The organism is uncultured Albimonas sp. (genome assembly GCF_963977235.1).
In the GTDB taxonomy this organism is placed as follows: domain Bacteria; phylum Pseudomonadota; class Alphaproteobacteria; order Rhodobacterales; family Rhodobacteraceae; genus Albimonas.
This window is the reverse complement of the sequence record NZ_CAXBOD010000007.1, coordinates 1-57,039: the sequence shown is the minus strand read 5'-3', so window position 1 is coordinate 57,039 and position 57,039 is coordinate 1. Positions and strand designations below refer to the sequence as shown.

The 57,039-nt window shown below is 71.5% G+C and carries 45 protein-coding genes (1 of these 45 only partly in view); 19 read left to right on the top strand and 26 right to left on the bottom strand.

Annotated elements, in window-relative coordinates; genetic code table 11:
* Both AAC134_RS06545 and AAC134_RS06540 read right to left on the bottom strand, forming a co-directional pair.
* On the bottom strand, window positions 1–2,016 hold the 5' portion of the coding sequence (locus AAC134_RS06545; protein WP_339948266.1) for a TRAP transporter fused permease subunit. Its footprint begins 264 nt before the window's first position; 2,016 of the gene's 2,280 nt are visible here — the first part of the coding sequence; it begins with the start codon at window positions 2,014–2,016; its stop codon lies beyond the left edge, outside the window.
* 241 nt (window positions 2,017–2,257) lie between these two features.
* Complete coding sequence (locus AAC134_RS06540; protein WP_339948265.1) at window positions 2,258–3,220, bottom strand: TAXI family TRAP transporter solute-binding subunit; 963 nt, start codon at window positions 3,218–3,220, stop codon at window positions 2,258–2,260.
* Window positions 3,221–3,454: 234 nt separating this feature from the next.
* Here AAC134_RS06540 and AAC134_RS06535 point away from each other — a divergent pair, with 234 nt between their 5' ends.
* A complete protein-coding gene (locus AAC134_RS06535; RefSeq protein ID WP_339948264.1) occupies window positions 3,455–4,966 on the top strand; it encodes a class I adenylate-forming enzyme family protein in 1,512 nt (503 codons plus the stop codon).
* A gap of 28 nt (window positions 4,967–4,994) precedes the next feature.
* Here the strand turns inward: AAC134_RS06535 and AAC134_RS06530 are convergent, their stop codons facing one another.
* Window positions 4,995–6,377, bottom strand: a complete 1,383-nt coding sequence (locus tag AAC134_RS06530) for a sigma-54 dependent transcriptional regulator (protein WP_339948263.1) — start codon at window positions 6,375–6,377, stop codon at window positions 4,995–4,997.
* 301 nt (window positions 6,378–6,678) lie between these two features.
* Between AAC134_RS06530 and AAC134_RS06525 the strand changes: the two genes are divergently transcribed.
* Window positions 6,679–7,515 carry an N-acetylmuramidase domain-containing protein gene (locus AAC134_RS06525; protein ID WP_339948262.1) on the top strand — a complete coding sequence of 279 codons (837 nt, stop codon included), beginning with the start codon at window positions 6,679–6,681 and terminating at the stop codon, window positions 7,513–7,515.
* 49 nt (window positions 7,516–7,564) lie between these two features.
* The gene (locus tag AAC134_RS06520) at window positions 7,565–8,308 is read left to right on the top strand and encodes a hypothetical protein (protein WP_339948261.1); all 744 of its coding nucleotides are present in this window, start codon (window positions 7,565–7,567) and stop codon (window positions 8,306–8,308) included.
* Between the two features lie 138 nt (window positions 8,309–8,446).
* Here the strand turns inward: AAC134_RS06520 and AAC134_RS06515 are convergent, their stop codons facing one another.
* A complete protein-coding gene (locus tag AAC134_RS06515; RefSeq protein ID WP_339948260.1) occupies window positions 8,447–8,932 on the bottom strand; it encodes a DUF411 domain-containing protein in 486 nt (161 codons plus the stop codon).
* A gap of 253 nt (window positions 8,933–9,185) precedes the next feature.
* On the opposite strand from AAC134_RS06515, the gene AAC134_RS06510 reads away from it, so the two are divergent.
* Entirely contained in the window at window positions 9,186–14,177 is a 4,992-nt protein-coding gene (locus tag AAC134_RS06510; RefSeq protein WP_339948259.1) for a DUF4347 domain-containing protein, read from the top strand.
* A 391-nt stretch (window positions 14,178–14,568) separates the two neighbouring features.
* Here AAC134_RS06510 and AAC134_RS06505 read toward each other — a convergent pair whose 3' ends face one another.
* Together AAC134_RS06505 and AAC134_RS06500 are read right to left on the bottom strand one after the other, a co-directional pair.
* Window positions 14,569–15,270: an enoyl-CoA hydratase/isomerase family protein gene (locus AAC134_RS06505; RefSeq protein WP_339948258.1), complete on the bottom strand. Its 702-nt coding sequence runs from the start codon at window positions 15,268–15,270 to the stop codon at window positions 14,569–14,571.
* A 95-nt stretch (window positions 15,271–15,365) separates the two neighbouring features.
* Window positions 15,366–16,889 (bottom strand): AMP-binding protein, encoded by a 1,524-nt coding sequence (locus AAC134_RS06500; RefSeq protein WP_339948257.1) that lies wholly within the window; start codon window positions 16,887–16,889, stop codon window positions 15,366–15,368.
* A 268-nt stretch (window positions 16,890–17,157) separates the two neighbouring features.
* On the opposite strand from AAC134_RS06500, the gene AAC134_RS06495 reads away from it, so the two are divergent.
* Genes AAC134_RS06495 through AAC134_RS06485 form a run of 3 tightly spaced genes read left to right on the top strand, consistent with a single transcriptional unit; the run spans window position 17,158 to window position 20,138 of the window.
* The gene (locus AAC134_RS06495; protein ID WP_339948256.1) at window positions 17,158–18,225 is read left to right on the top strand and encodes a C4-dicarboxylate TRAP transporter substrate-binding protein; all 1,068 of its coding nucleotides are present in this window, start codon (window positions 17,158–17,160) and stop codon (window positions 18,223–18,225) included.
* The gene (locus AAC134_RS06490) at window positions 18,213–18,779 is read left to right on the top strand and encodes a TRAP transporter small permease (protein WP_339948255.1); all 567 of its coding nucleotides are present in this window, start codon (window positions 18,213–18,215) and stop codon (window positions 18,777–18,779) included. Before AAC134_RS06495 ends, AAC134_RS06490 begins: the two co-directional genes overlap by 13 nt.
* A 15-nt stretch (window positions 18,780–18,794) precedes the next feature.
* On the top strand, window positions 18,795–20,138 hold the full coding sequence (locus AAC134_RS06485; RefSeq protein WP_339948254.1) for a TRAP transporter large permease: 1,344 nt from the start codon (window positions 18,795–18,797) through the stop codon (window positions 20,136–20,138).
* 21 nt (window positions 20,139–20,159) lie between these two features.
* On the opposite strand, the gene AAC134_RS06480 is transcribed toward AAC134_RS06485, so the two are convergent.
* Window positions 20,160–20,549, bottom strand: a complete 390-nt coding sequence (locus tag AAC134_RS06480) for a PaaI family thioesterase (RefSeq protein WP_339948253.1) — start codon at window positions 20,547–20,549, stop codon at window positions 20,160–20,162.
* A 94-nt stretch (window positions 20,550–20,643) separates the two neighbouring features.
* Between AAC134_RS06480 and AAC134_RS06475 the strand changes: the two genes are divergently transcribed.
* From AAC134_RS06475 to AAC134_RS06465, 3 genes are read left to right on the top strand one after another with little or no spacing between them, the layout of a single operon-like run.
* Window positions 20,644–21,666 (top strand): nitronate monooxygenase, encoded by a 1,023-nt coding sequence (locus AAC134_RS06475; RefSeq protein WP_339948252.1) that lies wholly within the window; start codon window positions 20,644–20,646, stop codon window positions 21,664–21,666.
* A gap of 27 nt (window positions 21,667–21,693) precedes the next feature.
* On the top strand, window positions 21,694–22,851 hold the full coding sequence (locus AAC134_RS06470; protein ID WP_339948251.1) for an acyl-CoA dehydrogenase family protein: 1,158 nt from the start codon (window positions 21,694–21,696) through the stop codon (window positions 22,849–22,851).
* Window positions 22,848–23,261, top strand: a complete 414-nt coding sequence (locus AAC134_RS06465) for a PaaI family thioesterase (RefSeq protein ID WP_339948250.1) — start codon at window positions 22,848–22,850, stop codon at window positions 23,259–23,261. The genes AAC134_RS06470 and AAC134_RS06465 overlap by 4 nt, the downstream gene beginning before the upstream one ends.
* A 48-nt stretch (window positions 23,262–23,309) precedes the next feature.
* Here AAC134_RS06465 and AAC134_RS06460 read toward each other — a convergent pair whose 3' ends face one another.
* From AAC134_RS06460 to AAC134_RS06445, 4 genes are read right to left on the bottom strand one after another with little or no spacing between them, the layout of a single operon-like run.
* Window positions 23,310–24,449, bottom strand: a complete 1,140-nt coding sequence (locus tag AAC134_RS06460) for a thiolase (RefSeq protein ID WP_339948249.1) — start codon at window positions 24,447–24,449, stop codon at window positions 23,310–23,312.
* 1 nt (window position 24,450) lies between these two features.
* Window positions 24,451–24,858 carry a zinc ribbon domain-containing protein gene (locus tag AAC134_RS06455; RefSeq protein ID WP_339948248.1) on the bottom strand — a complete coding sequence of 136 codons (408 nt, stop codon included), beginning with the start codon at window positions 24,856–24,858 and terminating at the stop codon, window positions 24,451–24,453.
* Between the two features lie 31 nt (window positions 24,859–24,889).
* Window positions 24,890–25,756 carry a MaoC/PaaZ C-terminal domain-containing protein gene (locus AAC134_RS06450; RefSeq protein ID WP_339948247.1) on the bottom strand — a complete coding sequence of 289 codons (867 nt, stop codon included), beginning with the start codon at window positions 25,754–25,756 and terminating at the stop codon, window positions 24,890–24,892.
* 45 nt (window positions 25,757–25,801) lie between these two features.
* Window positions 25,802–27,253 carry an MmgE/PrpD family protein gene (locus AAC134_RS06445; protein ID WP_339948246.1) on the bottom strand — a complete coding sequence of 484 codons (1,452 nt, stop codon included), beginning with the start codon at window positions 27,251–27,253 and terminating at the stop codon, window positions 25,802–25,804.
* Window positions 27,254–27,428: 175 nt separating this feature from the next.
* On the opposite strand from AAC134_RS06445, the gene tcuA reads away from it, so the two are divergent.
* Window positions 27,429–28,937: an FAD-dependent tricarballylate dehydrogenase TcuA gene (tcuA, locus tag AAC134_RS06440; protein ID WP_339948245.1), complete on the top strand. Its 1,509-nt coding sequence runs from the start codon at window positions 27,429–27,431 to the stop codon at window positions 28,935–28,937.
* Between the two features lie 177 nt (window positions 28,938–29,114).
* Complete coding sequence (locus AAC134_RS06435) at window positions 29,115–32,381, top strand: carboxyl transferase domain-containing protein (RefSeq protein WP_339948244.1); 3,267 nt, start codon at window positions 29,115–29,117, stop codon at window positions 32,379–32,381.
* A gap of 57 nt (window positions 32,382–32,438) precedes the next feature.
* Here AAC134_RS06435 and AAC134_RS06430 read toward each other — a convergent pair whose 3' ends face one another.
* The 5 genes from AAC134_RS06430 to AAC134_RS06410 all read right to left on the bottom strand — a co-directional run bounded on the left by AAC134_RS06430 (window position 32,439) and on the right by AAC134_RS06410 (window position 37,950).
* Window positions 32,439–33,752 (bottom strand): TRAP transporter large permease, encoded by a 1,314-nt coding sequence (locus AAC134_RS06430; RefSeq protein ID WP_339948243.1) that lies wholly within the window; start codon window positions 33,750–33,752, stop codon window positions 32,439–32,441.
* Entirely contained in the window at window positions 33,740–34,291 is a 552-nt protein-coding gene (locus AAC134_RS06425) for a TRAP transporter small permease (RefSeq protein ID WP_339948242.1), read from the bottom strand. The genes AAC134_RS06430 and AAC134_RS06425 overlap by 13 nt, the downstream gene beginning before the upstream one ends.
* 75 nt (window positions 34,292–34,366) lie before the next feature.
* Entirely contained in the window at window positions 34,367–35,485 is a 1,119-nt protein-coding gene (locus tag AAC134_RS06420; protein WP_339948241.1) for a C4-dicarboxylate TRAP transporter substrate-binding protein, read from the bottom strand.
* Between the two features lie 110 nt (window positions 35,486–35,595).
* Window positions 35,596–36,834, bottom strand: a complete 1,239-nt coding sequence (locus tag AAC134_RS06415) for an acyl-CoA dehydrogenase family protein (RefSeq protein ID WP_339948240.1) — start codon at window positions 36,832–36,834, stop codon at window positions 35,596–35,598.
* A gap of 9 nt (window positions 36,835–36,843) precedes the next feature.
* Entirely contained in the window at window positions 36,844–37,950 is a 1,107-nt protein-coding gene (locus AAC134_RS06410; RefSeq protein ID WP_339948239.1) for an acyl-CoA dehydrogenase family protein, read from the bottom strand.
* A gap of 160 nt (window positions 37,951–38,110) precedes the next feature.
* Between AAC134_RS06410 and AAC134_RS06405 the strand changes: the two genes are divergently transcribed.
* Window positions 38,111–38,860: an enoyl-CoA hydratase/isomerase family protein gene (locus AAC134_RS06405; protein WP_339948238.1), complete on the top strand. Its 750-nt coding sequence runs from the start codon at window positions 38,111–38,113 to the stop codon at window positions 38,858–38,860.
* 34 nt (window positions 38,861–38,894) lie between these two features.
* Here AAC134_RS06405 and AAC134_RS06400 read toward each other — a convergent pair whose 3' ends face one another.
* The gene (locus AAC134_RS06400) at window positions 38,895–40,448 is read right to left on the bottom strand and encodes a class I adenylate-forming enzyme family protein (RefSeq protein ID WP_339948237.1); all 1,554 of its coding nucleotides are present in this window, start codon (window positions 40,446–40,448) and stop codon (window positions 38,895–38,897) included.
* A 97-nt stretch (window positions 40,449–40,545) separates the two neighbouring features.
* Here AAC134_RS06400 and AAC134_RS06395 point away from each other — a divergent pair, with 97 nt between their 5' ends.
* Complete coding sequence (locus AAC134_RS06395; protein WP_339948236.1) at window positions 40,546–40,923, top strand: OB-fold domain-containing protein; 378 nt, start codon at window positions 40,546–40,548, stop codon at window positions 40,921–40,923.
* Window positions 40,920–42,074, top strand: a complete 1,155-nt coding sequence (locus AAC134_RS06390) for an acetyl-CoA acetyltransferase (RefSeq protein WP_339948235.1) — start codon at window positions 40,920–40,922, stop codon at window positions 42,072–42,074. The genes AAC134_RS06395 and AAC134_RS06390 overlap by 4 nt, the downstream gene beginning before the upstream one ends.
* Window positions 42,075–42,129: 55 nt before the next feature.
* On the opposite strand, the gene AAC134_RS06385 is transcribed toward AAC134_RS06390, so the two are convergent.
* From AAC134_RS06385 to AAC134_RS06355, 7 genes are all read right to left on the bottom strand, one after another.
* Window positions 42,130–42,900, bottom strand: coding sequence for an enoyl-CoA hydratase-related protein (locus tag AAC134_RS06385; RefSeq protein WP_339948234.1), 771 nt, complete (start codon window positions 42,898–42,900; stop codon window positions 42,130–42,132).
* Window positions 42,897–43,130: a hypothetical protein gene (locus AAC134_RS06380; protein WP_339948233.1), complete on the bottom strand. Its 234-nt coding sequence runs from the start codon at window positions 43,128–43,130 to the stop codon at window positions 42,897–42,899. Before AAC134_RS06380 ends, AAC134_RS06385 begins: the two co-directional genes overlap by 4 nt.
* Window positions 43,131–43,162: 32 nt before the next feature.
* Window positions 43,163–43,960, bottom strand: coding sequence for an enoyl-CoA hydratase-related protein (locus tag AAC134_RS06375; protein WP_339948232.1), 798 nt, complete (start codon window positions 43,958–43,960; stop codon window positions 43,163–43,165).
* A gap of 20 nt (window positions 43,961–43,980) precedes the next feature.
* Window positions 43,981–44,880 (bottom strand): NAD(P)-dependent oxidoreductase, encoded by a 900-nt coding sequence (locus tag AAC134_RS06370; RefSeq protein ID WP_339948231.1) that lies wholly within the window; start codon window positions 44,878–44,880, stop codon window positions 43,981–43,983.
* A gap of 174 nt (window positions 44,881–45,054) precedes the next feature.
* On the bottom strand, window positions 45,055–45,975 hold the full coding sequence (locus AAC134_RS06365; protein ID WP_339948230.1) for an SDR family oxidoreductase: 921 nt from the start codon (window positions 45,973–45,975) through the stop codon (window positions 45,055–45,057).
* A gap of 27 nt (window positions 45,976–46,002) precedes the next feature.
* Window positions 46,003–47,559, bottom strand: coding sequence for an AMP-binding protein (locus tag AAC134_RS06360; protein WP_339948229.1), 1,557 nt, complete (start codon window positions 47,557–47,559; stop codon window positions 46,003–46,005).
* Between the two features lie 73 nt (window positions 47,560–47,632).
* The gene (locus AAC134_RS06355; protein ID WP_339948228.1) at window positions 47,633–50,941 is read right to left on the bottom strand and encodes a carboxyl transferase domain-containing protein; all 3,309 of its coding nucleotides are present in this window, start codon (window positions 50,939–50,941) and stop codon (window positions 47,633–47,635) included.
* 186 nt (window positions 50,942–51,127) lie between these two features.
* On the opposite strand from AAC134_RS06355, the gene AAC134_RS06350 reads away from it, so the two are divergent.
* Window positions 51,128–51,841, top strand: a complete 714-nt coding sequence (locus AAC134_RS06350; protein WP_339948227.1) for a GntR family transcriptional regulator — start codon at window positions 51,128–51,130, stop codon at window positions 51,839–51,841.
* An 83-nt stretch (window positions 51,842–51,924) separates the two neighbouring features.
* Here the strand turns inward: AAC134_RS06350 and AAC134_RS06345 are convergent, their stop codons facing one another.
* Window positions 51,925–52,899: an NAD-dependent epimerase/dehydratase family protein gene (locus AAC134_RS06345; protein WP_339948226.1), complete on the bottom strand. Its 975-nt coding sequence runs from the start codon at window positions 52,897–52,899 to the stop codon at window positions 51,925–51,927.
* Window positions 52,900–52,925: 26 nt separating this feature from the next.
* The gene (locus AAC134_RS06340; protein WP_339948225.1) at window positions 52,926–54,398 is read right to left on the bottom strand and encodes an aldehyde dehydrogenase; all 1,473 of its coding nucleotides are present in this window, start codon (window positions 54,396–54,398) and stop codon (window positions 52,926–52,928) included.
* Between the two features lie 134 nt (window positions 54,399–54,532).
* Here AAC134_RS06340 and AAC134_RS06335 point away from each other — a divergent pair, with 134 nt between their 5' ends.
* The 3 genes from AAC134_RS06335 to AAC134_RS06325 form a co-directional block, all read left to right on the top strand.
* A complete protein-coding gene (locus AAC134_RS06335; protein WP_339948224.1) occupies window positions 54,533–55,444 on the top strand; it encodes an oxaloacetate decarboxylase in 912 nt (303 codons plus the stop codon).
* Between the two features lie 27 nt (window positions 55,445–55,471).
* Complete coding sequence (locus tag AAC134_RS06330) at window positions 55,472–56,632, top strand: PrpF domain-containing protein (RefSeq protein ID WP_339948223.1); 1,161 nt, start codon at window positions 55,472–55,474, stop codon at window positions 56,630–56,632.
* 119 nt (window positions 56,633–56,751) lie between these two features.
* Window positions 56,752–57,039, top strand: a 288-nt coding sequence (locus AAC134_RS06325) for a hypothetical protein (protein WP_339948222.1), incomplete at its 3' end; no start/stop codon positions are given.

Here is a 57,039-nt window from a genome sequence, read left to right as displayed (position 1 = left end):
CGCCTCGCCCCCGTCCTCGGCCGCGGCGCGGCGCATCCGGGCGGCGGCGAAACGGGCGAGGGGGCCGCGGGGGGCCGCGTCGGCCCTGGCCTCGCGCCGCTCGACCCGGCGCGCGGCGCGCCCGGCCGAGAAGCGGTGGTCGACAAAGGCGGCGCCGGCGGCCAGCGCCAGGCCCATCAGGTCGGTCGCCCCCTCGGGCGCGATCATCATGAAGGCGCCCACGACCATCGCCAGCCGCGCCGGGATCGAGAGGGGCGAGACGAGATAACCCACGAAGGCCGCCGCCAGCGCCGTCAGCCCCATGGCCGCGCTGGCGGTCGACCAGATCACGGTCAGCGGATCGCCGATCATCAGGAGCGCGGGCTGGTAGACGAACATCACCGGGATCACGAAGGCCGCCACGCCCAGCTTGGCCGCCTCGACCGAGGCCGCCAGCGGGTTGGCCCCCGCGATCGGCGCCGCGGCGAAGGCCGCCAGCGCAATGGGGGGCGTGATGTTGGAGACCACGCCGAAATAAAGCGCGAACATGTGCGCCGCGATGTCCGGCACGCCGGCGGCTCGCAGGATCGGGATCACGGTGGCGACCATGGTGATGTAGACGGCCGAGGCGGTCATCCCCATGCCCAGCACGATGGCCATCAGCCCGCTCATCGCCAGCAGCAGCCACAGGTGGTCGCCCGCCACCGAGATCGCCCCCTGCGTGACCTGGTAGCTGAGCCCGGTGGCGAAGATCGCGCCGATGATGATCCCCGCCGCCGCGGCGGTGGCCGAGAGGCTGGCGGTGGCGCGCGCCGCGCCCTCCATCGCCTCCATCACCCGGATCGGGGTGGGCCAGGTGGCCCGGCGCACGAAGCCCATCACGAAGGCGCCGGCGATGGCGATCACCGCGACCAGCACGATCGAGAAGCCCGCCACCAGCCCCCCCACGATCAGGGCCATGGGGAACAGCAGATAGCCCTCGCGCCGCAGCACCTCTCGGGTCACCGGCAGTCGGTCCTTGGGCAGGGCGCCGAGGCCGGTGCGCTTGGCCTCGAAATGGACGGCGAGGAAGATCACCAGGAAGTAGAGCGCGGCGGGGATGATCGCCGCGATGACGATCTCGACGTATTCCATGCCGAGGAACTCGGCCATGATGAAGGCGATGGCGCCCATCACCGGGGGCATGATCATCCCCCCGGTCGAGGCCGCGGCCTCGGTCCCCGCCGCGAAGGCCGGCCGGTAGCCCAGCCGGCGCATCAGCGGAATGGTGAACGCCCCCGTGGTCAGCACGTTGCCGATGGCCGAGCCCGAGAGCGTGCCCATCATCGCAGACGAGATCACCGAGGCCTTGGCCGGCCCCCCCGTGCGATGCCCGAACAGCGAGAACGCCAGCCGCAGGAAGAAGTCCCCCACCCCGACCAGCGCCAGCAGCTGCCCGAACAGGATGAACAGCACCACATACTGGGCCATCACCGCGATGGGCGCGCCGAAGATGCCGCCGTCGCCCACCACCAGCGCCCGCAGCAGGGTCAGGGGCCTGGCGGGCGGACCGTAGAAGATGCCGGGGAAGTGGTCGGCGAAAAGCGCGTGCAGGACGAAGAACCCCGCCACGATCAGGATGATCGGGCCCAGCGTCCGGCGCACCGCCTCGCACACCAGGATCAGCGTCGCCCAGGCCGCGAAGAGGTCGACCTCCGACATCATCACCTGGCGCAGCGCCCAGCCGTCGAGCGTCGCCACGTAGTACCAGGTCAGCCAGACCGAGAGGCCGAAGCCCAGCGCGTCGAGGATCGTCCAGGCGTTCCACGGCTCGGCCCAGCTCCGTCCCAGCGGGAAGGCCAGGAACACCAGCGCCAGCGCCAGCGTCAGGTGCACCATGCGGAACAGCATCGCCGGCGGCGCGCCGTAGATCCCGGCATAGAGGTGCAGCGTCGCGAACAGCGTCGCGACGGCGCCGATCAGGAAGGCCGTCAGGCGCAGCGGCACAGGCGAGGGCCCGGCCAGGGCCTGGAAGGCCGAACGGGGAAGGGCCGACATGGGCGGTCGAGGGCTCCGCGATCAGAGGGAAAGGGGCAGAAGGAGGGGGGCGAAGGGACAGGAAGGTCCGCCCCGCCGCGCGTCCCGGTCGCAGGACGGGACCGGAGGCGTCGGGGCGGTCCGGCGCGGCGGGGCGCGAACCGTCGCGGGCGAGGGCGGGAGGATCCCCGCGCGCGCGGCCCGGGCCGGAGGACGGCCGCCGCCGGCGCGCGGCCCGCCGCCCTCGCCCTCGCCTCGCGCGTCAGTCGGCGGCGATGCCGGCCTCGTCGTAGTAGCGCGCCGCGCCGGGGTGCACGTCCACCGCGGCGTTGCGCAGCATGATCGCGGGCGCGATCTCGTCGGCGCCGGCGAACAGGCCGTGGAACTCCTTGTGGTTGTCCACCAGCACCTTGGTGATCTTGTAGACCAGCTCCTCGTCGAGGTCGGCCGAGACCACCAGCTCGTTGGAGACATAGGGCACGGTCACGTCCGCCTCCTGCCCCGCGTAGGTGCCGGCGGGCACCGTGCCGGCCGAGACGCCGGGCAGGATCTCGGCGTATTTCGCGATCTCGTCGTCCGAGAGGCCCAGCAGCACGATGCCCGGCTCGTTCTCGACCTGCATCAGCAGCGAGTAGGGCGCCGGGCCCGAGAAGAAGCCGACGTCCAGGCGCCCGTCCTGCATGGCGCCGGCCTCGTCGCCATAGCCGATCTCCTCGATCACGCCGCCGGCGTTCTCGATGGCCTCGAAGGAGGTGCCGGCCGCCTCGAGCGCCGCCACGATCATCGGGTAGAAGATCGAGGTGCGGTTGGCGCCCCAGACCCGGTATTCGCCGTCGTCCACCTCGGCCAGCGAGGCGATGCCCGAGCCCTTCGTGGCCGCCGGCTGGAACAGCGCGCCGTAGAGGGTCATCAGGTGGCGGGCCTGCGGGGTGGGCACGCCGAGGCTGCCCTCGCCGCGCGCCACGATGGGGGTGAGGAAGCTGTAGGTCAGCAGCAGGTCCACCTCGCCCTGGGCCATCAGGGCGAAGTTCGCCTCGGTGCCGCCGGCGACGGTTGTGGCGTGCACGCCCTCGATGTTGGCGTTGATCAGGTCGGCGATCTTGGCGCCCACGATCGGATAGGTGCCCGCGACGCCCGAGCCGATGCGCACGAACGTGTCCTGCGCCCATGCGGGCGCGGCGCCCATCGCGGTCGCCAGCGCGGCCGCGGCCGCCGTGAGTTTCATCGCCTTCATCATCTTCTTGATCCCTGTCGGTCCGGTGGCGGGGGCGCGCGCCGCCTGCGGGAGGCTCGCGCCGACTCGGTCGGACAATTCAGACCCGGTTCGGCCCCTTTTGTCTGGACGATGTTGCCGAGCCCCGGAACCTGTGTCAATGATAAGTCATCTTTGGACCCATCCATGATACAGGACGCCGCCGCGCCGCCCGCCCGCGCCGCCGCCGCGTCCCGGAGGAGCGGCATGAGCGACGCAGGCGATCCCTCGGGCAACATCGCGGGAATCCTCGACATTCACGCCACCACGCGCGGCGGCCACCCGGCGCTGATCCACGGCCCGCGGACCTGGTCGCACGCCGAGTTCGCCGCCGAGGTGCGCCGCACCGCCAACCATCTGCGCGACATGGGAATTCGCCGCGGGGACCTGGCCGGCGTCTGCCTCGAGGACCGGCCGCGCACCCTGTTCGTGCTGTTCGCGCTCGCCCGTCTCGGGGCCATGGCGCTGCCGATGGACGCCCGCTGGAGCGAGGTCGAGCGGACGCGCATGGCCGCCTTCTTCAAGCCCCGCGTGGTGCTGGCCGACGCCCCCCTGCCCCCTGCGGGCGAGGAGACGGTGCTGCGCGTCGGCCCCGAGTGGGACGCCGCGGTGGCCGCCTGCCCCGACGAGGCGCCGCTCGTCATGGGTCCGGACCTTCCGCTGCTGGTCTCGCTGTCCTCGGGCACCACCGGGCGGCCCACGGGACCGATGGTGACCCATCAGCAGATGTATGCGCGGTTCATGTCGCAGACCGTCTCGCTGACCTTCAACGCCTACGACCGGTTCATGACCGCCACGCCCCTCTATTTCGGCGGCGGGCGCACCTTCTCGATGTCGCAGATCGTGCTCGGCTCGACGCTGGCGCTCTACGCGCCGCCCTATACGCCCGAGGGCCTGGCCGAGGAGATCGCGCGCACCGGCACGACGGCGGTGTTCCTGGTGCCCACCCTGCTGCGCCGCCTGCTGGATCTGCCCGAGGACGACCGGGCGAAGCTGCGCGGCCTGCGGCTGCTGATCTCGTCGGGCGCGCCGCTCCACGCCGAGGAGCGGGCGAGGGTCCGCGCGACGCTCACCCCCAACTATTTCGAGTACTACGCCTCGACCGAGGGCGGCGGCGTCTCGGTCCTGCATCCCGCCGACCAGCAGGCGCGGCCGGCCTCGGTCGGACGCCCCTCGTTCCGGGTCGAGGTGCAGGTGGTGGGCGAGGATCACGCCCCCCTCCCCGCCGGCGAGACCGGCCAGGTGCGCTATCGCGGGCCCGGCGTCGCCGACAGCTTCTTCCGCGACGCGGAGGCGAGCGCCAAGGCCTTCCACGAGGGCTGGTTCTACCCCGGCGACCTCGGCTCGCTGGACGCGGGCGGCTATCTGACCCTGCGCGGCCGGGCCAAGGACATGATCCTGCGCGGCGGTGTGAACATCTATCCGCTGGAGATCGAGCAGACCCTGCAGGGGCTGCCCGAGGTCGCCGAGGCCTGCGTCTTCCCCCTGCCCCACGCCCAGTTGGGCGAAGAGGTCGCCGCCGCGCTGGTCCTGCGTCCCGCCGCCGCCGCCGAGGCCGGCGCCGACGCGCTCGCCGGGATCGAGAGCGCCTGCCGCACGACGCTCGCCCGCTACAAGGTCCCCTCGCGCTGGTTCGTGATGGAGGCGCTGCCGAAGAACTCCGGCGGCAAGGTGGTGAAGGCCGAAGTGGCGCGGCTGGCGGCCGAAACCGGCGGCTGACGCGGAACCGGGGGCGCCCGACGCAGGCTCAGGCGCCCGGCCCCTCCCCCATCCCGTGCCGCGCCATGCGCCGGTAAAGCGTCATGCGCGAGCAGTTCAGCGCCCGGGCCGCGGCGGCCTTGTTGCCGCCCGCCCGGCGCAGGGCCGCCTCGAGGGCCGCGCGCTCGCTGGCGGCGGGGGGGGCGAGGTCGGGGTCGGCCAGGGAAGCTGCGAGGTCGGGCGCCTGCCAGCCGCCGGCCCCCTCGCCCACCCAGCCGGGCGGGCGCAGGCCGGGGGGCAGGTCGGCGAGGCGGATCTCGCCGCCCTCGCGGCCGATGGCGGCCACCTCGAGGGCGTTGCGCAGCTCGCGCGCGTTGCCGGGCCAGTCGTGGGCCGAGAGCGCGGCGGCCGCGGCCTCGGCCAGACGCGGGGCCGAGGGCATCCGCGACAGCAGCAGGCGGGCGAGCGGGGCCACGTCCTCGCGACGCTCACGCAGGGGCGGCACCCGGATGCGCGCGACGGCGAGGCGGTAATAGAGGTCCTCCCGAAACCGCCCCGCCGCGACCTCGGCCGAAAGATCCCGGTTGGTCGCCGCGATCACCCGCGCGTCGAAGCGCGAGGGGGCGCGGGCGCCGAGCGCATGGACCTCGCGCGTCTCGATCGCGCGCAGCAGCTTGGCCTGGGCGGCGGCCGACAGGTCCCCCACCTCGTCGAGAAACAGCGTACCCCCATCGGCGAGGCGCATCTTGCCGGGGTGGTCGCGCACCGCGCCCGAGAAGGCGCCGCGGACGTGGCCGAACAGCTCCCCCTCGACGAGCTCGTCGGGGATCGCGGCGCAGTTCAGCGCCACCAGCGGGCCCGCGGCGCGGCGCGAGCAGCGGTGCAGCATCAGCGCGGCGCATTCCTTGCCCGCCCCGGTCTCGCCGGCGATCAGGGCGGTCGCCTCGCTCGCGGCCACCCGGCGCAGGAAGGCGCGCAGCTCGGCGATGGCGCGGCTGGCGCCGACCAGGCCGCAGCGCTCGGCCTCGGCGTCGGCCTCGAGGTCGGCCTCGCCCGCCCGCTCGCCGCGCAGCTCGGCCAGGTGGTAGGTCACCCTGGCGGCGAGATCCGCGTCCCCTCCGGCCAGCGAGACGAAATCGTCGGCCCCCGCGCGCAGCGCCTGCACCGCCGCGGCCTGGCCGCGGTCGGCCCCGGCCACGATCAGCCGCGCCCGGGGCGAGGCCGCCCGCAGCTGGGCCAGCGCCCCGGCCTCGGCCGGGCCGACGCTGATCACGAGACAGGCGCGCGGATCGCCGCCGGCCGGCGCCTCGGCCACCGCGCGGAGCGGCGCGCAGCGCAGCCCAAGCTCCCGGCCCAGCGCCTCGAGACGGGCGCGGCGGCGGTCGTCGCGATCCACAAGGACCAGCCTCGGTCGATAGGCCGGCGACGTCATGCAACCCCTCCCCGTGCGACGGCCAGCGCGCCGCATCTTCAGGTTTCGCCCTCCCCGCTCCGGCGAGTCCCGCGCAGGGCGGGCGACCGGCACTCTGTAGGCGGGCATGTAAACAGGTTGTGAACCTTCGTTTCACAAAGATGAAGGCCACCTCCATCTGCGTAAGGTTTCTTTAACCAACAAGCTCTTGCAGTGACAAAACTCACAGTCCCAAGTCCAGTTCATATGATTTTAATTGATTCCATCGTAACGTCTCGCGCCCGCCGCCCGCCTTTTCGCTACGCACAGGGGACCGAACGCCATGCCCGAAGACGCGAACCCGCTCGCCTTCGTCGGGGAGGCCGAGCCGATCTCCGACGACCGGCCCTATATCGAGGCCGCCGAGGCGCTTGGCTGCGAGGTTGCGGCGGTCAAGGCGGTGGCCGAGGTCGAGTCCCGCGGCGCCGCCTTCCTGCCCGACGGCCGCCCGCCGATCCTGTTCGAGCGGCACATCTTCTCGCGCACCACCCGCAACGCGCATGACGCCGGGCATGGCGAGATCTCCAACCCCTCGCCGGGGGGCTACCAGGGAGGGGCGGCGGAATATGACCGCCTGTCCCGGGCCATCGAGCTCGATCGGGCGGCGGCGCTGGAGTCCGCCTCCTGGGGCAAGTTCCAGATCATGGGCTTCAACGCGCAAACCTGCGGGTTCCGGACGGTCGAGGATTTCGTCGAGGCGATGTGCGCCTCCGAGGAGGCCCAGCTCGACGCCTTCGTGGCCTTCGTGAAGCGCAACCGCCTCGATCGCGCGCTGCGGGCGCGGGACTGGGCGGCCTTCGCGCGGGGCTACAACGGGCCCGCCTACGCCCGCAACAAGTACGACGAGAAGATGGCCGCCGCCTATCGCCGCCATTCCCAGGCGGCCGGCGCCGGCTTCCGGGTCGAGACGGTGCGCGACCTGCAGGTGGCGCTGAACTTCCTGGGCGCGGACGCGGGCGACGCCGACGGGCTGATGGGCCCCCGGACCGCCGGCGCCATCCGCCGCTTCCAGGCCGAGTGCCGCCTGCCCGAGACCGGCCAGCCCACCCCCGTCCTGATGCAGGCCGTGCAGGCCGTCTACTACGCGCTGGGCGGCAAGGAGGCGCGCGCGGTCATCTGATCGCGCCGCCCCCTCTCTTTCTCCTCCAGCCTCAGCCAAGGAGGCGCCGATGCTCCCCGTGGTCCTTCCCCTTCTCACCTCCCTCGCGCCCGCGCTCGCCCGGGTCGTCACCGGCTCGAACCGGGCCGGCGAGGTCACCCAGGCCGTCTCCGCGGCGGTCGAGCGGGTGGCCGGCATCGCTCCCGACACGCCCGAGAAGGTCGAGCGCGTGCAGGCGATGATCGAGGCCGATCCCGCCCTGTTCATGCAGATGCGCACCCAGCTCCAGGCCATCGAGCAGGCCGAGCTGGAGGCGTTTCTGGGCGACCGCAAGGACGCCCGCGCCCGCGACATCGAGATCCGCCAGATAAGCGAGGACGGCAACACCCGCGCCAACGTGATGCTGGCCATGGCCTTCGGGGCGATCATCGTCATCGCCGGCGCGCTGGTGCTGCTGAACGCCTATGGCCAGGCGAACGAGTTCACCGGCGCGATCTTCGGATTCCTCACCGGCATCGGCGGGATGTTCGCGCGCAATGTCGGTTCGGCCTTCGACTTCGAGTTCGGCTCCTCGCGCGGGTCCCAGCAGAAGAGCCAGCAGCTCGAGAGCCTCACCAACCGCTTTCAGGAGCTTCAGGGCCAGGCCGCCAAGACCGTGGCCTCGGGTCTGGCGGGCGGCGTGGCAAACAGCGTGGCCCGCCACGCGCCCGAGGCGATCGAGGCGATGCGCGACGCCTTCGAAGGCGACGACGACGATCTCAACCGCGAGAGCCTGGGCGCCTTCCGCCGCCGGATGTCCGCCGCCCCCGCCTGAGGCCCTTGAGCCCCCTGCGCCGGGCCCGATCGAGGGCCCGCGCATCCCTCCCCGCCCCCGCTCCGCCCGAGGGGCGGCGCCGCTTCGGGCCGCGGCGCCGACCCTCCGCGTTCCGGTCGCGATCCGCCCTCGCGCGCGTCAGGCCGCCGGGTAGCGGGTCCAGGGCGACAGCCCGCCGTCGCGCCCGATCAGCAGCACGTCAAAGGCCTCGCGCTCCGTCTCGGGCCCCATCCCCGGCGAGCCCCAGGGCATCCCCGGCACGGCCAGCCCGACCGCGTCCGGCCGCTCGGCCAACAGGCGGCGGATGTCCTGGGCGGGCACGTGACCTTCGACGACATATCCCTCGACCAGGCCCGTGTGGCACGAGACCGCCGCCTGCGGCACGCCCAGCGCGATCTTGCGGCGCATCAGCGCCGCGGGGCCGAGCGTCTCGACCGCGATCTCGAACCCGGCCGCGCGCAGGATCTCGACCCAGGCCTCGCAGCACCCGCAGGCCGGGTCCTTGAGCACCTGCATCGCCTGGGGGACGGCGAGCGCGCGCGCGGCCGGGCCCAACGCCGCGGCGAGGAGGCCGAGCGCTCCGGCGTGAAGGACGCGGCGGCGCGAAAGGCGGGTGGCGGTCATGGCGGGCTCCCTTGCTCACGGCGCCGGGATCGTCCGGGCGCCGCCGCTCGATACGGCTTCCCCCTGCTGGAAGGTCAACGCCGGCGCCTGCCCGGGCGGTCACGAAAGCGTCGGCGCCCCGGGCGGCCGCGCCGGGATCGGGCGCGCCCGCAGATCGCGCCGCGCGGGGGCGCGGGGCGAGGCAACGCCTTCTTAAGGGATGCGAATCTAAGGCTTCGCGCAGCGCCCTTCGCCAGTCACGGATCGTCCCGACATGACCCCCATTTCTCTCCGCTGCGGCCACCTCCGGGCGGCCGCCCCCTCGCTTCTCGGCGGTCGCATCGAAGTGGCCGTGATCGACGTCTCCGTGGCGGGGTGGGAGAGATTGGCGCAGGCGCTGCATCCGGGCGTCGGCATCGTGACGCTGCCCCGGACCGGAGACGGGCTTGCCCATCTCGCCGCCTGGACGGAGGGGCGGCGCGGGATCGACGCGCTGCACCTGATCGCCCATGGCGCACCGGGGGAGATCCGGCTGGGCGCCCTCACTCTGGACCTCGCGGCGGTCGCCAGCCGCGGGGTCGAGCTGGCGCGGATCGGCGCGGCGCTGGCCCCTGAGGCCGAACTGCTGGTCTGGAGCTGCGAGACCGGCGCCGACGGCGGCGTCCTGCTCGCCGCGCTGGCCAGGGCGACGGGGGCGAGCGTCGCGGGCTCGGACGACGTCACCGGCCAGGACGGCGACTGGGACCTCGAGGTGTCCACCGGCCCGATCCGCACGCCTGCGCCCTTCGACCTCGTCGCGGCGCAGGCCTGGGGCGGGAGGCTGGCCCTGCCCTCCGCCAGCCAGAGCTTCGGCGGCGCCTATCTCGCCGGCAACAGCAATGGCTCGACGGTCGACGGCTTCACCGTCACGACGTCCACGGGCGGCGCCATCGTTCAGCAGGCCGATTCGCTCTTCGGCTATCCGGCTTCGGGCTCTACCGTCTCGGTCACCTGGACGGCCGACGGGGACGATCTGATCTCCTTCGACCTGGATTCGTTCACGGTTTCGACTGTCGAGGACTCCTTCGACATCGTGTTCAGCGCCGTTTCCAATGGCGTCGGCGTCGTCCAGAACGCCTCGATCGCCACGAATTACGCCGGGACGTTGGTGATCGACATCGACGAGACGGTCTTCAACGACATCACGTCTTTCACCGTCACCTACACCGATACGTTTTCCGTATTCATCCAGGACCTGCGCATGCACGGCATGGCGCTCGCCGACCTGGTGGGCGCGCCGCTGGACGCCACCCCGCCCGCGTTCGACGCCGCCCCCGCCGCCACCGCCCACACCCCGACCTCGGCGACCGTCTCGGTCGATGTGGACGAGGCCGCGACCGTCTACTGGGTGATGGTCGCCGACGGCGCCGCGGCGCCCAGCGCGCTGCAGGTTTCCAACGGGCAGGACGCGGCGGGCGCGGCGGCGGGTGTCTCCGGCTCGCAGACGCTGGCCTCGGCGCCCTTCGACACCTCGCTGAACCTCTCCGGCCTGACGCCGGGGACGGACTACGACCTCTATGTCGTCGCCGCCGACGTCGCGGGCAACCTGATGGCCGCCCCGGCCCGCGTCGACATCCACGCGCCGGGGGAGCTGGTCTCCCTCTCGGTCGCGCCGGGCTCGCAGACCGAGGGCTCGGACGCGACCGTCACCGCGACGCTCGACCAGGTCTCGCCGCTCGACGTGACGGTGACGCTGACGGCGGGCGCGGCGGGGACCGCGACGGGGGCCGACTACACGATCTCGGCCACGACGATCGTGATCCCGGCCGGCCAGCTTTCGGCCGGCGTCACGGTGTCGGCGCTGGCCGACGGCATCGACGAGGCCGACGAGACGCTGTCCATCGACATCGCCTCGGTCGCCAACGCGACCGAGGACGGCGACCAGCGCGCCACCCTGACCCTGGTCGACGGCGACCCCGCGCCGGGCGTGAGCCTCGCGACCTCGACCGCCACGCTGATCGAAGGGGGCCCGGGCCTCACGGTGACCGCCACGATCGACGCCCTCTCGGGCCAGGACGTGACGGTGGTGCTCGAGGTCACGGGGGCGAGCGAGGACGTCCACCTCACGGCGGCGACCATCGTGATCCCGGCGGGCTCGCTTTCGGGCGCGACCACGCTGAACGCGGTGAACGACACTATGGACGAGGCGACCGAGACCGCGACGCTCGCCATCGCCAGCGTGACCAACGGGACCGAGACCGGCGTCCAGTCCATCGACATCGACGTGGTCGACAACGACCCCACCCCGGCGCTGACGCTCTCGGTCGACCAGGCCAGTCTCGCCGAGTCGGGCGGCGTGGGAACCCTCACCGCGACGCTCGACGCGGTGTCGGGCCGGGACGTGACCGCGGTTCTCCTGATCGGCGGGGACGCGACGCCGGGCGTCGACTACACGCTGTCCTCGACCAGCATCACGATCCCCGCCGGCTCGCTGACCGGGACCGTGACGCTGAGTGTGATCGACGACGCGATCGACGAGTTCGACCAGGTCGTCACGATCGACGTCGACTCGGTCGCCAACGCCTCCGACGACGGACACCAGCAGACCGGCTTCACGATCGTGGACGACGAGGACGAGCCGGTCGCCACCCTCTCGGTCGATCCCGCCTCGGTGGACGAGGCCGGGGGCGTCGCGACGCTGACCGTCACGCTCTCGGGCGCCTCGGAGAAGGCGCCGACCGTCGAGCTCGACTCGGCCTCCGGGACCGCGACGCTGGACGTCGACTACCAGCTATCGGGGACCGCGCTGACCTTCCAGGCGGGCGAGACCAGCAAGACGCTGACCCTGACCGGGCTCGACGACATCGCGCTCGAGGATGCGGCCGAGACCGCGACGCTGACCTTCGCGGGCACGCGCGTCAGCCTCGCCTCGAACACCATCGCGGTGGGTGTGGTCGACGACGAGGTCCCCCCCGAGGCTCTCTCGATCCTGCGGGCCGACGGCGCGGCCGAGGCCGCCAACGTCGCGACGGTGACCTTCGAGGCCCGCTTCGACCAGGCCGTGACCGGCGTGGACGCCACCGACTTCGCGCTGACGGGCGCGGCCGCGGTCGGCGCCTCGATCCTGTCGGTCACCGACGCGGGCGCGGGCGATGTCTGGCGCGTCGCGGTCGACGTGACCGGGCTCGAGGGCGCGCTGGGCCTGAACCTGCTCAACGACGGCAGCATCCAGGCCGGGCCCGGCGCCTACCTCGATGCGGCGCGGATCGGCGACCAGACCTTCCTCCTCGATCGCAGCGGCCCGACCGCATCCATCGGCGTGGTGGCCGGCGACGACGTGATCGACGCGGCCGAGACCGCCGCCGGGCTCACGGTCGGCGGCGCCGCCACCGACGCAACCGGCATCGCCACCCTCACCGCCACCCTCGGCGGGGCCACGGTCGCGGGCGCGGTGAGCGGCGGGCAGTGGAGCGCCGGCTTCTCGGCCCTCGACCTTGCGGGGCTGGCCGACGGCGCGGCCACGCTCTCGGTCACGCTGACCGACACGCTGGGAACCGCGACCACCCTGACGCGGGCGCTGACGCTCGACCGCACCGGCCCGGTCGCCACGCTGGCCGAGGCCGACGGCTTCAGCGTCTCGATCCAGCTCGACGAGGACGTCGTTCCTGGCGGGCCGGCCGGGTTCTCGGTCGTCGCCGACGGCCAGGCGATCCCGGTGCTGGCGGTGTCTGGCGGCAGCGGAGGGCCGCTGCTCCTGACCCTCGCCGCCCCCGTCGCCGAGGGCGAGGCGGTGAGCGTGGGCTGGGACCCCGAGGCCGCCGGCGCCTCGCTGATCGATCTCGCGGGCAACGCGGCGGGCGCGATCGCGCTGAGCGCGACGAACGCGACCACCGGCTCCGCGGCCGAGACCATCGACGGGCTGCAGGTGACCACCGTGGCGCTCGGCTCGGGCCCCGACGCGATCGAGGTCATCACCGCGCCGATCGTCACCGACACGCGGGTGGATTCCTCGGGCAACGTCGGGCGCGCGGGCATCCCCGTGGCCTATGACGAGACCGGCGCGCCGGTCCTGCGCGCCCAGTTGCCCGAAGGTTTCGGCATCCAGTCGGTCGGGCCCCGGCTGGCGGGCCCCGCCTCGGGCGCCGGCGGCGCGTTGCAGCAGTCGATCGGCGCAGGCGCCTCGGAGTCCGAGCGCGCGGAGCTCGAGACGCTGGGCGCCCGCTGGCTGTCGAGCCTGCCCGGCTCGACGCCGCTGACCGTGCGGACCCTGACGCCGACGATCGCGACCGCGGCGCCCATCGAGCCGATGGCGATCGCCGGCGGCTTCGGCGGCGGGATGACCGCGGTGACCCTGGACCTGCGCACGACCGGGGGCGCAAACCTGATCCTGCGCGACATCGAGTTCGTCGCCGTCTCCGGCGCCGCAACCCTGACCGGCGGTCGCGGCGAGCAGTTCGTGACGGCCGACTCGGCGATCCAGCATATCGTGCTCGGCGCCGGCGACGACCGGCTGTACGGCGGCGGCGGCGACGACACCGTCGGCTCCCGCGGGGGGGACGACCGTGTCTTCGGCGGCGAGGGCGACGATATCGTCTTCGGCGGCGCGGGCGCGGACGTCGTGCGAGGCGGCGCCGGCCGCGACGCGGCGACGGGCGAGGCAGGCGACGACCTGGTGGTCGGCGGCGCCGGACACGACAACCTGGGCGGCGGCTGGGGCGACGACCTTCTGCTCGGCGGCCGCGGGGCCGACGCGATGCGCGGCTCGGGCGGCGACGACCGGCTCGAGGGCGGCGAGGGCGGCGACAAGCTCGCGGGCGGGCGCGGCGACGACCATGCCCTGGGCGGCGAGGGCGCCGACGTTCTGCGAGGGAAATCGGGCGCCGACGCCCTTCGCGGCAACGCCGGGGACGACCGGCTGGCGGGCGGCGAGGGCGACGACGCCCTGCAGGGCGGCCGCGGCTCGGACCGGCTCTCGGGCGGCGAGGGCGCCGACATGCTCGACGGCGGGCTCGGCTCCGACCGGCTGATTGGCGGAGAGGGGCCCGACGTCTTCCGCTTCGAGGCCGCGTCGGGCCGGGACGTGATCGTCGACTTCATCGCCGGCCTCGATCGGATCGAGGTGGCGGCCGACATCGGCGGCCTCGACCTCGACACGGGCGCCGACCTCCTTGCGTTGGCCTCCCAGGCGCCCCGAGGCGTGCTCGTGGATCTCGGCGATGCGGGAGAGATCCTGTTGCGGGGGCTCGAGCTGTCGGAGCTCTCCGCCTCGGACTTCGGGCTGGTGTGATCGGATCAGGCGCCGAAGCCGGGTGATCCCGGTCAGAGCGCAGGGCGGCGGCGGCCCCGCCCCCGTGCCTGACCGCACAGTCAACCTTCCCACGGGCGAGAACGACCCGGGGATAGGCCCGGACTGCCTCGCCGACGGACAGGCCGGCTGCAACGGACCCGTCCGATTGCACGCGATCCGGGGCGGACACATGCCGTCGCGATCGGCTTTCGCGCCCTGCACGGAGGGATCCGTGTGCGGGGGGAGCGCGACATCCGCAAGTCCTGCAAGCCTCGCCCCCCCCGCGAGGATGATCTTCGGCGCTGCCCTGCCCTGCGCTGCGCGCCAGGGATGGCGCGGGCGGCTTCGGTGAACCCGCGCGCCTTGATGTGGCGGCGGGGATCGGGCGGGCTCAGCCGCGCGAGGGGATCCGGGAATGGTCGAGCGCGGCGGTCATCGCCTCGAGGCGCGAGGACATGAACCAGCGCTTCATGTAGCCAAAGGCCTCGGCGGGCATCGCGGCGAGGGTTTCGAGGCGCTCGACGGCCGCCTCGCGCAGCTGGTCGGCCGGGACCAGGGTGCAGGGGCCGCCGCGCCGCTCCAGCTCACGCGCGGGAACGGCGCGGGCCGACATGCAGATGTCGTAGGCGAGACCCTTGCTGGTCGTGCTCTCGACGATGGCCGCGGCGAAGGGCGAGGCGATGCCGATGCGGACCTCGGGGAGCTGGAAGCTCGCGGTCTCGTCGGCCACGATCCGGTCGGTCAGCAGGGCGTTCATGAACGCGAGGCCCAGCATCCTGCCCCGCGCCATCGTCACGATCGGCCGCGGGCAGGCGGTGGTGGCGTCCAGCATGTCGCGCACGATGGCGATGCGATAGGGGCCGACCTCGGCCTCGGCCATGCCCTCGGGCGTCTTGAGGTCGACGCCGCCCGAGAACACCCGGGGCGACTCGCTCGTCCAGATCAGGCCCTTGAGGGTGGAGTCCTCGCGGACGCGCGAAACGGCCGCGACATAGGCGTCGGCAAGCGCGCGGGAGATCGAGCCGCCCCGCTCGGCACGGTTGATCGACGCCCAGAGGATCCCGTCCTCTTGGGTCAGGAGAAGGTCGCTCATCTGATGATCTTTCGACAGGAGGGGGGGCCGCGCCGCCGCCGACACGAGAGGCGGCGGCGGCGCGACAAGACGGCCGAGACAGCCGATGGGCCGCCTCAGATCTGGCGGTCGGCGTCGGCCCAGTAGGGGTCGCGCAGCTTGCGCTTGTAGATCTTGCCCGACGGGTCGCGCGGCAGCTCGCTCATGAAGATGAACTCCTTGGGCACCATGAAGCCGCTCAGCCGTCCCTTGCCGAATGCGGTCAGCGCGGCGGCGTCGAGCGGCGAGCCGGGGCGCGCCTCGACCGCGAGCGCCAGGCTCTCGCCCAGCTCCTCGTGCGGGATCCCGAAGGCGGCGCAGTCGAGGACGTCGGGGTGGTCGAGGAACGGCGCCTCGACCATCGTGCAGTAGATGTTGCTGCCCCCCGAGATGATCATGTCGCGCTTGCGGTCGGTGATGTAGAGGTAGCCCTCCGCGTCCAGATAGCCGACGTCGCCCAGCGACAGCAGCCCGTCGCGCTCCATCGCCAGCCGCTCCTCGTGGCGGTTCTGGTAGGTGAAGTCGGGATAGCCCGAATGGCGGCAATAGATCTCGCCGACCTCGCCGGCGGGAAGCTCCGCGCCGTCCTCGCCCAGGATCTTCACGATCGCGCCCGGCACCGGCGCGCCGACCGAGCCCGGATGCTCGAGGAAGTCCTTCGAGGTGGCGTAGGTGACGATCCCGGTCTCGGTGCCGCCGTAGAGCTCGTAGAGCACCGGGCCCAGCCACTCGATCATCTTCATCTTCACGTCGCGCGCACAGGGGGCGCCGCCGTGGATGATGTGCTCGATCGCCGAGAGGTCGCGCTTGCGGCGCGCCTCCTCGGGCAGCTTGAGCAGCCGCACGAACATGGTCGGCACCATGAAGCTGTGGGTGATGCGGTGCGCCTCGAGCAGCGCGAGATAGGCCTCCGGCTCGAAGCGCGGAACCAGGATCAGGTGCCCGTCCACGGCCCAGGTTCCGTCCGCGGTCGACAGCGGCGCGGAGTGGTAGAGCGGCGCGGCCAGCAGGCAGCGCATGCCGTGGACATAGGCGTTGTGGTGGTTCTTGAGGCTGACGCTGACCGCCGAGGCGCGCTTCACGCCCTTGGGCTTGCCGGTGGTGCCTGAGGTGTAGACCATCGCGGTCGGCTTGACCTTGGCGTCGTCGGTGAACGGCGCGAACCGCCCGGCCCAGTCGCTCAGCGAGACCTCGCCCGCGCGCAACCGGCAGTCTTCGTCGGCGACGCGGTAGGGCGCGCGCAGATAGGTCGGCGTCTCGACCAGCACGACCTCGACCTCGCGGGTCAGCAGGGGACGCACCGCCTCGCCCTGGGCGTGCCACAGGTCCGAATGCGCGATCAACACGCGCGCGCCGCTGTCGTTGATGATGTAGGCGATGTCCTCGGCCGAGAAGTGCCAGTTGACCGGGGTCGCGACCGCGCCCACCAGGTTCGCCGCGACCATGCAGGTCACGAACTCGATATCGTTTCGCATCAACAGGTTGATGGCTTCGCTGTAGTCCACGCCGGCAGTCTTCAGGGCGGCGGCGATCCGGCGCGCCTGTTCCAGAATTTCGTCGTTGCCTACGCGCCGCTCGGCGATCGTCACGGATCCGTCCACGCCGCTCCTCCCTTGCCCACGACCGGCGCGACGCCGGCCTCCCGTCTCGTCTGGCGGCCAGCCTATAGCCGCCGGCGCCAGAATGTTCAACTGTTGACACGACTACTGCCGGCAGTCTACCGAATGCGGGCGCCGCTACGTCTTGCGGCGACATGGCCCGAGCGAGGCCGGAGCGGACTGGGAGGTCGCTTCGGCATCGACGTGGAGGACAGCGCAAGCGCCGCGCGTCGGACGTTCACGGCCGCAACGACGGACCAGGGAGGTGACGGTGAACACGATTCTGAAGGCCGGGGCGCTTGCATGCGCGCTGCTGTCGGGCACGGCGGCGGCCGCGACGGCGGAGATGACCCTGCGCTATGTCGAGGGCAGTCCGAACCGCGGGGCCAAGTCGCGCGCGCTGACCGACTTCGGCAACGAGCTCGCGAAGCTGTCGAACGGGGAGCTCGAGATCGAGTTCCACTGGGGCGGCGCGCTGCTGAAGTGGGGCGCGATCTTCGACGGCGTGGCCGCGCAGACGGCCGACATGGGCACCCTGATCGCGGCCTACAATCCAAAGGAGCTGCAGGGTCAGGGCATCGGCGACCTGCCGATCGGGGAGTCCGGCGACGCCTGGGTCGGCTCGCGCGCGCTGCATGAGCTGTTGACCACGAACGCGGACATGATCGACGCGCTGGCCAGGCAGAACATCGTCTTCGTCGGCGCGATCCACACCACCGCCAACCAGGTCATGTGCAAGGGCGCCGACATCAAGGGCGTGGCGGACCTGAAGGGCAAGAAGTACCGCGGGGCCGGCATCTACAGCCACGCGCTGTCGGACTATGGCGCGACCATCGTCAACCTGACCTACGGCGAGTCCTATCAGGCGCTCGACACCGGGCTCGTCGACTGCTCGCAGGTGCTGCTCTACTCGATCGATCCCTACAAGTTCTGGGAGATCATCGACCAGGTCCTGATCATCGACTGGGGCCAGACCGCCGGCATCGTCGCGGGGATCAACAAGGACGTCCACGACCGGCTGTCCGACTCCCAGCGCGAGGCGCTGCGCAAGGCGGGCGACTTCCTCACCGATCGTCAGGCCGAGTATCTGATCGAAGAGGACCTGGCCGCCCGCGCGGCGCTCGAGGCGGGCGCCTACGGCCGGCCGGTCGAAGTGATCCACGCCTCGGCCGAGGACGAGGCGATCCTCGACGAGATCAGCAAGAAGTACATCGACGACTGGAAGACCAACATGGCCGCCCAGGGCTATGACGCCGATGCCGCCTACGCCCAGTATCTGGAACTTCTCGACAAGTACGCCAGGGAGCGGGACGAGAAGGGCTATCCATGGACCCGGTGACGGGACACGGCGGGCGCGCGCAGAGCGCGCCCGCCTATCGGCGCGCGAGAGGCCTGCTGGGCAAGGCCGAGGGCGCGCTCCTGGCCGTCGTCGCCGTGGTCATCCTGGCGATGACGGCCTACGTGATGCTCGGGATCGTGTTGCGAACCGTCTTCAACATGGGTCTCTACGACGAGATCGTGATCATCGGCGAGATGATGGTCGCCACCATCAGCCTTCCCTTCGCCTACGTCGCCGCCGAGCGGGGCTTCATCGCCATCGAGGTGTTCACCGCCTGGGCCGGCCGGCGCACGCGGATCTGGCTCGACGTGCTGGCCTCGATCGTGGGGCTGGCGGCGCTGACGCCGATCACCATCACGGCCGTCTCCTCCGGTTACAAGACCTGGAGCGAGGGCAGCTATTTCTTCGGAATCCTGAACCTGCCGGAGTGGCCGGGCTATGCCGTCTACGCCGTCGGCATCGGATTTTTCCTTCTGCGGTTGATCGACCTTCTCGTCCACGACCTGCTCTGCGCGCTCGGAGCGATCGAGGACGAAGATCCGTCCCGCACCTGACCGGGCTTCACCCACATGGATATCGGCACGATCGGACTCTACGGGTTCTGCGCAGCATTCCTGTTGCTGGCCCTGCGCGTCCCCATCGCTTTCACTCTGGTCGCCGTGGCGACCGCCTGCACGCTGGTCGCCTATTCCTGGCGGCCGGGCGCCGAGTTCGACCTCGACCGGGGCTTTGGCCCCGCGCTCGGGCTGGTGCAGTCGAACGCCTACAAGTTCCTGCACTCCTATGACCTGAGCATGGTGCCCATGTTCATCCTCGCCGGCCACCTCGCCTTCCATTCGGAAGTGACCACGCGGATCTACTTCGCGGTCCGCATCTGGCTGTCGCGGGTTCCGGGCGGGCTGGCGGTCGCCTCGCTGATCGGCTGCGGCGGGTTCTCGGCGATCACGGGATCGAGCATGGCCTGCGCGTCCTCGATGGGGAAGATCTGCGTCCCCGAGATGCTCAAGTATCGCTACTCGCCCCAGCTCGCCACCGCCTCGGTCGCGGTCGGCGGCACGCTGGGCGCGCTGATCCCGCCCTCGGTGCTGTTCATCATCTACGGCCTGTTCACCGAGACCTCGGTCAGCCGCCTGTTCCTGGCCGGCGTGCTGCCGGGGCTGCTGAGCCTGGTGGGCTTCATCGTCACCGTGCTGATCTGGGTGACCCTGCGGCCCGACGTGGCCCCCAAGGTCGAGGAGACCATCGGCAAGCGCGAGCGGTTCGAGGCGCTGCTGCGCGCCTGGCCCGCCTTCGTGCTGATCGGCACGATCATCGGGGGCATCTACGGGGGCGTGTTCACCGCGACCGAGGTCGCCGCGATCAGCGTCGCGTTCATGCTGACCTACGGCCTGGTGTGGCGGACGCTGACGCTGCGGGTGATCTTCCAGGCGCTGAAGGACACCGCCTCGCAGACCGCGGCGCTGTTCCTGATCGCGGTGGGGGCGAAGATCTTCGTCTCCTTCGTCTCGCTTTCGGGCGTGACGCGGGATTTCGCCGACTTCATCTCGCACAACGGCTTCTCGGACTGGACGATCCTGCTCGCGATCGTGGTGCTGTTCCTGATCATGGGCATGTTCCTCGACCCGCTGGGCACCATGCTGTTGACGCTGCCGTTCCTGATCCCGCTCGTCGAGGGCATGGGGATGGACCTGATCTGGTTCGGCGTGGTGGTGGTGAAGCTCTTGGAGATCGGGCTGATCACCCCCCCTGTGGGATTGAACGTGTTCGTGATCAACAGCGTGGTGACGCGCGAGATCAAGGTCCACACGATCTTCCTGGGCGTGGTGAAGTTCCTGGTCGCCGACCTGATCGTGCTGGCGCTGCTGATCGCCTTTCCGATCATCTCGCTCCTCCTGCCGACCAGCATGTTCTGAGGCGGCAGGAGGATGCGCGGATCACCCCAGCAGCTTGAAGGTCCCGGTCGCGGTGGCCGCCAGCCGACCCTCGGCGTCCTCGACCGCCGCCGTGCACTGGGCGATCGAGCGGCCCAGCCGCAGGCAGCGCCCGCGGGCGACAATCCGGTCGCCGCGGGCCGGGGCCACGAACACGCTCTGCAGGTGGATGGTGACGCTGCCCTGGGGGGATCGCGCGGGGCGCGTGCTGCGCAGCGCCGCCCCGCAGCTCTGGTCGAGCAGGGTCAGCAGCACGCCGCCATGCACCATGCCGAAGAAGTTCCGGTGATGATCCTCAAGCTGGAGCGACAGCTCGGCTTCGCCCTCGTGTAGCCGGTCGACCACGATCCCCATGTGCCCGCCGAACCCGTAAACATCTGCATCTGCTGTCATATTCCGCTCCTGCCGGTTTGCTTCAGGCGAAGATCCGCCGCAGCGCCAATATTGTCAACATTCGACACTTTCCCTCCTTCAGGAAGCGCCGCCCATGTCCCCTGCCCCCGCCGCTCCCCCTCGCACGCCCGCCGCGGTGGTGGCGCGCACCGCCGCGACCGACCTGTTCGGCACCCGCTTTCCGGTGGTGGCGGGCGGGCTGCAGTTCCTGGCCGACGCCACCTACGCCGCCGCCTGCGCCCGGGCGGGGATCATCGGCTTCCTGACCTCGAACCACTTCCCCGACGACGCCTCGCTGCGCGCCGAGATCCGCAAGGCCAGGGACCTGTGCGGCGACCTGCCCTTCGGCGTGAACATCGCGATGCTGCCCAGGTCGTCCGAGCACGAGCGGATCGAGCGGATCGTCGAGGTCGTGGCCGAGGAGGGGGTCCGCTTCGTCGAGACCACCGGCCGCAGTCCCGAGCCCTATCTGCCCGTCCTGAAGGCGGCCGGCGCCAAGGTGATGCACAAGGTTCCGGGCCTGAAATACGCCGAGAAGGCGCAGAGCGTGGGCGTCGACATGGTCGTGATCGTCGGCTGGGAATGCGGCGGCCATCCCGGGCCCAACGCCATCGGCTCGATCGTCAACGCCGCGCTCGCCCGGCAGCGACTGCGCATCCCCTACCTGATCGGGGGGGGCATCGGGCACGGCGCCCAGGTCCTCGCCGCGCTGGCGATGGGCGCCTCGGGGGCGCTGATGGGCACGCGGTTCCTCGCCTCGACCGAGATCCCGGCCCATGACGGCTACAAGGCCGCGCTGTGCGCGGCGAGCGAGAACGACACCACCATCTCGCTCTGGTCGGTGCGCAACAACGCCCGGACCCTGATCAACGAGACCACGCGCCTTGTCGCCGAGCTCGAGCGCGCCAACCCCGACGCCGGCATCGGGCCGCTGCTGCCGCATGTCTCTGGCGCCGCGGCGCGGCGGACCTATGCCGACGGCGACACCTCGCGGGGCATGGTCTACGCAGGCCAGGCGCTGGGCTTCGTGTCCAAGCCCCAATCGGTCGCCGAGATCGTCGAGGACCTGATCGCCGAGTTCGCCGCCGCGCGCGCGCAGCTCGACGCCTGCTTCTGATCCCTCCCGAACCCGAAAGGGCCGCTCATGTTCCGCAGAACGATCTACTCGTCCGACCACGACATCTTCCGCGACTCCGTCGACCGCTTCATCGCGCAGCATGTCGCCCCCCATCATGCGCAATGGGAGAAGGACGGCCAGGTCAGCCGCGAGCTGTGGCTCGCCGCCGGCGCGCAGGGGCTGCTGTGCGTGACGCTTCCCGAGGCCTACGGCGGCGCCGGCGTCGACTTCCTCTATGCCGCCGTGATCCAGGAGCAGATGTCCTGGCACAACTACTCGGGCCCCGGCTTTGCGGTGCATTCCGACATCGTCGCGCCCTACCTGCTGCACTACGGCGCCGAGGCGCTGAAGGCCGAGTGGCTGCCCCGCATGGCGCGGGGCGAGGCGATCGGGGCCATCGCCATGACCGAGCCCGCCGCCGGCTCGGACGTGAAGGCGATGCGCACGACCGCGGTGCGCGAGGGCGACGAGTATGTGATCAATGGCCAGAAGGTGTTCATCACCAACGGCCAGATCTGCGACTTCATCGTGCTCGCGGCCAAGACCGATCCCGCCGCCGGCGCGCGCGGGGTCAGCCTGATCCTGGTCGAGGCGGACCGGCCCGGCTTCGCCAGGGGCCGCAACCTCGAGAAGGTCGGCTACAAGGCGCAGGACACGTCGGAGCTGTTCTTCCAGAACGTCCGGGTCCCCGCAACGAACCTGATCGGCCGCGAGGGGCGCGGCTTCGCCCAGCTGATGGACCAGCTGCCCCAGGAGCGTCTGCTCCAGGCGATCCGCTCGGCCAGCTCGGTCGAGGCGGCGCTGGACTGGACGCTCGATTACACCTGCGGGCGCGCGGCCTTCGGGCGGACGATCGCAGACTTCCAGAACACGCGCTTCAAGCTCGCCGAGATCGCCTCGCGCGCCGCGATGCTGCGCGTCTTCCTCGACCGCTGCGTGCAGATGCATGTCGCGGGCGAGCTGTCGGACATCGACGCCGCGATGGCCAAGATGCTGGCGAGCGAGATCCAGTCCGAGGCGCTCGACACCTGCCTGCAGCTGCATGGCGGCTACGGCTACATGTGGGAATACCCCATCGCGCGGGCCTGGGCGGACGCGCGGATGATGCGGATCGCCGGGGGCGCCGGCGAGATCATGCGCGAGCTGATCGGTCGCGACCTGGTGGCCCGGAGGCGGACGGCATGAGCGCGGGGGTCAGCCCCCCGAAGCCCACCCCTGCGATGCGGGGGTTCGGCGATTATGTGGGCGCGCGCACGGTGGCGGTCCGGCCGAACTGGGGCATGGTCGAGATCGACCTCGAACCCTGGCTCCTCAACGGGCTGCCCACGGTGCATGGCGGGGTCGTGCTGACCCTGCTTGACCATGCCTGCGGCGCGGCGCTGACCTGCGGCTCGGGGCGGGAACTCGGCAAGGCGGGGGTGACGCTTTCGCTCGGCGCGTCGTTCCTGCGCGGCGCGCGGGGGGGAAAGCTGGTGGGGATCGGCCGCTGCGTGAAGCGGGGCCGCTCGATCGCCTTCTGCGAGTCCCATGTCGAGGACGAGGACGGCGAGGTGATCGCCCGCGCGAGCGCATCCTTCAGGCTGTTCTCCGCCTGAGAAACCGGACCCGGCGCGGGGAGGATCGCGCCGGGCCCTCGCCGCGGCTCAGGCGACGTTGGTCATCACCACGGTGCCCGCGGCGGTGAACATGCCCCCCACGCCATGGCAGACCGAGATCTCGGCCCCCTCGACCTGGGCGGGCGAGATCCCGCGCATCTGCCGCACGCTCTCCTGCAGCGCATACATCCCGTACATTCCCGAGTGCATGTAGCTGAGCCCGCCGCCGTTGGTGTTCAGCGGCAGCTTGCCGCCGGGACGGGTGTTGCCCTCGGCGATGAACGGGCCCGCCTCGCCACGGCCGACAAAGCCCAGATCCTCGAGCCCGTAGATCGGCAGATGCGCGAACGCGTCGTAGATCATCAGGTGGTCGACGTCGGCATGGCTGATGCCCGCGCTCTCGAAGGCCGCCTTGCCCGAAGTCCGGAAGGCGCGCGAGGAGGTCAGGTCGCCCATCTGGCTGACCGCCGGGCTCTCGACGCTTTCGCCCACGCCGCGGACATAGACGGGCCTGGTCGGGAAGTCCTTCGCCCGGTCGGCCCGGGTCAGGATCAGCGCCCCGCCGCCGTCGGTGACCAGGCAGCACATCAGCTTGCGGAACGGCCAGGCGATCATCTTGGAGCTCAGCACGTCGTCGACCGTGATCGGATCGCGGAACGAGGCGCGGGGGTGGAAGGCCGCCCATTCCCGCTGCACCACCGCGACCGTGGCGAGCTGTTCCACGGTCAGGCCGGTGTCCTTCATCATCCGCATCACCGGCAGCGTGAAGCGGGTGGGCGCGATCGAGACGCCGTAGGGAAGCTCGAACTGCTGGTCGTAGTGGTTGGCGAAGACCGGCGGGGCCAGCGCGCCCGCGCGGCTGCGCCCGCTTTCGCCGTGGGTGATCAGCACCGTGTGGCACAGGCCCGATTCCAGCGCCGCGACCGCGTGCCGGATGTGGATCATGTAGGAGCAGCCGCCCACCGAGGTGCCGTCGACCCAGCGCGGCGCGATGCCCAGGTAATGCGCGAGCTCGGCGGGGTTGTGGCCGGCGGTGGCGAGGCCGTCGATGTCCTTCGCCGTCAGGCCGCAGTCGCGCATCGCGTTCAGCGCCGCGTCCGCGTGCAGCATGATCTGGCCCATGTCGGGCAGGCGGCCCAGCTCGGTGGTCTCGGCGGCGCCGACGATGGCGACGGAATTCGGGGTCATCTCAGGCGCCTTTCGCGGGCTTGAACTGGGGCAGCGTGATCTCGTCGGTGATCGCCTCGAAGGTGACCTCGAGGGGCATGTCGAGGGTCAGCGCCTCGGGGGTCTGGTCGCACTCGAGGATGTTGGACATCAGGCGCGGGCCCTCGGCGAGCTCCACGATCGCGACCGCAAAGGGCGGCTCGCGCCCCGGCGCGCCGATGTGGTTGATGATGTAGCTGTGCAGGGTGGCCTTGCCCGAGGCCGCGAAGACGGCGACCTCGCGCGAGCCGCAGTCGGGGCAGAACGGGCGCGGCGGGAAATAGGCGTGGTCGCAGGCGACGCAGCGCTGCAGGCGGAGCTCCCCGAGTTTCGCGCCCTCCCAGTAGTGTCGGGTTTCCGGGCTCGGGGTCGGAACGAAGCGTTTCGTCATCTTGGGTCCTTGGCGAGAGCGTGGCGCAGGGTCAGGCGGCGATGCGGGCGTATCCGTTGTTCAGCACGATCCTGTCGCGCTCGACGACGCGGGTGCGGAACGAGACTTCCTCGCCATCCTGCCAGATCTCGGTGCGCAGGGTCTCGCCGGGGAAGACCGGGGACGAGAAGCGCAGATCGATCTGCCTGAGGCGGGTCGGATCGCCGCCGCAGCAGGTGCGCAGGATCGACCAGCCCGCGACGCCGTAGGAGCACAGGCCATGCAGGATCGGGGCGGGGAAGCCCGCCTGGGCCGCCACCCGGGGCGAGGCGTGCAGCGGATTGCTGTCGCCCGACAGCCGATAGATCAGCGCGGCCTGCGGCGGGGTCGCCCATTCGTCGACCAGGTCCGGCGCCCGGTCGGGAACCGGGGGGGCCGCCAGCACCGGCCCCGAGGGCCCGCCGAAGCCGCCGTCCGCCCGCGCGAAGGTGGTCGAGAGCGAGGTCGCGACATGCACGCCGGTGGTCTTCTCGTGGATCTCGCGCGCGACGTAGATCAGCGCGCCCTTGCCCTCGCCCTTGTCCACGACGCCCTCGATCCGGGTGCGGCCGACGGCGACGCCCTCGGCCGGCATCGGATTGTGCAGCGTCAGCCGCTGCTCGCCGTGCAGAACCTGTTCCCAGGTGACGCCGCTGTCGGGCTCGCGCACCCAGAAGCCCGGTCCGGCCATCACCACCGGCATGGTGGCGAGGGGGGCGAAGCCCTCGGATTCCTCGAACGTGAAGCGCACCTGCGCCTCGTCCAGCGGATCCGCGCCAATGCCGATGCCCAGCGCGTAGAGGATCACGTCGCGGGCGCTGTAAGGCTGCTCGACCTCGGGAAAGGCGCGGGCGAGCAGTCGGTCGTGGTCGATGGGCATGTCGCTTGGGTCCTGTGGTTCGAGGATCGCGAAGGCGCGCCGGGCTCAGCCCCGCAACGCCTGCATGAGCGGCGCGAGGCCCCCGCTCTCGAGGTCGAGAACCGCCGCGCGGATCGCCGCCGCGCCGGCCGCGTCGCGCGCCAGCCCGGCATTGAGGAAGAACTTCGCCGAGGTCTCGTCAAGCGACATCCGCCGCGCCCCGGCGCCGCTGTTGATCGGCACATGTTTCGACAGGACGCGCCCGTCGGCAAGGCGCAGCGCGACGCCGCCTGAAAAGTATTCGGGAAACCGGCTGTCGGGATCGGCGAGGCAGCTGCACCGCGCCGCCAGCGCCCGGGTCGCCGGGTCGGCGATCGCCGCCTCCGACAGGTCGGCGAGCCCGAAGCGGCCGCGCAGCAGGGTAGAGGCCACCACGAAGGGCGCGCTGAACTTCGCCTCGTATTCGTTGCGCGCGCGGCGCTTGGCCTCGATCGGCTCGGCCACGATCGCGAGTGTGTCGCGGGGCAGCCGGATCTCAACCGCCGCGATCTCGGCGCCGCCGAGCTCGTCGCGAAGCTCCAGCGCGGCGTCGGCGGCGCCGTGAATGAAGTGGCAGACCGGATAGGGCTTCAGCGCCGTGTCGGCCAGCATCCAGACCTCGCCCAGCCCCTCGGTCAGGAAACGCGGGTCCACCTCCGCGGCCCAGTGGTGGAGATGGGTCTCGAACAGGCCGAACCTGCCCTCGAGCGCGCGCGAAGGGCCCTTGAAGCCCGCCTGCGCGAGGCAGGCGGCGGTCATGCCCCCCGCGGCCGCCCAGCCCGGATGCAGCCGCTTGGTCCAGGCGCCCTCCTCGAGGAACACCTGGATGCCCGAGGCGGTGCTGGCCGCGATGCCCAGCGCGTTGACGTGGTCGGCCTCGCTCGCCCCCGTCAGCCGGCCGGCGGCGAGGGCCGAGGAGAAATGCGCCAGCACGCCGGTCGCGTGAAAGCCGGTGTGGTGGAAGCCGCCCTTGACGGCGGCGCCCAGCCGCACCGCCGCCTCCATCCCGATGCAGAAGGCCGCCAGCGCGTCGCGCCCCGAGGCGCCCTGCCGCTCCCCGACGGCGAGCACCGCGGGCAGGACCGCCACCGTGGCGTGCACGATGGCCTGAAGATGGGTGTCGTCATAGTCGAGGCCGTGCATCAGCACGCCGTTGGCCATCGCCGCGTCCCGCGGCGCGACGCCCACGGCCGATCCGATCACCGTGCCCCGACCGCCGGCCGACAGCGCCTCGACCGCGGCGAGCGTCGGCCCGGCGAACGGGAAGGTCGTGGAGGCGACGGCGATGCCGAGCGCATCCAGGATGTGCTTGCGGGCGATGTCGAGCACCGGGCCGGGGATGTGCTCGAACCGCAGGCGGGTCGCGAAGGCGGCCAGCGCGGCCGAAGGCCCCGCCCCCTGCCCTGCACCTTGCCCTGGGCCCTGTCCTGGGCCCCGCCCTGAGCCCTGTCCTGCATCCGGGTCGGCGTTCGCGCTCATTCCCCGCCCCTCGATTCCAACCTGTCGGCCGACTGGCCACGGCGAGGAACCTGCGTCACCCGACTCAAGGTGTCAACAGTTGACTGCCGCAAGGCCCTTGGGCATACAGGTCCCAGCAAGGGCGCGGTTTCGGAGCGCCCCAACCCGGACAGACGCGAGATCAAGGAGACGAGACTTGAGCGAGTACGACGTGATCGTTGTCGGTTGCGGCAACGCCGCCCTCTGCGCCGCCCTTTCGGCCCAGGAGAACGGAGCCCGGACCCTCGTGCTCGAGCGGGCCCCCGAGGAGGAGCGCGGCGGCAACTCCTACTTCACCGCCGGCGGCTTCCGGTTCGCGCACGAGGGGCTCGAGGACGTCATGGAGGACATCCTCACCGACCTGTCGGAGGAGGAGCGCAACCAGATCGTCCTGCCCCCGCACAGCCGTGAGTTCTTCATGGACCAGATGCGCGAGGTCACCCGCCACCAGACCGACGAGGACCTGGCCCAGCTGCTGGTCGACCGCTCGCGGATGACCATGGGCTGGCTGCGCAGCCACGCGATCCGCTTCGTGCCGATGTTCGGCCGGCAGTCCTACCTGGTCGACGGCAAGCACCTGTTCTACGGCGGCGTGAACATCGAGGCGGTCGGCGGCGGCGCGGGCCTGGTCGAGGCCGAGATCCAGCGCGCCGAGAAACTGGGGGTCGAGATCCGCTACGGCGCCGCCGTGATCGGGCTGATCCAGTCCAAAGACCGCACCGTCACCGGCGTGAAGGTGCGCACGAAGGCCGGCTATGAAGAGATCACCGCCCGGGCCGTGATCCTCGCCTGCGGGGGCTTCGAATCGAACCAGGAATGGCGCGTGCGCTACCTGGGCGTGGGCTGGGACCTGTGCCGCGTGCGCGGCACCCGCCACAACATGGGCGAGGGCATCCAGGCCGCGCTCGAGATCGGGGCGAGGCCCTATGGCAACTGGTCGTCCTGCCATGCCTGCGAGTGGGACATCTCGGCCCCGCCCTACGGCGACCGCTGGGTGCTCGACAACTTCCAGAAGCACTCCTACCCGCTGGGCATCATGGTCAACACCGACTGCGAGCGGTTCGTCGACGAGGGCGCGGACTACCGCAACCTGACCTACGCCAAGTATGGGCGCGAGATCATGGCCCAGCCCAACCGCACCGCGATCCAGATCTTCGACCAGCAGACCATCCACCGCCTGCGCGACGAATACCGGATCAAGGAGGTGACCAAGGCCGTCGCCGACACCATCGAGGGCCTGGCCGAGCAGCTCGACCTCGACCCCGAGATGCTGGCCCGCACGGTGAGCGACTACAACGCGGCCTGCCAGGGGGGCGAATACAACCCCTCGGTCCTCGACGGCGTGACCACCAAGGGCCTCAGCCCCAACAAGACCAACTGGGCGCTGCCGATCAACCAGCCGCCCTATGAGGCCTATGTCTGCACGACCGGCATCACCTTCACTTTCGGCGGGCTGCAGATCAACACGCTGGGCGAGGTGCAGGACATGACCGACCAGTCGATCCCCGGCCTCTACGCGGCGGGCGAGCTGGTGGGCGGCCTGTTCTACGAGAACTATCCCGGCGGCACCGGCCTGATGTCGGGCTCGGTCTTCGGCAAGCTCGCGGGCGAGAGTGCGGCGGCCTACGTCGGCGCCTCCGCCCGCCGACCCGAGGCGGTGGGCTGACGCCCGGCCGTCTCGTCTCCCCCCCGTAGGCCACCCTCCCCGGATGCGGGCGACTTCGCACCCCCGGCCGCCCAGCGGTCGGGGGCTTTTTTGACGCCTGCGCCGGGCCGGGCCGCGGCCCGCCGGGCCATGCAGGCGCGGGCGCCCCGTCCCGCCGCCGAGCACAGGAGCCGCGCCATGACAGCGCCTCGCAAGGTCTTCATCGCCAACCGCGGCGAGATCGCCGTCCGCATCGCGCGCGCCGTGTCCGACATCGGCTGGCGCAGCGTCGCCGCGGCGCCGGCGGGCGACCCCTCGGCCGCCCATCTCCGCAAGGCCGACGCGCAGGCGATCCTGCCCGGACGCGGCGCCGCGGCCTATCTCGACATCGAGGGGGTCATCGCGGCCGCCCTGGCCTCGGGCGCCGGGCTGGTGCATCCCGGCTACGGGTTCCTCAGCGAAAGCGCCGCCTTCGCGCGCGCCTGCGAGGCGGCCGGTCTGATCTTCGTGGGCCCCTCGCCCGAGGCGCTCGAGATCTTCGGCGACAAGGTCCGTTCGCGTGAGACCGCCGCGGCCTGCGCGGCGCCCCTGACCCGCGGCAGCGGCGTTCTCGCCGACGCGGCCGAGGCCCGCGCCTTCATGGAGGCGCTCGGCCGCCCGGTGATGCTCAAGGCGCTGGCCGGCGGGGGCGGGCGCGGCATCCGCGTGGTGCGCGACCCCGCCGACCTGGCCGCCGAGCTCGAGCGATGCCGCTCCGAGGCGCGGACCGCCTTCGGGGACGACCGCGTGCTGGCCGAGGAACTGGTCGAGCGCGCGCGCCATGTCGAGGTGCAGATCGTGGGCGACGGGACGCGGGTCATGGTGCTGGGGGAGCGCGAGTGCTCGCTCCAGCGCCGTCACCAGAAGCTGATCGAGATCGCGCCGGCCGCCTTCCTGCCCGAGGCGATGCGCCGGACGCTCCATGACGCGGCGCGCAGGATCGGGACCCATGTCGGCTATCGCGGTCTTGCCACCGTCGAGTTCCTGGTCGCGGCCGAAGGCGAGGCGGCCTGGTTCCTGGAGGTGAACCCCCGCCTGCAGGTCGAACACACGGTGACCGAGGAGGTGACGGGCCTCGACCTCGTCGGGTTGCAGCTCCGCCTCGCGGTCGGGGGCGATCTCGCGGCCGAGGGGCTGAGCGACCCCACGCCCCCGCGCGGCATGGCCCTGCAGATGCGGGTCAACGCCGAGACGGTGTCGCCCGACGGCGCGGCCGTCCCTGCGCGCGGGCGGATCGCGCGGTTCGACTTTCCCTCCGGCGGCGGGCTGCGGACCGAGGCCATCGGACATGCGGGCCACGAGGTGGGGCTCGACTACGACTCGCTGCTGGCCAAGCTGGTGGCGCATGTCTCGCAGGCCGATCCCGCGGGTCTGTGGCGCAAGGCCTATCGCGCCGCCTGCGAGGCGCGGGTCGACGGGGTCGCCACGAACCTCCCCTTCCTGCGCAGCCTGCTCGCGCACGCGCAGGTGCGGGCCGACCGCTTCGACATCGGTTTTGTCGACCGCCACGCCGCCGAGCTGGCGCAGGCCGAGGCCGGGGCGCATCCCGCGCTCGACTTCGGCGGCGAGGCCGCGCCCCCCGCCGAGACCGCGCAGGCCACCGCGCTCCCCAAGGCGCCGGAGGGCGCCGAGACCGTCGCGGTCGCCAACGACTGCCGCCTGGTCGAGCTTCTGGTGGCGGCGGGGGATCGCGTGGCGCCGGGCCAGACGCTCGCGATCACCGAGGCGATGAAGATGGAGTTCGCCGTCGCCGCGCCAATCGGCGGCGTGGTCCTCGCGACGCCCTGGTCGCCCGGCGACGCGATGAGCCGGGGGGCGCCGCTGCTGTTCCTCCAGCCCGACGGGACCGAACGGAGCGAGGCCGCGGCCGAGGCGGAGATCGACCCCGACCATATCCGCGACGACCTGCAGAGGCTTCTCGCGGACCGGCGGCTGATCTCCGACGCCGGCCGGCCCGAGGCCGTCGCCAGGCGTCGCGCGACGGGCCGGCGCACCGCGCGCGAGACCCTCGCCGAGCTCTGCGATCCCGGCTCCTTCCGCGAATTCGGCGCGCACGCGCTGGCCGCCCAGCGCGGCCGCCGCAGCCTCGAGGAGCTCAAGCGCGTCAGCCCCGCCGACGGCGTCGTCACCGGGCTCTGCACGATCAACGCCGCGCGCTTCGGGGCCGAGGCCACGCATTGCGCGGTGATGGCCTACGACTACACCGTCTTCGCCGGCACGCAGGGGATCCTGGGGCACCTCAAGAAGAACCGCCTGTTCCGCCTGGCCGAGGACAGCCGGCTGCCGCTGGTGATGTTCGTCGAGGGCGGCGGCGGGCGGCCCGGGGACACCGACGAACAGGCGGTCCTGCGGCTGCACAACCCCACGTTCGCCAATGTCGCGCGGCTCAAGTCGCGGGTCCCGGTGATCTCGGTCGTCTCGGGACGGTGCTTTGCGGGCAACGCGGCGCTTGCCGCGGCCTCGGACGTGATCGTGGCGACCCGCGACGCCTCGCTGGGCATGGGCGGTCCGGCGATGATCGAGGGCGGGGGCCTGGGCCTGGTCGCGGCCGAGGCGGTGGGGCCGGTCGACGTCCAGGCGCGCAACGGCGTGCTCGACATGGTGGTCGAGGACGAGGCCGGGGCCGTCGCCGCCGTCAAGGCGCTGCTGGCCCTCGTGCAGGGCCCGACGGCGGAGTGGACCGCGCCGGACCCGCGCCGGCTGCGCCACATCGTGCCCCAGGCGCCGCGGCGCGCCTACCGGATGCAGGACGTGATCGCGGGGCTGGCCGACGAGGGCTCGATCCTCCCGCTGCGGCCGGACTACGGGCTGGGAGTCCTCACCGTCTTCGCGCGGATCGAGGGGCGGCCCGTCGCGATTCTCGCCAACAACCCCGAGCATCTGGGCGGCGCCATCGACGCCGCCGCCGCCTGCAAGGCGGCCGAGTTCGCGGCCCTGGCCGAAAAGCTGCGCCTGCCGCTGCTGAAGCTCTGCGACACGCCCGGCTTCATGGTCGGCCCCGCCGCCGAGGCCGAGGGCCTGGTGCGGCAGGCCGGGCGCATGTTCGCCGAATGCGCCAGGCTGAGCGTGCCGCAGCTCACGGTGGTGGTGCGCAAGGCCTACGGGCTGGGCGCGCTGGCCATGGTCTCGGGCGACGCGCACGGACAGGGGTTCACGATCTGCTGGCCCACCGGCCACTTCGGCAAGATGGGCCTCGAGGGGCAGGTCCGTCTGGGGCATCGCCGGGAACTGGCCGCGATCAGGGATCCCGCCGCCCGCCAGGCGCGCGAGCGCGAGCTGATCGACGCGCTCCACGATCGCGGCAGCCCGCAGAACGCGGCGGCCTTCCTGTCGGTCGACGAGGTGGTAGACCCGGCCGAGACGCGCGACTGGATCGTCTCGGGCCTGCAGGCGGCCTCGGGCGCCGCGGGTCGCCGGGAGGCCTGAGCCCCCCCGCGCGCACCGCCCGCGAGGGCCGCGATGCGCGCGGGGGCCCTGCCCGCCTCAGCGGCCCATCATCAGGTTGGGCAGGGTCAGCGTGATCGCGGGGAAGGCGATCAGCAGGGTCATGATCACCGCCTCGGCGGCCAGGAACCAGACCATGCCGCCGAAGATCTGGGTGATCGGGATCCGGTCGCCGACCACCGACTTCACCACGAAGACGTTCAACCCCACCGGCGGCGTCAGCAGCCCGATCTCGATGTACTTGATCAGGATGATCCCCATCCAGATCAGGTCGATGTCCGCCTCCTTGAACACCGGGATCAGGATCGGCAGCGTGATCAGCAGGATCCCCAGCGGATCCAGGAACATCCCCAGGATCAGATAGATCACCGAGGTGACCAGGACGATGGTCAACGGCTCCATCCCCGAGCCCGAGACGAACTGCGAGAGGAAGTTGGGCAGACCCGAGAGCGTCAGGAACCGGGTGAAGATGATCGCCGAGACCGCGATGAAGAAGATCCCCGAGGTCGAGATCAGCGCCTCGCGCAGCGACTCGAACAGCACCGAGCGGGTCAGACTCCGCCGCGCCAGCGCCATCACGAAGACCACGAAGGCGCCGAAGGCGCCGGCCTCGGTGGGGGTGACGATGCCGCCGTAGATGCCGATCAGCACCGCCATCACCAGCACCGGCACCGGCCAGACCGGCCCCAGCACCCGGATCCGGTCCCCCCAGGTCGGCCGCTCCTCGAGCCGGGGGGCGAGCGAGGGGTTCAGCGAGCAGCGCAGCACGATCATGGCCGAGTACATCACCGCGGTCAGCAGCCCCGGCACGACCCCGCCCATCAGCAGGCGCCCGACCGAGACCTCGGCCATCCAGCCGAAGATGACGAGCATGATCGAGGGCGGGATCAGCGCGCCCAGCGTGCCCCCCGCCGCGGCCGCCGCGGCCGCGAGCCCGGGGTTGTAGTTCAGCCGCAGCATCTCGGGGATCGCGATCCGCCCCATCGCGGCCGCGGTGGCGAGGCTGGACCCCGAGAGGGCGGCAAACCCCGCGCAGGCGAAGTTGGTGGCAACGGCGACGCCGCCCGGCAGCCGCCCGAACCAGACCCGCGCCGCGTCGAACAGCGCGCTGGTGATCCTGGCGTGATAGGCGAAGGCGCCCATCAGCAGGTACATCGGGATCGCCGAGAGCGTCCAGCTGGCCGCGAAGTCGAACGGGGCCGAGCCCAGGACCCCGAAACCGGACTCCGCCCCCCGCAGGACGATGATCCCGCACAGCGACACCAGGCCCAGCGCAATGGCGATGGGCACGCGCACCATCATCAGGATCAACGCGATCCCCACGCCGATGAAGCCGATGGTCAGGCGGTCCATTCGTCGCTCTCTTTCCCGGGGGTCGTGGCGTCGAGGCCGCGCACCCGCAGCACTGCGCCCGCAAGGCTGAGGAGGATCGCAAGCCCGAACAGAGCCGCGCCGAGGGGGGCGAACCAGCGCGCCGGCCAGACGGGCATCAGCTCGATCCCCACCTGGATCTTCTCGCGGATCCCGGTCTGCTCGAGCGCCTCGACCATCACGAACCAGGTCAGCAGGACCGTGTAGATCAGCGTCAGGATCATTGCGAAGACGTCGAAGGCCGCGATCAGCCGAGGGGGCAAGGCGGTGGTGAACACCTCGACCTTCACGTGGCCGTCCTGGAGCTGCACGGCCGCCAGCGGCAGGAACACGATCGCGACCATGTAGTAGTTCGACACGATCTCGAGCGTGCCGACGATCGGCTGGTTCAGCAGGTACTTGGACAGCACATCCAGCACCACATGGAACATCATCAGGAAGATCAGCAGCGCCGCGAGCAGCATCGCCGGGCGTTGCACCCAGTCGAGCGTGCGGCGGAGCCGCGGCAGGGAGTCCGTCATCCGGGCGCCTTTCCAGGGTCCGACAGGGCCGCCGGCGCCGGCCGCGAAAGGCCGGCGCCGGACGAGCCGCCAGGGTCAGCGAAGCTTGGAGTAAACTTCCTCGCGCAGCGCCTGCTCGAGCGCGGCGGCGTCGGTGTCGCCGATCCGCGCGATGATCTCCGTCCACTTCTCGAGGTTGGCGGAGTAGATCTCGACCAGAGCCCTGGCGTCCTTGATCGAGCCGTCGGCCTCGCCCTTGGCGATGGTCTCGGCCAGCACCTTTTCCTTGTAGGCGTCGTAGACGGCGACGATGTCGGCGGCCTCGGGATGCCAGGCGATGCCCTGGGTCCGCGACTGGTCGATGGCCTCCTGGTTCACGCGGTTGTAGCCCAGCGCGCCGGCCGCCACGTACTTGGGCGCGAGGTCGTAGACGATCGCCCGCTGTTCGTCGCTCAGCCCGTCCCAGACCGACTTGCGCATGTCCAGCGGCAGGCCGCCGGCATAGGCGCCGATCGGCATCTCGTTGATGTCGGTCACCACCTCGTAGAGCGAGTAGCTCGGCAGATGCGAGACGGGGCCGACCGAACAGTCGATCGCGCCGCGCTGCAGCCCCTCGAACAGCTCCGAGGTGGGGATGTTCACCGGCGTGGCCCCCAGTTCGGACATCAGCGCCGCCCAGGCCCCGGTGGCGCGCACCTTCAGGCCCTGCACGTCGGCCAGCGTCGCCACCGGCCTTGCGCACTGAAGCGCGTAGACGCTGGTCGAGACGAAGCCCAGCGGCGTCACGTTGTGCTTCTCGAAGCTCTCCCGGCATTCCTGGCAGTCGAGCAGCACCGTCTGGGTCATCGCCGCGGAGGCCACGACCGAGTTGTCGATCAGCAGCGACAGGTCCGAGAGGAGCGCGGTCTGCGGCAGCGCCGAGGGGGTGTAGATGTCGATGATGTAGCCGGCGTCGACGGTGCCGTCCTCGACCGCCTTCAGCGTCTCCCGCGCGCCGGCGAGCGCGCCGCCGCTGACGACCTCGAAGTCGATCTCGCCGTGGGTGCGCTCGCGCAGCTCCTCGGCGAAGGGAACGGCCACGTCCTTGGTCAGAAGATGCTCGGACGACACGAAGATCGAGTAGATCAGGTTGTTGGCCGAGGCGGGCGAGGCGGCGACGAGCGCCGCTGCGGCGCAGGCCGCCGCGGCCAGGCCGGGTCGGGATATGCGGGTCATGGGATCTCCTCCGTTGGCTGCGGGCCATTCGGCCCTGTGCGGTCCGCTTGCCGGGCATCCGGGCGGACTTCTGTGGGGGGTCAGCGCTCGAGACGTGGCTCCGCGGGGGATCAGCCCGGGGGGCCGGTGGGGATGTCCTTGAAGGCCACACCCTTGTCGGCGCGGGGTTCGGGCGGCAGGCCAAGCACGCGCTCGGCGATGGTGTTGCGCAGGATCTCGTCGGTGCCGCCTCCCAGTCGCCAGCCGGGCGAGTAGAGGTAGGCGCGCTGGAACAGCGCCCGCTGGGGCATCTCGTCGGTCCAGATCAGGCCGCTTTCGCCGAACAGGTCCGAGCCGAGGTCCGCGACCTCCTGCAGGCGTCCCGCCGCGACCAGCTTGCCGATCGACACTTCCGGCCCGGGCGTCCGCCCCTGCGAGAGCGCCGACATCGTGCGGAAGTTGGTGTATTTCATCCCCTGCGCCCGGCACCACACGTCGGCCAGCCGCCCGCGGATCGCCGGATCCTCGAGCGCGGGGCCCGAGGGAAGCTCGGTCCCCGCGACGAGGTGGAAGATCTGCTCGAAGTCCGGGGGCGGCAGGTCGACGAGGTTGTAGCGCTCGTTCATCAGGGTGTGCATCGCGACCTTCCAGCCCTCGCCGACCTCGCCCAGGCGGAGCGAGTCGTGGACGCGGACGTCGTCGAAGAACACCTCGTTGAAATGGCTGTCGCCCGACATCTGCTTGATCGGCCGGACCGTCACGCCGGGGCTCTTCATGTCGAGGATGAAGCAGGTGACGCCCTTGTGCTTGGCCTGCGTCGTGTCGTTGCGGGCCACCAGCACGCCGAAGTCGGAATACTGTCCGCCCGAGGTCCAGATCTTCTGGCCGTTGATCACCCACTCGTCGCCCTCGCGCACCGCCTTGGTGCGCAGGGCGCCGAGGTCGGAGCCGCCGGCAGGCTCGGAGAACAGCTGGCACCAGATCTCGTCGCCGCGCAGGACCTTGTCGGCGTGCTTGAGGACCTCGGTCTTGTCGCTGTAGGCGAACAGCGTCGGCATCGCCCAGCCGAGCCCGATGTAGAAGAAGTTGCCGCGCGGGACGTCGAAGCGCGCCTCCTCCTGCTCGTAGATGATGTGGTGGAGCTGGCTGCCGCCCTGCCCGCCGTATTCCCGGGGCCAGACGATGCCCGCGAACCCGGCCTCGGCCTTGATCCGCTGCCACTTGCGGGCCGTTTCCAGCACCGCGGGGTCGTCGTTGCCGTCGCGGTAGCCGCGGCCGCTGTCGGGCGTCTCCAGCTTGGCGTGGCTTTCCAGGAAGGCGCGGACCCTGGCGCGGTACTCGGCGTCTTCGGGGGTGTCACGAAAATCCATTGCTCTTCCTCACAGCTCGACCAGGCCGGCCTTGAGGCCTTCGATCAGACGGTCTTCCCAGAACCTCTCGGCCCCCAGGTTCAGCTTCAGCGCCTTGTGGCGGCGGTAGTAGAGCTGGGCGTCGATGTCCCAGGTGAAGCCGATGCCGCCCAGCGTCTGGATGGTTTCCTTCGCCGCCAGCCAGTAGGCCTTGCCCGCGCTCAGCCGGGCCGTGGCCGCGGCGACCGGCAGCTCGGAGGCGTCGGTCGACAGGGCCCAGGCCGCGAAATAGGCGTTCGAGCGCGCCAGTTCGGTCGCGACGAAAATGTCGGCCAGCTTGTGCTTGATCGCCTGGAACGACCCGATCGGCCGCCCGAAGGCATAGCGCTCGTGCGCATAGGCGACGCCCATGTCGAGACAGGCCTGCGCGCCGCCGACCTGCTCGAAGGCGAACATCACGGCGGCCCGCTCGAGCAGGCGTTCGATCTGCGCGGTCCCCTCGACCAGCAGGTCGGCGGGGGCGTTGTCGAAGCGGATCTCGGCGTGCTCGCGGATCCCCTCCACCGTGCGGACCGGCGCCCGGGCGACGCCCGGCCCCGAGAGGTCGACGAGATAGAGCGCCTCGCCCCCCTCCCCGTTCGCGCGCACCAGCGCGAAGTCGGCGCAGACGCCATCGGCGACCGGCGTCTTCGCGCCGTTCAGCCGGCCGCCCGAGACGCTCGCCCGGCGCAGGTGGCCGCCGCCGTTCGACAGCCCCTCGGACTGGGCGAAGCAGCCGGCCAGCGCGCCCTCGGCGAGGCCGGGCAGCCAGGTCTGCTTCTGGGCGTCCGAGCCGAACAGGGTCAGCGCCTCGGCGACCAGATAGACCGACGAGGCGAAGGGCGCGGGCGTCAGCTGCCGGCCCAGCTCGTAGGCCAGGCCGCACAGCGCGATATGGCCGATCTCGGCGCCGCCGAAGCGCTCGGGGATCGTCAGGCCAGTCCATCCCATCCGCGCCATCTCGGCCCAGTCGCGGCGCGCGACGCCGCCCTCGCCATCCAGAACCTTGCGCGCCAGCGCGCGGGACCCGGTCCGGGTCAGATAGTCCGAAGCCTGCTGCTGCATGGCTTTGACTTCATCCGGGAAGTCGAAATTCACCCGTCTCTCCTCCAGCGGTTTCCAGTCTGACTGGCATGGACAACGCCAACTGTCAACAGTAGGCTTTTGATGAAGGCGAGGCGCCGCCTCGCCGCGCCCGCAGCGCGCGCCCCACTTGCGGGCGGGCCCGCGAGGAAACCAGCATGGACAGGAGCACGCCTTGCCCGACCTCATCGCAACCGAGACCGACGGCATCCTCTGGCTGTCGATCAACCGGCCGGCCAAGGCCAGCTCGATCTCCCGCGCGGTCACCGACGCCTATGCCGAGGCGCTGGCCTCCCTGCACGAGCGCGAGGACCTCAAGGGCGCAATCTGGACCAGCGCCTCGGCGACCCTGTTTTCGGGCGGGGTCGACCTGAAGCGGCCCGAGGGGCTCGACGATCAGCAGGCCAGCGAATACCGCACCGCGATCATCACCGACCTGCTGATGGCGACGCTGACCTGCCCCCGCCCCATCGTCACCATGACCCAGGGCCGGATGATCGGCGGCGCCTTCCTCAACGCGCTGGTCTGCGACCGCATCGTGGCGGCCGAAGGGGCCGTCTTCCAGCTGCCCGAGGTCCGCATCGGCATGGGCTCGCCGATCGCGGCCGCCGTCGTCGAGGGCGCCACCCACGCCGGGCTCGCCTACGATCTGCTGCTCTCGGCCCGCGAGATCCCGGCCGAGCGGCTCGAGGAGATGGGCGGCCCCTGCACCACCGTGCCCCAGGACGCGCTGGCCGCCCGGGCGGTCGAGACCCTCGAGTCGCTCGCCGCGATGCCGCGGGAGGCGTTCGGCTACATGAAGCGCTGGTTCCAGGCCCCGCGGATCGAGGCGCTGGAACATGCGATCCGCTTCACGGCCGAGACCCGCAGGGGCCGCAACTCCGAGGTCACCGGCCTGGTGGAGAAGTTCTTCGAGAAGACCTGACCCCGCGCGCTCGGCGTCGCGGGCGCCGGCCGGATCACCCGGCCGGCGCGGCGTCCCGCGCGCGTTCGGCGATCCAGTCCTCGACCTCGCGACGCACGATCTTGCCGGTGTTGTTGCGCGGCCAGAACCCGGCAGGCACGAAGACCACGGCCTTGGGGCGCTTGTAGGCGGCAAGGTTCTCGCGGCAGCGCGCGATCAGGCTGTCCTCGGTGACGGCGGTCTCGTCGGCGGTGACCACCAGCACCGGAACCTCGCCCCACTTGGGGTCCGCGCGCCGGACCACCAGCGCCTCGGCCACGCCGGGATCCTGGAGGACCACCCGCTCGATCTCGGCGGGATAGATGTTCTCGCCGCCCGACTTCACCAGGTATTTCTTGCGGTCGATGTAGTCGAGCGTGCCGTCCGCGTTGCGGCGGAACAGGTCGCCGGTGCGATACCAGCCCTCGGCGAAGGCCTCCGCGGTCGCGGCCTCGTTGCGCCAGTAGCCCGAGAACAGGGTCGGGCCGCGCATCGTCAGCTCTCCGGTCTCGCCGTCGGGCACCTCGCGGCCCGCCTCGTCGATCAGCCGCACGAGGCAGAAGTTGCTCTCGGTCTTCGACCAGGTCCGCGGCGCCTCGCCGACGGCGATGCGCCCGCCGCAGCCCGGCGCCATGCCGGTCTCGGTCGAGGCGTAGGTGTTGCAGTATTCCTTGCCCAGCGCCGTGGTCATCGCCGCGATCTCGCGCGCGGGAAACAGGTCGGCCAGCGCGCCGAACTTCTTCAGGCTGCGCACGGGGCGGTCCATCTTCGCAAGCTCGCCGAGCGCCTCGCCCACCATGCCGGGGAAGAAGATCAGGTTGCTCAGCTTCTCCTCGCCCAGCAGGCGACGCAGCAGCGGATAGTCGAGCCCGTCCGACACCTGCACCGTGCCCCCGATGATCAGCGTGGCGATGGCGAGGTCGGCGCTGGCGATGTGGAACATCGGGGACCAGGCGTAGAACACGTCCTCCGGGTCGAAGCCGAACTCGGTGCAATACTGCTGCGCCCGCGCGATCAGCGCCCGCTGCGAGATCAGCGCGCCTTTGGGCAGGCCGGTGGTGCCCGAGGTGTAGACGATCAGCAACCCCGCTTCGGGATGCGAGACCGAGCCCGCGGCCGGGGACGCGCCGCCCGCAAGGAACCCCTCATAGGCCTCGCCCAGGCGCACCGTGCGATAGCGGCCCCGGGTGGCGGCCTCGAGCCCCGCGGCGAAGCGGTCCGAGACGAAGGTCAGCGCCGGCTCCACCAGGTCGAAGCAGTGCGTCAGCTCCGCCCCCGAGAGGCGCCAGTTCTGGGTCGCGACGATCGCCCCGATCTTGGCCGCGGCGACGAACAGCTCGAGGAACGCCGTGGTGTTCTCGGAGAGGATCGCGACCCGGTCGCCCTCGGCGACGCCGGCGCCGCGCAGGGCCTCGGCCAGCCGGTCTGTCCGGCGGTCGAGCTCGGCGTAGGTGATCGTCCGCGCGCCCTGCACGGCGGCCGGCCGGTCCGCGCGGATCCGGGCCTGCTTGCGGAACAGCTCCGCCACGTTGATCTCGATCGCCTGCGCGGCCGCTCCGGAAAGTCTCATCTGGCCCGGTCCTTCGATCTGCGGAGGGGAGAGGTTTGCTGGACTGTTGACAGTAGGCATCTTATGGTCGGCGACGACAGACAGCAAGGGAGTCGCCATGATCACCCCCTCGGAAAGTCCTGAAGCGGCCTATCGCGCCGCGCTGGAAGCGGGCCGCTTCCAGGTCCAGCGATGCGCCGATTGCAGCGCCTTCGCCTTCCCGCCCCGGGTCGTCTGCCCGACCTGCGGATCGGGCGCGCTCGAGTGGCGGGCCTCGGCCGGGATCGGCGCCGTGCATTCCTGCACGGTCGTCAACCGCAGGGCCGAGGCCGGCGGCCCCTACAACGTCGTGCTGGTCGACCTCGAGGAGGGCGTGCGGCTGATGTCGCATGTCGTGGGCTTCGGCGCGCAGGAGGTTCCCCTCGACCTGCGCGTGCGCGCGCAGATCGCGCCCGAGGACCCCCGCCTGACGTTCCGCGCGGAGGACGCCGAATGAGCGGCCTGCGCGGCAACTGCGCCATCGCCGGCGTGGCCACCTTCGGCATCGGCGAGACCCCCGGGTTCGACGCGATGGAGGCGCAGGCGATCGCCGCGGCCATGGCGCTCGAGGATGCGGGGATCGACAAGTCCCGCGTCGACGGCCTGTTCGGCGCGATGCAGAGCGAGTTCCTCAACACGCTCGCCTTCTCCGAATACTTCGGGATCGCGCCGACGTTCTCGTCGAACAACCGGATCGGCGGCTCGTCCTTCCTCGCCCATGTGCAGGAGGCGATGGCGGCGATCGAGGCCGGGCTGTGCTCGGTGGCGCTGATCACCTACGGCAGCGTGCAGCGCTCGTTGATGGGCAAGTTGCAAACGGCCGTCTCGGCGGCGTGGACCCGCCACGAGACGGACTACGGCCCGCGCTTCCCGGTCAGCTCCTACGCCCTGATGGCGCGCCGCCACATGCATGAGTTCGGCACCACGCGCGAGCATCTGGCCCATGTCGCCGTCTCGGCCCGCAAATGGGCGCAGCTCAACCCCGAGGCCTTCGCGCGCGGCCCCCTGAGCGTCGGGGACGTGGTGACCGCGCGCAGCGTTTCCTCGCCCTTCGGCACGCTCGACTGCTGCCTTGTCACCGACGGCTCGGGCGCGCTGGTGATCGCGCGCGCCGACATCGCCCGCGACCTCAAGCGCCCGCCGGTCTACGTGCTGGGCGCGGGCGTCGCGCATCGGGCCAAGCACGTGCTGGGGATGGAGTCGCTGACCACCACCACCGCGGTCGAGAGCGCGGCGCGCGCCTGTGCGATGGCGCGCGTCGACGTCGCCGACATCCAGATGCTTCAGGTCTACGACGCCTTCACCATCAACACGATCCTGCTGCTCGAGGATCTCGGCTTTGTCGAGAAGGGCGCGGGCGGGCCATTCGTGGCCGAGGGGCGCATCGCGCCGGGCGGCGAGCTGCCGGTGAACACCAACGGCGGCGGGCTCAGCTGCTGCCATCCGGGGATGTATGGCCTGTTCACCCTGATCGAGGGCGTGCGCCAGTTGCGCGGCGAGGCCGGCGAGCGTCAGGTCCCCGGTCTCGACGTCGCGCTGTGCCACGGCGTGGGCGGCGCGTTCTCGTCGAACGCCACCTGCATCCTGGGGACGGAAGCGACCCTGTGAACGCGAAACGGGCGGCTGCGCGCCGCCCGTCTTTCCCCCTCCCCTCGGAGCGGCCTCAGCGGCCGGTCCACTCGGGCTTTCGCTTCTCGGCGAAGGCCCTGGGGCCCTCCACGTAGTCGGCCGAGGCCTTCATGCGCTGAACCGGCCAGTATTCCGTGCGACAGGCCACCCCGATGTCGGCGGTCGAGAGCCCCTGCAGCGCGACATGCTTGGTCGCCTGCAGCGCCAGCGGCCCGTTGGCGAGCAGCGTCGCGGCCCAGTCGCGCGCCACCCGCAGCGCCTCATGCGCCGGCGCCACCTCGTTGACGAAGCCCAGCTCGCGACCCTCGGCGGCCGAGACCATCCGGCCGGTGAGGCAGATCCCCATCGCCCGCTGCCGGCCCAGCGTGCGCGTCAGCCGGTGCACGCCCCCGGCCAGCGCGGCCATGCCGTGCCTGACCTCGGGCAGCGCGAAGCGGGCGGTCTCGTCCGCGATCACGATATCGCAGTTCAGCACCGTCTCGAAGCCGCCGCCCATGGCGATCCCGTTCACCGCCGCGATCACCGGCTTGTCGAGGTCGAACCGGTAGCACAGGCCCGCGAAGCCCGACCGGACCCCGCCGACCTTGCCGCCCTCGGCCTGCCACTTCAGGTCGTTGCCCGCGCAGAAGAAGTCGGGCCCGCCGGTCAGGATCGCGACGTGCTGGTCGGGATCGGCCGCGAAGTCGTCCCACACCTCCTGCAACGCCTCGTTGGCGTGGACATGCAGGGCGTTGCGGCGCTCGGGCCGCGCGAGGGTCACGAGGGTCAGCGCGCCGTCGCGCTCGACCCGGCAATACTCTCTCATCGGGTTTCCTTCCCCTCGCAGGTCTTGAGGATGACGACGCAGTCGGCAAGGACGGCGCCGCGCATCTCGTCCTCGGGGCCGGCCGGCCGCGCGGCCGTCTCGATCGCGCGCATCCGCTCGATCGCGGCCGCGGCGACGCGGGAGAGGCGCGCCATCGCGCCGCCCTCCGCCGCGACGCGGCCCTGAAAACCGTCGAGCGCCGCCGCCGGCCCCGGTCCATCGCGCCTCATCAGAGCCTCCCCTGTCGCCGATCCGCCGCCGCTCAGCCCGCGACCTTGCGAAAATCGGGCTTTCGTTTCTCCTGGAACGCGGCCACGCCTTCGCGCGCCTCGGGGGCGAGCGCCGCGACCGTCTGGAACGAGTCCTCGAGGTCGATCTGCGCCTCGAAACCGTTGTGCAGGCTCGCCCAATACAGCTTGCGGATCGCGGTCTGCGCCTGCACCGGGCCCGAGGCGATCTTCTCGGCGATCCCTGCGGTCGCCTCGGCCAGGTCGGCGTCCTCGACCACGCGGTTGATCAGGCCCCAGTCCAGCGCGGTTTCCGCCGACAGCTTCTCGCCCAGCAGCGACAGCTCCCGCGCTCGGGCGGCGCCGACGATCCGCGGCAGCAGCCAGCTGGAGCCGCAGTCGGGCACCAGCCCGATGTTGCGGAACGCCTGGAGGAAATAGGCCGAGCGGCCGGCGAGGATGATGTCGCCCATCAGCGCGAGGCTCATCCCCGCGCCCACCGCCGCGCCGTTGACCGAGGTCACGACCGGCGCCGGGAAGTTCCGCAGCAGGCGGAACACGGGGTGATAGTGCAGCTCGAGCAGCGAGCCGGTCATCGCGTCCCGCTCCTCGGCGCTGAGGCGGCGCTTGAGGTTCGCCCCCGCGCAGAAGCCGCGCCCCTCGCCGGTGATCGTCAGGCACCGCGTGCCGGCCTCGGGGCGGGCCAGCCGCTTGAGCGTCTGGGCGAGCGCCGAGGTCATCTCGAGCGACAGGGCGTTCATCGCGCCGGGATCGTTCAGGGTCAGCCTCGCCACGCCGTTCTCCTGGCGCAGCCGGATCAGCTCTTCGGTCATCGGGGGGTCCTGTCCTGGGATCAGCGCGCGGGCGGGTCGAAGCGGTCGCCCTCGCCGATGCGCTGGTACATGTCGACGAGCGCGACGATGTCGCGGTCGCGGTACCCGAGGCCGAGGGCCATCTGGTACATTTCGCGGATCAGCGAGGCCATCGGCATGGGCTGGCTCATCGAGCGGGCGACCTCGACCGCCAGCGCCACGTCCTTCTCGCCGAGCTGCATCTTGAAGCCGGGGGCGAAGTTCCGCTCCAGCGCGCTGGGGAACCGCTTGAGGAACTGGTGCGAGCGGCCCCCGCTCTGGCTGAGGACCTCGTAGAGCTTTTCGGGGTCGACCCCGGCCGCGGTCCCCATGGCGAAGGCTTCCGAGGCCACCAGGATGTTGCCCATCGTCATCACGTTGTTGACGAGTTTCACCACCTTGGCGGAGCCGACCTCGCCGGTCACGAACTGCGAGCCGCCCAGCGCGTCGAGCACCGGCTTGCCGCGCGCGATGTCGGCCTGCGCGCCCCCGATCAGGAGCACGAGGGTCCCCTCGCGCGCCTCCCTGGGCCCGCCGCTGACCGGCACATCGAGCGGGGCGAGACCGCGCGCCGCGCAGGCGCCGGCCACGTCCTTCATCGTGTCGGGGTCGATCGAGCTCATCTCGATCAGCACGGCGCCGGATTTCGCGGCGTCCAGCACCCCGCCCTCCGACATCAGCGCGGTCCGCACGATCCCGGAGTTCGGCAGGCTGCAGACGATGGCCTCGGCCTCGGCCACCGCCCTGCCCAGGTCCGAGGTCGCCTCGACCCCCTGCGCGCGAAGCTGCGCGACGCTTTCCTCACTGACGTCGTAGCCGATGACCTCGAGGCCCGCGTCCTGCAGGGCCTGGGCCATGGCGCCGCCCATCAGGCCGATTCCGACCACAGCGATCTTGTTCATGCGTTGGTTCCTCCCCTCGCCGCCGCCACGCTAGGTTTGGTCCATCAAACTGTCAACAGTTTACGAATAGATCGGCGAAGCGGGGCCCCGAGGCCGTGCGCCGGCCTCGGGAAAGGGATCGAAGCCCGGCCTCGGCCGCGGCTCCGCCTCCGCCGCCTGCCGGCCGGGGATGGCTCAGACCGGCTCCCAGCCGATCACGTCCGAGGTGCGCTGCAGCGGATACATGTCCGGCTTCATCGCCGGCATCCCGTGCGAGGCGATGGTCTGGGGCGTCCAGCCGCCGTCGCGGTGCGCCGAGCGGATCGGCCGGTTCTGGGAGAACAGGAAGATCTCGTTCATCCGCGACGCGAAGATCTGCCCGGTCACGTCCTTCGAAAGGTCGCTGGCCAGATACACCGCCAGCGGCGCGATCTTGTCGGGCCCCATCTCCTTGAGCTTCTCGACCCGGCGCGCGGCCTCCTCGGTCTCGGTCGGGATGGTGCCGATCAGCCGCGACCACGCGAAAGGCGCGATGACGTTCGAGCGCACGTTGAAGCGCGCCATGTCCATCGCGATGACCTTCGAGAGCCCCACGATCCCCATCTTGGCCGCCGCGTAGTTCGCCTGGCCGTTGTTGCCGATCAGCCCCGAGGTCGAGGAGAAGTGGATCATCGACCCGCTCTCCTGCTCCTTGAAATGGGGGGCGGCCGCGCGGGCGATGTAGAAGGCGCCGAAGAGATGGACCTTGATGACCATCTCGAAGTCCACGATCGACATGCGGTGGAAGATGCGGTCGCGCAGGATGCCGGCGTTGTTGACCACCGAGTCGATCCGCCCGAACGCGTCGACCGCGTTCTGCACGATCGAGGCCGCGCCCGCGGGGTCGGCCACGCTGGCGCCGTTGGCCACCGCCTTGCCGCCGGCGGCGACGATCTCGTCGACCACCGCCTGCGCCGGCCCGAGGTCTTCGCCGTCCCCGTCGGGATTGCCGCCGAGGTCGTTGACCACGACGCTCGCGCCCTCGCGCGCCGCCAGAAGGGCGATCTCGCGCCCGATGCCGCGCCCGGCGCCGGTCACCGCGATGACCTGGCCGTCCATGCACTTGTCGTCTGCCACGTTGTTCTCCGTGAGGTTGGGGATGTTTCAGGCCGGGCCCCGCCCGGCCGGCGTCGCGGTCTCGCCCCGGCGGGCGAGGACGTCTTCGCGCAGCCGCCGCTTGAGCAGCTTGCCGACGTCGTCCCGCGGCAGGCTGGCGCGGAATTCGAAGCTGCGCGGGATCTTGAAACGGGCGAGGCGCCCGGCGAGGAACCGGCGGATCGCGTCCTCGGCGATCCCGTCGCGCGCCACCACCAGGGCGTGGAGCGCCTCGCCGTACTCGGCATCGGGCACGCCGATCACGGCGCAGTCCTCGATCCCGTCGAGGCCGATCATCGCGGCCTCGATCTCGGCGGGGTAGATGTTCACCCCGCCCGAGATCACCATGTCCTTCTTGCGGTCGCAGACGAACAGGTAGCCGTCTTCGTCGAGGCAGCCGATGTCGCCGCCGGTGATCATCCCGTCGCGGCCGGCCGCGGCGCGGTCCTCGGGGCGGCCGCGGTAGGTGAAGTCGGGCATGAACTCGAGGATCATGAAGATCTCGCCCGGCGTGTTGGCCGGCAGCCGACGGCCCGCCTCGTCGAGGATCTCGACCCGCGCGCCGGGGATCGCCCGGCCCACCGTGCCGGGGCGGGCGAGCCATTCGTGGCTGTCGCAGCGGGTGACCGCGCTGGTCTCGGTCGTGCCGTACCACTCGTGCAGGATCGGCCCCAGCCAGTCGATCATCGCCCGCTTCACCTGCGGCGGACAGGGCGCCGCCGCATGCAGCACCGAACGGAGCGAGGACAGGTCGTGGCGCGCCCGCACCTCCTCGGGCAGACGCAGCAGGCGGATGAACATCGTGGGGACCGCGACCACCGTGTCGATCCGCTCGGCCTCGATCCGCCGGAGGAAATCCTCGGGATCGAAGCGCGGCAGGATCACGGTCGTCTGCGCCACCTCCAGCCCGCGCTGGGCGAAGACGTTGGGGGCGGCGTGATACATCGGCGCCGGAACCAGCAGCCGGATGCCCTCGTCGAGGCGGTAGGTCTCGGCCCGCATCCGCGACAGCGCCGCGCGCTGGGCGGGCGTCGCCGGCGCGCGGACCACGCCCTTGGGCCGCCCGGTGGTGCCGGAGGTGTAGATGATGCTCTCGCGCGCGTCGGGCAGGGTCGCCTCGCCGAGCGGCGCCTGCGCGGCCAGCCAGTCCTCCCAGCGCAGCGCCCGCGCGGGCGCAGGGGCCTGGTCGGCGGCCGGGTAGGCGGCGGCGACCTCCGCCGGCACGTCGACCACGATCAGGGCGAGCGAGCCCAGAAGCCGCCCCGGCACGAGGGGCAGCAGATCGGCATGCGCGACCAAAGCCTTCGCGCCGCAATCCTCGAGCACGTAGGCGACTTCCTCGGGCGCGAGATGCCAGTTCAGGGGCACGGCATAGGCCCCGATCCGGCCCAGCGCGTGGGTCGCCTCGAGGAACTCGATGGAATTGCGCATCAGGATCGCGACCGCGTCCCCGACGCCCGCCCCCAGCGCCCGGAAGCCCGCGGCGGCGCGCGCCGAACGCTCATGGACCTCGGCGCAGGTCCGGCGCCGGTCGCCGGAGACGATGCTGCGTTGGGCCTCGCTCATGCGCCCCCCCTCCCGATCGGGTCGCGCGCCTCGCGCGCGGCGTTCGCCCGGCGGAGCACGCCCCGCAGTCCGCTCAAAGATCCCATGACGACGGCTCCTCCAGCCCCGGGTCGCGCATCGCGGGGGCCGAGCGGGCCAGACTCAGCCCCGACAGCAGCCAGTCGCGCGTCTCGAGCGGGTCGATCACCTCGTCGACCGACAGGTAGGCGGCGGCGTTCAGCGGCGATCCCTGCGCGTGCAGCGCGGCGACCATCTCCATCAGGCGCGCCTGCCGCGAGGCGTCGTCGGGCAGCGCCGCCAGTTCCTTCCGATAGGCGAGGCGCACCTGCCCCTCGAGGCCCATCTTGCCGAAGTGTCCGCTGGGCCAGGCGACGGTCAGCACCTGCTCATGGGCGTTGCCGAACACCATCGCCAGCGCGCCGAGCCCGTAGGCCTTGCGCACCACCACGGTGAACTGCGGCACGCTCAGGATCGCGCCGGCGGCGAACATCCGGCCGGCCTGGCGAACGAGCCCCTCGGCCTCGGCGGCGGGGCCGACCATGAAGCCGGGCGTGTCGACGAGCTTCAGCAGCGGCAGGCCCAGTTTCTCGACCAGCGGCGCGAATTCGGCGGCCTTGGCCGCGGCGGCGGCGTCGAGCGCGCCGGCCAGATGCAGGGGATCGTTCGCGAGGATCGCGAAGGGGCGCCCGGCGATCCGCGCGAAGCCGGTGATCATGCCGGTTCCGAACGCCGCGCGCAGTTCGACGAAGCTCTCGCCGTCGACGAGCGCCGCGATCACGTCGCGCATCCGGTAGGCGCGGCGCGGCGCCTCGGGCACGACATGGCGCAGGACCCGCTGATCGCCGGCCGGCCCCGGCGCGCCGTCGCCCTGCACGAAAGACAGGATCGCCCTGGCCGCGGCGACCGCCTCGGCCTCGTCCTCGACCACCAGGTCGACCACCCCGTTGGGACCCTGCATCGAGACGGGGCCCACGTCGGCGGCCGCGACCTCGCCCAGCCCCCCGCCCGAGATCATCGCCGGTCCGCCCATCCCGATCGAGGCGTCGCGCGTGGCGATGACCACGTCCGCGCAGGCCGCGAGCGCCGCGTTCCCCGCAAAGCAGGGGCCCGCGGCGATCGCGATGATCGGGACCCGCGACTTCAGCTTCGCCGCGGCGTGGAACGTCGGATTGTAGAGCTTGAGGAACCCGTGATCGTCGGTGTCGCCCGGCCGGCCGCCCCCACCCTCGACGAACATCACCAGCGGCAGGCGATGCTTGCCGACCAGCCGGAACAGGCGGTTCTTCTTGATATGGGCGTTCACGCCCTGGGTGCCCGCAAACACCGTGTAGTCGTAGGCGAGCACCGCGCAGCGGGCCCGATCCTCGCCGAACGCGGCCGCGTTGACCGTGCCGACGCCCATCGCCATGCCGTCGGCGGGGCTCATCGCCGCCAGCTCCTCGGGGCTGCGGCGGCCGCGCTGGGCGGCGAGGGCGAAGCCTCCGTATTCGTGGAAGCTTCCCGCGTCGCAGAGATCGGCGATGTTCTCCCGGGCCGTGCGCCGGCCCGCCGCCCGACGTCGCGCCACCGCCTCGGGCCGCGCGGCGTCGCTCAGCCGGTGTCGCGCCTCCAGGATCGCGCGCAGGTCGTCGCGGACATGGGCGAGGTCGACCGCCTCCTCATGCTCCGCGTCCTCGGCCAGCCGCCCGTCGGGCGCGATCAGGATCAGGGGCGCGCCCTGGCGCACGGCCGCGCCGGGCGCGGCCTCGATCCCGCGGACGACGCCGCCCTGCTCGGCCAGAACCGAGAACTCCATCTTCATGGCTTCCAGGATCGCGACGACCTGGCCCGGGACCACCGCGTCGCCCTCGGCCACGCAGATCGCCGTCAGCCGCGCGTCGATCTCGGCCCGGATCGCGGCGAGCCCCGCGGGCGCGGGCGCAAAGGCGTGCGGCTCGACGTCCTGGCCTGACCTCTGGGCGCGCGAGACGTAGCTCGGATGCGCCTCGCCCGCGGCGATCAGGCGGCCCGCGTTGCGATCGACAAAGCCCACGTCGACCTCGTCGGCGAGCACCTGCGGGTCGACGAGCAGGGCGCGCAGGAAGTCGAGGTTGACCCCCACCCCCTCGATCGTCGTCTCGCACAGCGCCCGGCAGGCCCGGCGCAGCAGCAGGCGCCGGTCGTCGCCCGGACAGTGCACGATCAGCTTGGCGAGCAGCGCGTCGTAGTCGGGGGTGACCTCGTGGCCCACGCCCGCGGCGGTGTCGACGCGCACGCCCGGCCCGTTGGGCAGATCGAACACGGCGAGGCGGCCGGCGGAGGGGCGGCAGGCGCCGTCCGCCGACATCGTCTCGGCATTGACGCGAAGCTGCACCGCGCAGCTGCGGGGGGCGTCGGGCGCCGGCAGCGCCTCGTCCTCCAGCCGGCCGCCCAGCGCCAGCCGGAACTGGAGGGCGACCAGATCGAGGCCCGTCACCGCCTCGGTCACCGTGTGCTCGACCTGCAGGCGCGGGTTCACCTCCAGGAAATGGAAGCCCTCGCCCTTGACCAGGAACTCCACCGTGCCGATGCCGCGATAGTCGACATGGGCGCCGATGCGCCGCGCGGCCTCGAACAGCCTGTGGCGCAGCTGGGGGGAAAGGCCGCTTGCGGGGGCAAACTCGACCAGCTTCTGGCGCTGGCGCTGGAGGCTGCACTCCCGGTCGCCGAGGATCGCCACGGCGCCCGTTCCGTCGCCCGCGATCTGGACCTCGACATGGCGCGCGCCCTCGATCAACGCTTCGGCATAGAGCCGCCCGTCGCCGAATGCCGTCTCCGCCTCCGAGCGGCAGCGGGCGAACGCCTCTGCGGCCTGGCCGGGGTCGCGGACGATGCGGATCCCGCGGCCGCCGCCGCCGGAGACGGCCTTGAGCATCACCGGCCCGCCCTGGCCCGCCATGAACGCGACCAGCGCGGCGACGTCGGCCAGCACGCCGCCGCCCGGCGGGGGCGAGGCCTCGCACGCCGCGGCGACGGCGCGCGCCCGTGACTTGTCGCCGAACAGGGCCAGCGTCTGCGCGGAGGGGCCCACGAAGATCAGGCCGGCGTCGCGGCAGGCCTCGGCGAAGGCCGGCGCCTCGCTCAGGAAACCGTAGCCCGGATGGACCATGTCGCAGCCGGACCGCAGGGCGGCCTCGACCAGCGCCGAGGCGTCGAGATAGGCCGCCGCGCCTGCGCCCGGAAGCTCCACCGCCTCGTCCGCCCGGGCCGCGTGACCCAGCCGGGATTCGCCCTTCGCCACGACCGCGACGCTGCCCCAGCCGCAGTCGAAGACGCTGCGGCAGATCCGGGCCGCGATCTCTCCGCGGTTGGCGACGAGCACCTTTCGAGGCGCCCCAGGGGGGGTGATCTGACTGGCTGACATTGTCCCGCTCTCCGTAAGGGACGCTGACAACGGGAGAGGTGTAATGTCAACAGTTGAATGAGGACAGAAAGCGAGGACGCGCCCTGCCCCGGCCCCTCGGTCGAAACGTATTGAAATTCAGGATCGTCAGCGATAGTGTCGACAGTGCGCAATGCGCCGATTGTCGGGAACACGCCAGAAACTGGATTGAAATTGCCGCCTCCCAAGAACATCTCGTCCCCGAAGATCGTTGCGACCTCTCTTGTCGACGCGGTGACCGAACGTCTCGAGCAGGCGATCATCGCCGGAGAGCTCGAGCCTGGCGAGCGGATCTTCGAACAGGTGCTCGCCGCCCAGATGGGCATCAGCCGCGGGCCGCTGCGCGAAGCGATCCGCCGGCTGGAAGGGCGTCGCCTGCTGGAACGCCGCGCCAACATCGGGGTGCGGGTCGCCGAGCTCTCGCCCCAGCGGCTCGACGAGCTGCTGATGGTCCGCGAGGCGCTGGAAGGCATGGCCTGCCGCATCGCCGCGACCAACATCGCGCAGGACGACGTCGCCGACCTGCGCGACATGATCGAAAGCCACGCCAAGAAGGACGACGTGGCCGCCGGCGAGGGCTACTATCAGCAGAGCGGCGATTTCGACTTCCACTTCCGGATCGCCAAGGCCTCGGGCAACGAGATCCTGATCTCGATGATCACCGGCGACCTCTACGACCTGCTTCGGGTCTACCGCTACAAGTCCTCGACCATGGGCGGACGCGCGGCCGAGGCGCTCAAGGAGCACCGGCGCATCGTGGCGGCGCTGGCAGCCCAGGATCCCGACGCCGCCGAGGCCGCGATGCGCGAGCACATCCGCAACGCCCGGATCTACGCGAAACTGGCCCTGGGCGAGACCGGCGAGACGCGCACGAACGACTGAACGTCCGACGCCCCCCGGCCGACCCCCCGGCGAGCGCCGTCGGACGGAACGCGCCGAGGGAACGCCCGGGGGCGGCCGTGGCCTCAGCCCCGACGCCAGGCGATCAGCCGCGCGATCCCCTCCTCGATGCTCACCTCCGGCGCCCAGCCGATGGCCTTCGCGATCTTGTCGATCGAGAAGGTCAGCTCGCTCGACGTCGTCACCCGCACCGCGCCGGCCGTCTCCTGGTAGACGGGCGCGATGTTCGCGCCGGTCACCTCGTTGACGATCTCCACCAGGCGGTTGAGCGAGGTGGCCTTGCCGGTGGCCACGTTGAAGACCTCGCCCGTCACGTCGCTGTCCATCGCCATCAGGTTGGCGCGCGCCACGTCCGAGACATGGACATAGTCGTGCACCTCGCTGCCGTCGCCGGGGATGACCGGCGCCTCGCCGCGCGCGATCCTGTCGTAGGCCTCGATGATGTAGAGCGCGTTGACCCCGCGATAGTGCTGCCGCTCGCCATAGACGGTGGCGTAGCGCAGCGAGACGGACCGGACCCCGTGCCGGTCCGAATAGAGCCGCCCCAGCGTCTCGCCGATGATCTTGGTGGCGCCGTAGAGCACGCCCGGCGGGGACATGGTGTGGAACCGGTAAGGCCGGGTCTCGTCGATCAGCCCCGGCTCCGGGTCGCCGTAGGTCGCGACCGAGGAGGAGAACACGACCTTCTTCACCCCCCGATGCCGCGCCGCCTCGAGGATGTTGAAGTGGCCGAGCGCATTGACCTCGATCCCCAGACCCGGATTGGCGCTGAACGGCAGGGTCAGGAAGCCGGCGATGGCGAAGACGCCCGCAGCGCCCTCGAACGCGTCCATCAGCTCGTTCAGCCGGGTGATGTCGCCCCGCACAAGCGTCACCCGCGGGTCGTCCAGCAGGTGGCCGATCATCTCGGTCGAGCCCAGCGAGAAGTTGTCCAGAAGCGCGACGTGCGATGCGCCCGCCGCCAGAAGCTGCTCGGCCACATGCGAGCCGATCAGGCTGATGCCGCCGGTCACCACGAAGCGTCCGCCCTTGAGGGTCATGTCGTCCTCCCGCCTGTCGGCGCGTGTCAGTTCTTGATCGCGAACGGGTCGCGGATCTCTCCGGACCAGTCGATCATCACGTTCTTGGTCTGCGAGAACTCGAGCAGCCCCTGCTCGCCCCGCTCGCGGCCGAAGCCGCTTTCCTTCATGCCGCCGAACGGCGCCTGGGCCGCGACCACCCGGTAGGTGTTCACCCAGACCACGCCGGTCGCGAGCTGCGGGATCAGCCGCATCGCCCGGCCGAGGTCGCGCGTCCACACCCCCGAAGCCAGGCCGTAGGGCGTGTCGTTGGCGATGCGCACCGCCTCCTCCTCGGTGTCGAAGGGGATCACCGAGAGGACGGGGCCGAAGATCTCCTCGCGCGCGATCTCCATGTCGTTGGAGACCTCGTCGAAGATGGTGGGCTGGATGAACAGTCCGGTCTCGAGCCCCGCCCCCTCGCCCCGGCCGCCGCCGGCGACGAGCCTGGCGCCGGCCTCGCGCGCCTTCGCAATCCGCTCCATGATCCGGTCGAACTGCGGGCGGTTGGCCGCGGTCCCCATCTCAGAAGCCTCGTCGAGGGGATCGCCCATGCGGATCCGCCCGGCCCGCTCGACCAGGCGCGCGACCAGACGATCCTTGACGCTGCGCTGCACCAGCAGGCGCGAGCCCGCCACGCAGGTCTGTCCGGTGGCCGCGAAGATGCCGGCGAGCGCGCCGACGGTCGCGGCCTCGAGATCCGCGTCCTCGAAGACGATGTTGGGCGATTTCCCGCCAAGCTCCAGCGTGACGGGCTTGAGGCGGGCGCCGGCCTGGGCGGCGATCTTCGCCCCCACCGCGGGGCTGCCGGTGAAGCTGATCCTGGCGATGCCCGGATGGTCGACCATCGCCGCCCCCACCGCCGCCCCGCCGGTCACCACGTTGACCACGCCCTCGGGGAGGCCCGCCTCCTGGAAGATCCGGCACAGCTCGAGCGTCGAGACCGAGGCGTGCTCGGAGGGTTTGACCACCACGCAGTTGCCCGCCGCCAGCGCCGCGGGCAGCTTGTTGCACAGCAGCGTGATCGGCGAGTTCCATGCGGTGATCAGACCGATCACCCCGTAGGGCTCGCGGACGGTGAAATCGAAGAGGGTCGCCTGATCCATCGGGATCGTCTGACCGCAGAGCTTGTCGGCATAGCCTGCGAAGAACCGGAACAATCGCGCCGCGAACAGCATCTGGGAGCGCGTCTCGCGGATGATCTTGCCATTGTCGGTCGACTCGAAGACCGCCATGCTCAGGGCATGAGAGGTGATCGCGTCGGCGATCCTGTGCAGGATCTCGGCCCGCGCCGCGCCGTTCAGCCGCCACCAGGCGCGCTGGGCCCGCCGCGCGGCGTCAACGGCCGCGTCGACCTCGGACGCGCCGGCCTCCCGCAGGCGGGCCCAGGGCTGGCCGGTGTAAGGGTTGAGGGACTCGAACACCGGCCCCGCGCCCTCGCCCGTGAACGCTCCGTCGAGGAACAGACCATAGTCTCGCATCGCATCACCCGCTCTTCGTCGCCATGGCGAAGGCAGTAAGTTTCGACCTTCATAATGTCAACAGTTGACTACCGACGCCTTGCAACGCTAGCGTGCGGCAGCCTGAGATAGGAGTGACGATGCGATACGGACGAATGCCCGACACAGTGCCGGACCAGGGTTCGCACGGTCACGACACGCCGCTGGAACGCCGCCGGGCCTTCCGTCGCATGGTCGAATCCCGGTCCGCCGCGCTGCTGCCCGGCGCGGCCAACGCGCTGTCGGCGCGCATCATCGAGGACGTCGGCTTCAAGGCCGTCTACGTGACCGGCGCGGGCGTCACCAACACCCAGCTCGGGCTTCCCGACCTGGGGCTGGTGACGGCGACCGAGATCGCCGAGACCACCGCCCGGATCAGCGACGTCTGCCGCCTGCCGGTCCTCGTGGACATGGACACGGGCTTTGGCAACGCGCTCAACGCCTACGGCACGGTCCAGAAGCTCGAGCGCGCGGGCGCCGCGGCCATCCAGATCGAGGACCAGGTGTTCCCCAAGAAGTGCGGTCACTTCGCGGGCAAGGCGGTGATCCCGATCGAGGAGATGCTGGGCAAGCTGAAAGCCTGTCTCGACGCCCGCACCGACGAGAACACCCTGATCGTCGCGCGCACCGACGCCCGCGCGATCGAGGGGTTCGAGGCGGCCCTCGACCGCGCCCACCGCATGGCCGAGGTCGGCGCCGACGTGCTGTTCATCGAGGCGCCCGAAAGCGTCGAGGAGATCCGGGCGATCGGCGCGCTGCCCACCCCTCAGCTGGTGAACTTCGTGGTCGGCGGAAAGACCCCCATGATGGAGGTCGAGGAGCTCGAGAAAGCCGGCTTCTCGCTGGTGCTGTTCGCCAACGCCGCGCTGCAGGCCTCGGTCAAGGCGCAGCAGGAGGTTCTGGCCTCGCTGCTCAAGAACGGCTCGCTGCGCGAGGTCGGCGACCGCCTGGCGACCTTCGAGGAGCGCCAGCGCATGGTCGGCAAGCCCGAGCTGGACGCGCTCGTCGCGCGCTACGAAGGGTCCTGAGTCGTCCCGATCCGGAAAGGGCCAGCCATGCCACTGCATTCCCTGCCCGCGCTGTTCATGCGCGGGGGCACGTCGAACGGCCTGGTGTTCGACAGCCGGGACCTGCCCGCCGACCGCGCCGACTGGGATGCGATCTTCCTCGCGGCGATGGGCTCGCCCGATCCCGACGGGCGTCAGCTCGACGGGATGGGCGGGGGCGTGTCGTCCCTCTCGAAGGTCTGCGTGCTCGCCCCGCCCAGCCGTGCGGACGCGGACATCGACTACACCTTCGCCCAGGTCTCGGTCCGCGAGGCCTCGGTGGATTATGCCGGGAACTGCGGGAACATGGCCTCGGCCATGGGCCCGGCCGCGCTTGTCCTCGGGTTGCTGAGGGCCGAGGGCGCGCAGGCGCGGGTGCGGATCCACAACACCAACACCGCGCGCATCGTGGCGGCGACCTTCCCGCTCGAGGACGGGCTGCTGGCCGGCGCCGGAGACCTCGAGATCGACGGCGTGGCCGGGACCGCCGCGCCGATCCGGCTCGACTTCCTCGACCCTGGCGGGGCGAAGACGGGCAAGCTCCTGCCGACGGGCCGGGCGCGCGATCGGCTTGACCTGCCCGACGGCGCCGAGATCGAGGCCTCGCTGGTCGACGCCGCCAACCCCTGCGTCTTCGTGGCGGCCTCGGCGCTCGGCAAGACCGGGACCGAGCATCCCGACGATCTGCAGGCCGACGCGGCCTTCCTTGCGCGGATCGAGGCGATCCGCCAGGCGGGCTCGGTCCGCATGGGCCTGACCGCCGACCTCCCGGCCGCCGCGCGGATGGCGAGCCTGCCCAAGGTCGCGATGGTCGCGCCGCCGGCCGAGGCCCGCCTCCTGTCCGGGCGGGTCCTGCCGGCGGAGGCAATGCACCTTCACGTGCGCATGATGTCGATGGGCCAGGCGCACCGGGCGGTTCCGATCACCGGCGCCCTCTGCCTCGGCCTCGCCTGCCGCCTGCCCGGGTCGATCCCCGCGGACTGCGCCCGCCCCGACGAGGCGGCGCTGACCCTCGCCCACCCCTCGGGATCCGTCCTCGTCGACGCGCAGACCGCGCCTGAGCCCGGCGGCGCGCGCGCGATCAGCGGCGCGGTCTACCGCACCGCCCGCCTGCTGTTCGCGGGGCGGGTCTTCCACGCAGCCCCCCCGGCCGCCCCGCCGACCCCATAGCGCCGACCCCATAGCGCCGGGCGCGGCGCCCGCGCGGGGACCGCCAAGCTCGGGAGCATCGAGCAGGCGTCGCCCCCCTCGCGCGCCTCGACCATGTCCCCCGATGCCGGGTCGCGTCCATGAGCATCGAAGTCGTTGCCGCCTGCAGGCGCCGCGTTCGTGCGGTGGGCGCGACGACCCGCTCGGGACCCTTCATCCTGTCCCCGGAGCGCAGAGCTTCCGGCTGCGCGCTGCTCGATGGTCTCCTCGTGGACCCGCGCGACGGATGCCGCCGGCTGCACGCGAGCGCCTGGTCGAAGGCCACCGCATCATGCCGGCGTTCCGGCCCATCTCTCCTCGAACGCCCCCGGTCCTGTCCCGCCCGGCATTTGTCGCGCTTTTCTGGGAGCGTCGCGAAGGTCTGCGGG

What these genes read in the sequence shown, in the direction of transcription:
- AAC134_RS06535 (WP_339948264.1), top strand. Translation starts at nt 3,455, where the DNA reads ATGAGCGACGCAGGCGATCCCTCGGGCAACATCGCGGGAATCCTCGAC.
- AAC134_RS06370 (WP_339948231.1), bottom strand. Translation starts at nt 44,880, where the DNA reads ATGAACAAGATCGCTGTGGTCGGAATCGGCCTGATGGGCGGCGCCATG.
- AAC134_RS06430 (WP_339948243.1), bottom strand. Translation starts at nt 33,752, where the DNA reads ATGGACCGCCTGACCATCGGCTTCATCGGCGTGGGGATCGCGTTGATC.
- AAC134_RS06355 (WP_339948228.1), bottom strand. Translation starts at nt 50,941, where the DNA reads ATGTCAGCCAGTCAGATCACCCCCCCTGGGGCGCCTCGAAAGGTGCTC.
- AAC134_RS06520 (WP_339948261.1), top strand. Translation starts at nt 7,565, where the DNA reads ATGCTCCCCGTGGTCCTTCCCCTTCTCACCTCCCTCGCGCCCGCGCTC.
- AAC134_RS06505 (WP_339948258.1), bottom strand. Translation starts at nt 15,270, where the DNA reads ATGAGCGACCTTCTCCTGACCCAAGAGGACGGGATCCTCTGGGCGTCG.
- AAC134_RS06395 (WP_339948236.1), top strand. Translation starts at nt 40,546, where the DNA reads ATGATCACCCCCTCGGAAAGTCCTGAAGCGGCCTATCGCGCCGCGCTG.
- AAC134_RS06525 (WP_339948262.1), top strand. Translation starts at nt 6,679, where the DNA reads ATGCCCGAAGACGCGAACCCGCTCGCCTTCGTCGGGGAGGCCGAGCCG.
- AAC134_RS06450 (WP_339948247.1), bottom strand. Translation starts at nt 25,756, where the DNA reads ATGCCCATCGACCACGACCGACTGCTCGCCCGCGCCTTTCCCGAGGTC.
- AAC134_RS06470 (WP_339948251.1), top strand. Translation starts at nt 21,694, where the DNA reads ATGTTCCGCAGAACGATCTACTCGTCCGACCACGACATCTTCCGCGAC.
- AAC134_RS06465 (WP_339948250.1), top strand. Translation starts at nt 22,848, where the DNA reads ATGAGCGCGGGGGTCAGCCCCCCGAAGCCCACCCCTGCGATGCGGGGG.
- AAC134_RS06360 (WP_339948229.1), bottom strand. Translation starts at nt 47,559, where the DNA reads ATGAGCGAGGCCCAACGCAGCATCGTCTCCGGCGACCGGCGCCGGACC.
- AAC134_RS06390 (WP_339948235.1), top strand. Translation starts at nt 40,920, where the DNA reads ATGAGCGGCCTGCGCGGCAACTGCGCCATCGCCGGCGTGGCCACCTTC.
- AAC134_RS06330 (WP_339948223.1), top strand. Translation starts at nt 55,472, where the DNA reads ATGCCACTGCATTCCCTGCCCGCGCTGTTCATGCGCGGGGGCACGTCG.
- AAC134_RS06510 (WP_339948259.1), top strand. Translation starts at nt 9,186, where the DNA reads ATGACCCCCATTTCTCTCCGCTGCGGCCACCTCCGGGCGGCCGCCCCC.
- AAC134_RS06480 (WP_339948253.1), bottom strand. Translation starts at nt 20,549, where the DNA reads ATGACAGCAGATGCAGATGTTTACGGGTTCGGCGGGCACATGGGGATC.
- AAC134_RS06345 (WP_339948226.1), bottom strand. Translation starts at nt 52,899, where the DNA reads ATGACCCTCAAGGGCGGACGCTTCGTGGTGACCGGCGGCATCAGCCTG.
- AAC134_RS06435 (WP_339948244.1), top strand. Translation starts at nt 29,115, where the DNA reads ATGACAGCGCCTCGCAAGGTCTTCATCGCCAACCGCGGCGAGATCGCC.
- AAC134_RS06515 (WP_339948260.1), bottom strand. Translation starts at nt 8,932, where the DNA reads ATGACCGCCACCCGCCTTTCGCGCCGCCGCGTCCTTCACGCCGGAGCG.
- AAC134_RS06375 (WP_339948232.1), bottom strand. Translation starts at nt 43,960, where the DNA reads ATGACCGAAGAGCTGATCCGGCTGCGCCAGGAGAACGGCGTGGCGAGG.
- AAC134_RS06490 (WP_339948255.1), top strand. Translation starts at nt 18,213, where the DNA reads ATGGACCCGGTGACGGGACACGGCGGGCGCGCGCAGAGCGCGCCCGCC.
- AAC134_RS06475 (WP_339948252.1), top strand. Translation starts at nt 20,644, where the DNA reads ATGTCCCCTGCCCCCGCCGCTCCCCCTCGCACGCCCGCCGCGGTGGTG.
- AAC134_RS06485 (WP_339948254.1), top strand. Translation starts at nt 18,795, where the DNA reads ATGGATATCGGCACGATCGGACTCTACGGGTTCTGCGCAGCATTCCTG.
- AAC134_RS06380 (WP_339948233.1), bottom strand. Translation starts at nt 43,130, where the DNA reads ATGAGGCGCGATGGACCGGGGCCGGCGGCGGCGCTCGACGGTTTTCAG.
- AAC134_RS06385 (WP_339948234.1), bottom strand. Translation starts at nt 42,900, where the DNA reads ATGAGAGAGTATTGCCGGGTCGAGCGCGACGGCGCGCTGACCCTCGTG.
- AAC134_RS06425 (WP_339948242.1), bottom strand. Translation starts at nt 34,291, where the DNA reads ATGACGGACTCCCTGCCGCGGCTCCGCCGCACGCTCGACTGGGTGCAA.
- AAC134_RS06415 (WP_339948240.1), bottom strand. Translation starts at nt 36,834, where the DNA reads ATGGATTTTCGTGACACCCCCGAAGACGCCGAGTACCGCGCCAGGGTC.
- AAC134_RS06340 (WP_339948225.1), bottom strand. Translation starts at nt 54,398, where the DNA reads ATGCGAGACTATGGTCTGTTCCTCGACGGAGCGTTCACGGGCGAGGGC.
- AAC134_RS06530 (WP_339948263.1), bottom strand. Translation starts at nt 6,377, where the DNA reads ATGACGTCGCCGGCCTATCGACCGAGGCTGGTCCTTGTGGATCGCGAC.
- AAC134_RS06540 (WP_339948265.1), bottom strand. Translation starts at nt 3,220, where the DNA reads ATGAAACTCACGGCGGCCGCGGCCGCGCTGGCGACCGCGATGGGCGCC.
- AAC134_RS06445 (WP_339948246.1), bottom strand. Translation starts at nt 27,253, where the DNA reads ATGAGCGCGAACGCCGACCCGGATGCAGGACAGGGCTCAGGGCGGGGC.
- AAC134_RS06400 (WP_339948237.1), bottom strand. Translation starts at nt 40,448, where the DNA reads ATGAGACTTTCCGGAGCGGCCGCGCAGGCGATCGAGATCAACGTGGCG.
- AAC134_RS06335 (WP_339948224.1), top strand. Translation starts at nt 54,533, where the DNA reads ATGCCCGACACAGTGCCGGACCAGGGTTCGCACGGTCACGACACGCCG.
- AAC134_RS06420 (WP_339948241.1), bottom strand. Translation starts at nt 35,485, where the DNA reads ATGACCCGCATATCCCGACCCGGCCTGGCCGCGGCGGCCTGCGCCGCA.
- AAC134_RS06460 (WP_339948249.1), bottom strand. Translation starts at nt 24,449, where the DNA reads ATGACCCCGAATTCCGTCGCCATCGTCGGCGCCGCCGAGACCACCGAG.
- AAC134_RS06455 (WP_339948248.1), bottom strand. Translation starts at nt 24,858, where the DNA reads ATGACGAAACGCTTCGTTCCGACCCCGAGCCCGGAAACCCGACACTAC.